General features: G+C 37.7%; 46 protein-coding genes and 3 tRNA genes (1 of these 49 cut by a window edge). 13 read left to right on the top strand and 36 right to left on the bottom strand.

Features of this window, described 5'->3' with window-relative positions; all coding sequences use genetic code 11:
• Positions 1–731 precede the first annotated feature (731 nt).
• The 5 genes from AC3WV0_RS06575 (at position 732) to AC3WV0_RS06555 (ending at position 5,728) form a co-directional block, all read left to right on the top strand.
• A complete protein-coding gene (locus AC3WV0_RS06575; protein WP_488845033.1) occupies positions 732–1,361 on the top strand; it encodes a hypothetical protein in 630 nt (209 codons plus the stop codon).
• Positions 1,362–1,492: 131 nt separating this feature from the next.
• Complete coding sequence (locus AC3WV0_RS06570; protein ID WP_488845031.1) at positions 1,493–2,152, top strand: DUF2461 domain-containing protein; 660 nt, start codon at positions 1,493–1,495, stop codon at positions 2,150–2,152.
• 84 nt (positions 2,153–2,236) lie between these two features.
• Positions 2,237–2,956, top strand: a complete 720-nt coding sequence (locus tag AC3WV0_RS06565) for a hypothetical protein (RefSeq protein WP_488845029.1) — start codon at positions 2,237–2,239, stop codon at positions 2,954–2,956.
• A gap of 618 nt (positions 2,957–3,574) precedes the next feature.
• Positions 3,575–4,330, top strand: coding sequence for a DUF3575 domain-containing protein (locus AC3WV0_RS06560; RefSeq protein WP_488845027.1), 756 nt, complete (start codon positions 3,575–3,577; stop codon positions 4,328–4,330).
• A 105-nt stretch (positions 4,331–4,435) separates the two neighbouring features.
• Positions 4,436–5,728 (top strand): MFS transporter, encoded by a 1,293-nt coding sequence (locus tag AC3WV0_RS06555; protein WP_488845026.1) that lies wholly within the window; start codon positions 4,436–4,438, stop codon positions 5,726–5,728.
• 45 nt (positions 5,729–5,773) lie between these two features.
• Here the strand turns inward: AC3WV0_RS06555 and AC3WV0_RS06550 are convergent, their stop codons facing one another.
• The 3 genes from AC3WV0_RS06550 to truA form a co-directional block, all read right to left on the bottom strand.
• Positions 5,774–5,986, bottom strand: coding sequence for a hypothetical protein (locus AC3WV0_RS06550; protein WP_072883545.1), 213 nt, complete (start codon positions 5,984–5,986; stop codon positions 5,774–5,776).
• 326 nt (positions 5,987–6,312) lie between these two features.
• A complete protein-coding gene (locus tag AC3WV0_RS06545) occupies positions 6,313–8,073 on the bottom strand; it encodes an ABC transporter ATP-binding protein (RefSeq protein WP_488845023.1) in 1,761 nt (586 codons plus the stop codon).
• Between the two features lie 352 nt (positions 8,074–8,425).
• The gene (truA, locus tag AC3WV0_RS06540) at positions 8,426–9,160 is read right to left on the bottom strand and encodes a tRNA pseudouridine(38-40) synthase TruA (RefSeq protein ID WP_488845362.1); all 735 of its coding nucleotides are present in this window, start codon (positions 9,158–9,160) and stop codon (positions 8,426–8,428) included.
• Positions 9,161–9,289: 129 nt separating this feature from the next.
• Here truA and lpxK point away from each other — a divergent pair, with 129 nt between their 5' ends.
• The 5 genes from lpxK (at position 9,290) to AC3WV0_RS06515 (ending at position 14,434) form a co-directional block, all read left to right on the top strand.
• Positions 9,290–10,315, top strand: coding sequence for a tetraacyldisaccharide 4'-kinase (gene lpxK, locus AC3WV0_RS06535; RefSeq protein ID WP_488845021.1), 1,026 nt, complete (start codon positions 9,290–9,292; stop codon positions 10,313–10,315).
• A complete protein-coding gene (locus tag AC3WV0_RS06530; protein WP_488845019.1) occupies positions 10,299–11,123 on the top strand; it encodes a purine-nucleoside phosphorylase in 825 nt (274 codons plus the stop codon). Before lpxK ends, AC3WV0_RS06530 begins: the two co-directional genes overlap by 17 nt.
• Before the next feature lie 79 nt (positions 11,124–11,202).
• Entirely contained in the window at positions 11,203–11,718 is a 516-nt protein-coding gene (locus AC3WV0_RS06525; RefSeq protein WP_488845016.1) for a TlpA family protein disulfide reductase, read from the top strand.
• Positions 11,719–11,817: 99 nt separating this feature from the next.
• Positions 11,818–12,915, top strand: a complete 1,098-nt coding sequence (gene dinB / locus AC3WV0_RS06520; protein ID WP_488845014.1) for a DNA polymerase IV — start codon at positions 11,818–11,820, stop codon at positions 12,913–12,915.
• A gap of 46 nt (positions 12,916–12,961) precedes the next feature.
• Positions 12,962–14,434 (top strand): alpha-amylase, encoded by a 1,473-nt coding sequence (locus AC3WV0_RS06515; RefSeq protein WP_488845012.1) that lies wholly within the window; start codon positions 12,962–12,964, stop codon positions 14,432–14,434.
• Positions 14,435–14,642: 208 nt separating this feature from the next.
• Here AC3WV0_RS06515 and AC3WV0_RS06510 read toward each other — a convergent pair whose 3' ends face one another.
• A complete protein-coding gene (locus tag AC3WV0_RS06510) occupies positions 14,643–15,971 on the bottom strand; it encodes a carboxylesterase family protein (RefSeq protein WP_488845010.1) in 1,329 nt (442 codons plus the stop codon).
• Between the two features lie 553 nt (positions 15,972–16,524).
• Between AC3WV0_RS06510 and AC3WV0_RS06505 the strand changes: the two genes are divergently transcribed.
• The 3 genes from AC3WV0_RS06505 to AC3WV0_RS06495 all read left to right on the top strand — a co-directional run bounded on the left by AC3WV0_RS06505 (position 16,525) and on the right by AC3WV0_RS06495 (position 19,443).
• Positions 16,525–17,103: a hypothetical protein gene (locus AC3WV0_RS06505; protein ID WP_488845008.1), complete on the top strand. Its 579-nt coding sequence runs from the start codon at positions 16,525–16,527 to the stop codon at positions 17,101–17,103.
• Between the two features lie 636 nt (positions 17,104–17,739).
• Entirely contained in the window at positions 17,740–18,690 is a 951-nt protein-coding gene (locus AC3WV0_RS06500; RefSeq protein ID WP_488845006.1) for a C-type lectin domain-containing protein, read from the top strand.
• Positions 18,691–18,711: 21 nt separating this feature from the next.
• On the top strand, positions 18,712–19,443 hold the full coding sequence (locus AC3WV0_RS06495) for a DNA-binding domain-containing protein (protein ID WP_488845004.1): 732 nt from the start codon (positions 18,712–18,714) through the stop codon (positions 19,441–19,443).
• Positions 19,444–20,747: 1,304 nt separating this feature from the next.
• Here AC3WV0_RS06495 and AC3WV0_RS06490 read toward each other — a convergent pair.
• From AC3WV0_RS06490 to AC3WV0_RS06335, 32 genes are all read right to left on the bottom strand, one after another.
• Positions 20,748–22,022 carry an alkaline phosphatase family protein gene (locus AC3WV0_RS06490; protein ID WP_488845002.1) on the bottom strand — a complete coding sequence of 425 codons (1,275 nt, stop codon included), beginning with the start codon at positions 22,020–22,022 and terminating at the stop codon, positions 20,748–20,750.
• Positions 22,023–22,142: 120 nt separating this feature from the next.
• Positions 22,143–22,892, bottom strand: coding sequence for a T9SS type A sorting domain-containing protein (locus AC3WV0_RS06485; protein ID WP_488845000.1), 750 nt, complete (start codon positions 22,890–22,892; stop codon positions 22,143–22,145).
• Between the two features lie 3 nt (positions 22,893–22,895).
• Positions 22,896–23,423 carry an ankyrin repeat domain-containing protein gene (locus tag AC3WV0_RS06480; RefSeq protein WP_488844998.1) on the bottom strand — a complete coding sequence of 176 codons (528 nt, stop codon included), beginning with the start codon at positions 23,421–23,423 and terminating at the stop codon, positions 22,896–22,898.
• Positions 23,420–23,965, bottom strand: coding sequence for a YceI family protein (locus tag AC3WV0_RS06475; RefSeq protein ID WP_488844996.1), 546 nt, complete (start codon positions 23,963–23,965; stop codon positions 23,420–23,422). Before AC3WV0_RS06475 ends, AC3WV0_RS06480 begins: the two co-directional genes overlap by 4 nt.
• An 11-nt stretch (positions 23,966–23,976) precedes the next feature.
• Positions 23,977–24,315 carry a c-type cytochrome gene (locus AC3WV0_RS06470; protein ID WP_488844994.1) on the bottom strand — a complete coding sequence of 113 codons (339 nt, stop codon included), beginning with the start codon at positions 24,313–24,315 and terminating at the stop codon, positions 23,977–23,979.
• 1 nt (position 24,316) lies between these two features.
• Positions 24,317–25,162 carry a DUF5777 family beta-barrel protein gene (locus AC3WV0_RS06465; protein ID WP_488844992.1) on the bottom strand — a complete coding sequence of 282 codons (846 nt, stop codon included), beginning with the start codon at positions 25,160–25,162 and terminating at the stop codon, positions 24,317–24,319.
• A 125-nt stretch (positions 25,163–25,287) separates the two neighbouring features.
• Positions 25,288–25,938: a Crp/Fnr family transcriptional regulator gene (locus AC3WV0_RS06460; protein ID WP_488844990.1), complete on the bottom strand. Its 651-nt coding sequence runs from the start codon at positions 25,936–25,938 to the stop codon at positions 25,288–25,290.
• A 172-nt stretch (positions 25,939–26,110) separates the two neighbouring features.
• Positions 26,111–28,255 (bottom strand): TonB-dependent receptor, encoded by a 2,145-nt coding sequence (locus AC3WV0_RS06455; RefSeq protein WP_488844988.1) that lies wholly within the window; start codon positions 28,253–28,255, stop codon positions 26,111–26,113.
• Positions 28,256–28,288: 33 nt separating this feature from the next.
• Positions 28,289–28,825, bottom strand: coding sequence for a hypothetical protein (locus AC3WV0_RS06450; protein WP_488844987.1), 537 nt, complete (start codon positions 28,823–28,825; stop codon positions 28,289–28,291).
• Between the two features lie 25 nt (positions 28,826–28,850).
• Positions 28,851–29,333 (bottom strand): hypothetical protein, encoded by a 483-nt coding sequence (locus tag AC3WV0_RS06445; RefSeq protein WP_488844985.1) that lies wholly within the window; start codon positions 29,331–29,333, stop codon positions 28,851–28,853.
• A 3-nt stretch (positions 29,334–29,336) separates the two neighbouring features.
• Entirely contained in the window at positions 29,337–32,168 is a 2,832-nt protein-coding gene (locus AC3WV0_RS06440; protein ID WP_488844983.1) for a T9SS type A sorting domain-containing protein, read from the bottom strand.
• Between the two features lie 175 nt (positions 32,169–32,343).
• On the bottom strand, positions 32,344–32,649 hold the full coding sequence (locus AC3WV0_RS06435; protein WP_029295596.1) for a DUF3467 domain-containing protein: 306 nt from the start codon (positions 32,647–32,649) through the stop codon (positions 32,344–32,346).
• Positions 32,650–32,738: 89 nt separating this feature from the next.
• Complete coding sequence (gene rpoC, locus AC3WV0_RS06430; protein ID WP_488844981.1) at positions 32,739–37,004, bottom strand: DNA-directed RNA polymerase subunit beta'; 4,266 nt, start codon at positions 37,002–37,004, stop codon at positions 32,739–32,741.
• A gap of 84 nt (positions 37,005–37,088) precedes the next feature.
• On the bottom strand, positions 37,089–40,910 hold the full coding sequence (rpoB, locus tag AC3WV0_RS06425) for a DNA-directed RNA polymerase subunit beta (protein ID WP_488844979.1): 3,822 nt from the start codon (positions 40,908–40,910) through the stop codon (positions 37,089–37,091).
• 698 nt (positions 40,911–41,608) lie between these two features.
• Positions 41,609–41,977 carry a 50S ribosomal protein L7/L12 gene (rplL, locus tag AC3WV0_RS06420; protein ID WP_029295588.1) on the bottom strand — a complete coding sequence of 123 codons (369 nt, stop codon included), beginning with the start codon at positions 41,975–41,977 and terminating at the stop codon, positions 41,609–41,611.
• Positions 41,978–42,023: 46 nt separating this feature from the next.
• Positions 42,024–42,611: a 50S ribosomal protein L10 gene (gene rplJ, locus AC3WV0_RS06415; protein WP_089998304.1), complete on the bottom strand. Its 588-nt coding sequence runs from the start codon at positions 42,609–42,611 to the stop codon at positions 42,024–42,026.
• Between the two features lie 17 nt (positions 42,612–42,628).
• The gene (gene rplA / locus AC3WV0_RS06410) at positions 42,629–43,321 is read right to left on the bottom strand and encodes a 50S ribosomal protein L1 (protein ID WP_029295585.1); all 693 of its coding nucleotides are present in this window, start codon (positions 43,319–43,321) and stop codon (positions 42,629–42,631) included.
• 11 nt (positions 43,322–43,332) lie between these two features.
• Positions 43,333–43,779 carry a 50S ribosomal protein L11 gene (gene rplK / locus AC3WV0_RS06405; protein ID WP_089998305.1) on the bottom strand — a complete coding sequence of 149 codons (447 nt, stop codon included), beginning with the start codon at positions 43,777–43,779 and terminating at the stop codon, positions 43,333–43,335.
• Between the two features lie 199 nt (positions 43,780–43,978).
• Positions 43,979–45,070, bottom strand: a complete 1,092-nt coding sequence (locus AC3WV0_RS06400; RefSeq protein ID WP_488844976.1) for a hypothetical protein — start codon at positions 45,068–45,070, stop codon at positions 43,979–43,981.
• A gap of 121 nt (positions 45,071–45,191) precedes the next feature.
• Complete coding sequence (gene nusG, locus AC3WV0_RS06395; RefSeq protein ID WP_002976412.1) at positions 45,192–45,734, bottom strand: transcription termination/antitermination protein NusG; 543 nt, start codon at positions 45,732–45,734, stop codon at positions 45,192–45,194.
• A gap of 21 nt (positions 45,735–45,755) precedes the next feature.
• The gene (gene secE, locus AC3WV0_RS06390) at positions 45,756–45,962 is read right to left on the bottom strand and encodes a preprotein translocase subunit SecE (RefSeq protein WP_488844974.1); all 207 of its coding nucleotides are present in this window, start codon (positions 45,960–45,962) and stop codon (positions 45,756–45,758) included.
• Positions 45,963–45,974: 12 nt separating this feature from the next.
• Positions 45,975–46,045: transfer RNA gene (locus tag AC3WV0_RS06385), tRNA-Trp, on the bottom strand.
• Positions 46,046–46,101: 56 nt separating this feature from the next.
• Positions 46,102–47,289 (bottom strand): elongation factor Tu, encoded by a 1,188-nt coding sequence (tuf, locus tag AC3WV0_RS06380; protein WP_002976407.1) that lies wholly within the window; start codon positions 47,287–47,289, stop codon positions 46,102–46,104.
• 233 nt (positions 47,290–47,522) lie between these two features.
• Positions 47,523–48,656, bottom strand: coding sequence for an HTTM domain-containing protein (locus tag AC3WV0_RS06375; protein ID WP_488844972.1), 1,134 nt, complete (start codon positions 48,654–48,656; stop codon positions 47,523–47,525).
• Between the two features lie 11 nt (positions 48,657–48,667).
• Positions 48,668–49,228: a hypothetical protein gene (locus tag AC3WV0_RS06370; protein WP_488844970.1), complete on the bottom strand. Its 561-nt coding sequence runs from the start codon at positions 49,226–49,228 to the stop codon at positions 48,668–48,670.
• 192 nt (positions 49,229–49,420) lie between these two features.
• Positions 49,421–52,519 (bottom strand): efflux RND transporter permease subunit, encoded by a 3,099-nt coding sequence (locus AC3WV0_RS06365; protein ID WP_488844968.1) that lies wholly within the window; start codon positions 52,517–52,519, stop codon positions 49,421–49,423.
• A 108-nt stretch (positions 52,520–52,627) separates the two neighbouring features.
• Positions 52,628–53,713 carry an efflux RND transporter periplasmic adaptor subunit gene (locus AC3WV0_RS06360; protein WP_488844966.1) on the bottom strand — a complete coding sequence of 362 codons (1,086 nt, stop codon included), beginning with the start codon at positions 53,711–53,713 and terminating at the stop codon, positions 52,628–52,630.
• Between the two features lie 2 nt (positions 53,714–53,715).
• Positions 53,716–54,957, bottom strand: a complete 1,242-nt coding sequence (locus AC3WV0_RS06355) for a TolC family protein (RefSeq protein WP_488844964.1) — start codon at positions 54,955–54,957, stop codon at positions 53,716–53,718.
• Between the two features lie 180 nt (positions 54,958–55,137).
• Positions 55,138–56,502 carry an ATP-binding protein gene (locus AC3WV0_RS06350; protein WP_488844962.1) on the bottom strand — a complete coding sequence of 455 codons (1,365 nt, stop codon included), beginning with the start codon at positions 56,500–56,502 and terminating at the stop codon, positions 55,138–55,140.
• Between the two features lies 1 nt (position 56,503).
• On the bottom strand, positions 56,504–57,184 hold the full coding sequence (locus AC3WV0_RS06345) for a response regulator transcription factor (protein WP_488844961.1): 681 nt from the start codon (positions 57,182–57,184) through the stop codon (positions 56,504–56,506).
• Between the two features lie 312 nt (positions 57,185–57,496).
• Positions 57,497–57,568 (bottom strand) — tRNA-Thr (locus AC3WV0_RS06340).
• Between the two features lie 39 nt (positions 57,569–57,607).
• Positions 57,608–57,671, bottom strand: a tRNA-Gly gene (locus AC3WV0_RS06335) (it continues 9 nt past the right edge of the window).

Here is a 57,671-nt window from a genome sequence, read left to right as displayed (position 1 = left end):
AAAACCATTTGAAAAAGCAGAGAGGCTGTCCTAAAGGTTTGGGCAGCCTCTTTTTTAGGCACCAAAAATCAACAGATTATTTTTATGCTCCAGAGGAGCAATATCTGCGTAGACCTACATCAGCATCTTGTCATACGAGAACTCCGGAGGAGTTCTATCTCATCATAGCACACCTACGGCGTGCTTACATATTCTATTGTTTTTTTGTGCTACACAGATATTGCTCCTCTGGAGCACATTAAAATGATGACTCCAAGCACTACCGTATAAAATGATGATTAAAAAACTAAAAAAAAGTCTTAATAAAGAGACTATACAAACTTTTTGGACAGTTTCTTTTGTGCATTTGCTAAAGTTTTGCCATTTCATTTATTGCCATCCCAAGGTTTGCAACCATGAAAAGTTCCCCGCAGGTTACGCCCAAGACCTTCGGAGGATTTCGGTGATTTAAAACAATTTGTCCGGAACTAACAGAGAATCTTTACAGACAAATCCTAATCCGTATTGCTTGATAAAAAATGATAGCATAGACAAGATAAAAAACTCGCAGTTGATTTGCTTTCCTATTCTTTCACTTTAAATTTTTGGTTAAGTTTGCGTTACAGAAAATATCGGCTTAGCTCTGTTTTTCTTTGACTTAAATTCTTAAAACAAAAAGATTTTAAAGAATATATTGCTAACAGCATAATGACTGGAAAAAGAAATTAAAAACCATGTATAAATCAAAACGTATGAAATTAAAACACTTACTACTATTATTAGCTACCCTTTCATTAACAAGCTGCGTAAAAGTATGGAATCAAATGAGCGAATTAAAGCCTATTGAAAGCTATGCTACTCAAAATGCGGTTATCCAGGAAAAAAATACCATGGATGCAAAAATTACTTTTATTAATGATGAAACGGTTGATGGAAAAATCAGAGGACAAAAAAATATAATCTATGGATTTTTAAATGAAACTTCAATAAATCGTTTCATTGCTATTTATGATAATACAGGAAAGAGAGAATATATTTATTTCCAGCTTTTAAAAGAAATGACCATTAAAGATTATAATGGAAACGAAAGAAGATTTGTAAACAGAGGCCCTGAATTTCAATCATTACAGGAATTATTTTACGACGGCAAAATCAAATGGTTCAGAGAATATTATAATAATGCTTACGATGGAAGTGTTCAGATCATAGACCATTTCAAAAATGAAAAAGATCAGGAAGTAAATGTTGGTTTATTCAACAGTATGAAAAATAAATTGAAGGAAATTACCTCTTCAAAACCGGAATTAGCTTCAAAAATTGACAATACCTCTAAGTTTGATAAAGAATCTGTTATTAGAATTTTAAAAGAATATGAAAATTGAGAGGAATTTCTATTAATACCGGTTTTGTATTAGGGAGACTGACTCTAACTATATTAAATTTAATAGACGAATCTATCATTTTTACGAGATTTAACAGGTAAATAAATATACTTTTGCTAAAAATCATCAGCATGGAAAAAGCCTTTCAATTCCTTAAACAGCTGGAAAAAAACAACACCCGTGAATGGTTTGCCGCCCATAAAGCGGAATATGATGCGGCTGTAAAAGAAAATAAGGGGCTTTTCACTCAGATCTACGCCGAACTCCAGAAATATGACCGTGTGAACGCCATGCATATTTTCAGGATTTACCGGGATGTCCGGTTTTCAAAAGACCAGACACCATACAAAACCAATTTCGGAGTTGGCTATTCCAGATTAAAACCGATGTTGAGAGGAGGCTATTACATTCATCTTGAACCCGGCAACAGTTTCGTAGGCGGCGGATTCTGGGGACCGGATGCCAAAGATTTGCTTCGCATCCGCAAAGAATTTGAAATCAGCACCGCAGAAATTAAAAAGATCACTTCGGATAAGACATTCGTAAACTATTTCAAGGAAATAAAAGGCGATGCCGTGAAAACAGCGCCAAGAGGTTTTGATAAGAATCATCCCGCCATCGACCTCATCAGAAAAAAGCAGTATGTTGTCATGAGACCATTTACTGACAAGGAAGTTTTATCCGATGATTTTCATAAAGAAGCAGTGCTCACCTTACTTGCCATGCGCCCTTTCTTCGATTACATGAGCGAAGTGCTCACTACAGATCTGGATGGGCAACCTTTAATTTAAATATAAAAGGTGATTTAGAATTTTCCAATATAAACCAGTTGATATTTTACTTATTTTTAAGACATCAACCATTAAGCAAAAGCAATGAAAAAAATTCTTTCAGTTATTTTAGTTTCAACCGCTTCTATTCTTTTTTCTCAAAATAAAGATGTTACCGGAATTTATGGTATGGGACTAATCGGTAAATTCAACCCTGGAACGAATTATATTGAATTAAAACCCGACTCCACCTTCATCTACAATCTGTATGGCAAAAAATACGAGGGCAACTGGAAACTTTCTGAAAATAAAATTTTATTAAATCCTGACATCAAAAAAGAGTTTGCTACAGTAAAGATGAAAGAATCTAAAAACAATTCTGATTCTGTCACCATTAAAATCAATCACATTCCTAAAAGGGATGATTCCGGCAAGTTAAGAGGTAATGGCTTCATCATGGCAACCGTTTATTTTGATAAAAAGGGGAATTATATAAACATCCTCAAATCGCCTTACATCAGAAACTGCGGCTGGGCTCCTCGTGTCAGAAGGCAACATATTCTTGATAATGAAAATTCGGTAACCGTTCCTAAAAAAGACTTTTCACAAATCGGCTTTATGACCTACAATCTCAAGGATTATATTATTTTCAATAAGGCCGACAAGGATTCTAATGTGTTTGAATTTGAAATCGAGGATATTGCAAAAGACGAAGATATCATCAGGGACGATTTCTTTATTCTTGATGGAAAATCACTGTACTACCCCAATAAAAAAGGAAAAATTGACGTTATGCAGACGCCTTTAGTAAAAAAGAAATTGTGATTATTCAAACGCAAAGATTTTATTTAAAAAGCTGTTTAAACTTTTTATATAACCATAAAAGGTCACAAAAGATGAGCTCAATTTTATCTAAAGTTGATGACGATAAATGAAAAAAGGGCACAATAGCCTTAAAAAATCTTCGATTTTTATTCTTTTGAGAACTTTGATTGTTCTAATCATTGCGTAAAGATTATCGTTTGTGACTTTTGACTACGTCGAACCTTTGGTTTGCGGTTAATTCTGCAATTAGTTTTAAACAAGCTTTAAATTAATATTTATTTCAAGAAAAGCAAAGACAGATAAAATCTGCACAAAGCTCCCGAATAGCTTCATCAATCAGCTTGCTGATTATTCTTAGCCCACTTAAAAACAGAAGCATTATAATTAAATCTTTGCGTGAAAAAACATTCGGTATTACATATTTGTAATGAAAAACATCAATCCGGTGATTCATAAAAGGAACAACATATATAGAGCAACCACTCAATAAAACGAGTGTTTTTTTTAATTATTATTCATAAATCAACCGGTACAATTATCATTATCAAATTGCAATTGACATCTTTTTTGCCCGTTTTTTGCTTTCACCAAATTACCAAATCACAAAATAATAAAATCATGAAAAAAATCCTACTCATCACATCTTGCTTTGTGCTCTCGGTATATAAAGCACAGGAAGCTCCCCTTTCAGCGCCGCCTTCGGAAAAAATGAATATTATAAAAACAAACGTTACGGCGTATGCGTTCAGAAACATTAACCTCACCTATGAAAGAGCGATCAACCGCTGGCTCTCCGTAAATATGGGTTTTGGAGCAATGCCTGAAGGAAAAATTCCTTTTATCAATTCTTTCTTAAGTGACAATGACGAAAGAAGATTTCAGAACCTGGAAGCTAAATCTTTTAACTTTACCATAGAGTCCCGCTTTTATCTCGGAGCTGGCTACGGAAAGGGATTTTATGTAGCGCCTTATTACCGCTATTCAAAAATTACGACCAATACTTTCGATTTTTATTACGACTTTACATACAGTGGAACAACGTATCAAATCCCTTTGAAAGGCTTTGGAAATGCTAACGGAAATAGTGGCGGTGTAATGGTAGGTGCGCAGTTCTTCCTCACCAACAGTCGTAATCTCGTGCTCGACTTTTGGATTGCCGGAGCTCATTATGGGGTTGGAAAAGGAGACTTTACCATGACAAGTGATATTCCGCTTACTCCTGAAATGCAGGCTCAGCTGAAAAAAGAAATTGAAGATCTGGATGTTCCATTCGTCAATTATACAGTAGAAACCAGTACCAATGGCGCAAGAGTCATTATCGATGGCCCGTGGATCGGTTTCAGAACCGGACTGTCACTGGGATACAGATTTTAAAAACATAATCCACATGATGAGAGCCGTCCCTGCGACGGTTTTTTTATATCTTAAAGTTTGATAAAGCATGTTTTGTATTTATTTAAAAAGAAATATCTTTCCGGGATGAAAACGTCTCAAATCACCACAGCCCAGCGAATCAAAGCAATTGTGGGCGGCTCGATAGGAAATCTTGTAGAATGGTATGACTGGTATGCCTACGCAGCGTTTGCCATTTATTTTTCAAACTCCTTCTTCCCAAATTCTGATATGACGGCTCAGCTCCTCAACACGGCCGGAATTTTTGCGGTAGGATTTCTTATGCGTCCCGTCGGAGGATGGCTCTTCGGAAGCCTTGCAGACCGGATCGGAAGAAAAAAGGCAATGACGCTTTCGGTTTTATTAATGTCTTTCGGATCATTACTGATTGCACTTACTCCAACCTATGAGACAATAGGTGTTTTCGCACCTTTGTTGTTATTGATTGCCCGATTGCTCCAGGGACTAAGCGTTGGCGGAGAATACGGTGTTTCAGCAACATACCTCAGCGAGATGGCAACCTCCGACCGACGGGGATTTTATTCCAGCTTTCAATATGTGACGCTGATCGGAGGACAACTGATCGCCCTAGGCATTCAGCTGATTTTACAGAAACTTTTACTCACAGAAAGCCAGCTTGAAAACTGGGGTTGGAGAATTCCTTTTATTATCGGTGCCATACTTTCCGTAATTGCATTGTATTTAAGATCAAACCTTCATGAGACCGAAGCTTTCGAAAATAAAAAAAGCGTCAGCGAAAATAAAAAAGGGACCATTAAAGAATTATTAAAGCACCCAAAAGCCTTGCTTACCGTTATCGGGCTCACCTTGGGCGGAACACTGGCGTTTTATACGTATACTACTTATATGCAGAAGTTTTTGGTTAATACCGTTCATCTTACCAAAGAAGAATCTACATTAATCTCTTTTATTTCATTATTTATCTTTGCCTGCCTTCAGCCTGTTTTCGGCGCTTTATCAGACCGTATCGGAAGGAGACCTTTATTATTAAGCTTTGGAATTCTGGGAACCATATTTACATATCCCCTGCTGAATGCATTAAGTACAACCACTTCCATGTGGGGTGCTTTTTTCCTGATCATGTCGGCACTGATTATTGTAAGTGGCTACACCTCAATCAATGCTGTGGTAAAGGCTGAACTTTTCCCTTCGGAAGTAAGAGCTTTGGGAGTCGGTCTTCCCTATGCTCTAACGGTGGCCATCTTCGGAGGAACTGCTGAATATATCGCATTATGGTGTAAGCAGCAAAATGTGGAACATTACTTTTACTGGTACATTACTGCCTGCATCTTCTTTTCGTTTATTGTTTATTCTCGTATGAAGGACACGAAGAAGACCTCTTCCCTTGATCAGGATTAAAATATAAAAAATTCCGCGGCTCAGATTCTCTGAGCCGCGGCTGTATTAATGATAGGCTTGCTTAAATTTCTGGAGAATATTATCCAGATTATGCCTCTGAACATATACGCTCTTTACATCTTCGTATCTCGGTGATTTGTAAAATACCTCGTGGAAATCCATACTGCCGTTCCCCACTTTCACCACTTTCTGAACTTCGATATTCAACTTTCTCAATTCATCTTTAAAAACCTGAAATTCGTCTTGGATATTTTTCATCTATATTTTTGGATTTTAATTAAAATTACATTTTTATATCAAACACCCTACCAAAATTCGGGGGTCTTGCTTAAATTCAGCATAAAGATAATGAATTTTTCGATACAAATATCATATTTACTTAACATTTTCTCAATACTTCGTTCATATAAAAATCATTTTAACAAAATTTATACCAATTCAATAAGTTTTAAGATTAGCCTTAAAAATTAAACAATATCTCAAAGGCCGATACACTGGCTTTATTCAGAATCGTATAAGAGAGCATAAAAAATAAGAGGTTAAAACCAATGATGATTTTAACCTCTTATATATTCTTATTTAATTTACTTTTTATTTTCCTCTTCCTCCAGTTCTACCTCATGTCTCAGCTGGGCTTTGTATAAAGTGGCATAATATCCGTTTTTATCCAGCAGCTCAAGGTGTTTGCCTTCTTCTACAATCTTACCATGTTCCATGACGATGATCTTATCTGCTTTTTCAATCGTAGAAAGCCTGTGAGCAATAATAATCGAAGTTCTGTTCTTTGTAATCTTTTCTGTAGCTCTTTGGATGAGTTTTTCACTTTCATGATCGATCGACGAGGTCGCTTCATCAAGAATCAAAATTTTAGGATCGGAAAGATAAGCTCTTAGGAACGACAAAAGCTGTCTCTGCCCGAGAGAAATGGAAGATCCTCTTTCGCTCACCACATAATCGTATCCTCCCGGAAGACTTTCGATGAACTCATCCACTTCAATTTCCTTTGCACCGGCTTTGATCTGTTCAAGGGTAATGGTATCGTCACCAAATGAAAGGTTTTCAAAAATACTTCCATGAAACAGGAATACATCCTGCAAAACGACACCTATATGACTTCTCAGGCAATACAGCTCATAATCTTTCAGGTCAACATCGTCAATGAGAATATTCCCGGAATTGATATCGTATAATCTTGTGATTAAACTGATAATGGTTGATTTTCCCGCGCCGGTAGCTCCTACAATGGCGACAGTTTCACCCGGATTTACTTTAAAGTCGATTCCTTTTAAAACTTCCTGCTTTTCGTCATACGCAAAATGCACATTTCTGAATTCAATCTTTCCGTCAAAATAATCTTTCTGTACAGTTCCGGTATTTGGCATTGAGTTTTCTTCATCCATCAATCCCAACACTCTTTCGGCACCTACAATACCTCTCTGAATATTATTAAATCTATCCGCGATCTGTCTCAAAGGACGGATCAGCATGGAAATATACTGAATAAATGCAATCACAACACCGGCACTGATCGTGATATATCCCCCATAGAAAAGGATAAATCCGATGAAAAGCGAAGAGATCAGTTCAACTACAGGAAAGAATAAGGAGAAGATGAAGACCGTTCTCAGCAATGCTTCTTTCAGTGTGATGTTAATTTGATCGAACTTTTTGAATTCCGATTCCTGTCTGTTGAACACCTGAATGATGGGCATCCCGGCCAGTCTTTCCTGAACGAAAGAGTTTTGGTTGGAAGTCCAGTTTCTTTCATCTCCAAATGCTTTTTTAAGTCTTTTCTGGAAAAACCTGGTAATAACCACCATTAAAGGAAGGATCGCAAGGGTAATGTAACTCAGATGCACATTGGTGCTGAACATCATCACCAATACAAAAACAATTCTCAGAACATCTCCGAAAACCATCAGGAAACCATCCGTATACACGGTGGCTATTGTTTCCACATCTCCAACGGCTCTGGTTACCAACTGTCCGATCGGCGTTTTATCGAAAAATGATGTTTTAAAATAAATAAGTTTATGATAAAGTCTCTGCCTGATATCTCTGATTACATTTTGTGAAATATAATTGGAAAAATAGACCAGGAAGAAATTTAAAACGGTTTCGGCAAATACCAGCCCTACCAATAGGTAGATATGCTTCATCATTAAAGCTTTATCCTGCAGCCTGGTGATGTCATTATCCACCACTTCCATGGTAAGATAAGGCCTGTAGGTAGAAACCATTGCCAGTATAATGGAGATGATCAGCGTAAGGATGAACCATGAACGGAACTTCATTCCGATAAAGAACAGCCTCTTGATGATCCCCCAGGTATCTTGTTTTTTCATTGTATGAATTGAAGAAAGAATGATATTAAAATTCTATGCAAAAATAAGACTTTAAAATTTGACAGTCTTTATAAGTTTATTAAATACTCATGAAAATTTCAGATGGCTCTTATTTATGATATAGATGGTTTTATTTATTATTGCTGTTTAAACTTTTATATAACCGCAAAAGTTGCAAAAGACGAGCTCAACTCTTATTTAAAGTTGATAATTACAAATGAAAGTTACAATAGCTTAAAAAAATCTTCGATTTTTATTCTTTTGAAGACTTTAAAAACAGTCCGCATTTAGAAAACATCTTCGCGGAATTGCGTTAAAAAACACAGCTTAATGTTAGAAGCCTAAGAAAAATTCAGTCAAAATCATACCCAACATCCACAAGATATAGTCCGTGTGCCGGAGCAGAAGTTCCGGCAGAATTCCTGTTTTTATTTTCAATAACGGTTCGGAGATCTTCAGGCTTTAATTTTCCGGCACCTATTTCCACCATGGTTCCGACGATAGCACGCACCATATTTCTCAGGAAACGGTTGGCTGAAACAGTAAATTTCAGTTCACTTCCCTTCTGCTCCCACTCTGCTTTATAAATTTTGCAGAGATTGGTTTTATTGTCGGTATGAAGTTTGGCAAAGCTGGTAAAGTCTTCATATTCAAAAAGAATCTTGCAGGCTTCATTCATTGGATTGATATCAAGAGGCCTTCTCCAGTGCTGCCAGGCAGAATCTTCCGTGAAAGGATTTTTTTCTAAAGAAATATAATATTCATACGTTCTGTAAGTGGCATCGAAACGGGCATGAAAATCATCTTTTACCTGAAATATTCTTTTAACAGAAATATCGGGAGGCAAAAAACTATTTAATCTTTTGGGAAGATCCTGGTCCAGTACTTTTTCAGTATCAAAATGAGCGAAAATTTTCTTAGCATGCACGCCGGTATCCGTTCTTCCTGCGCCGGTGGTCTTTATTTCTTCCCTTAAAATCGTGGAAAGTGCTTTTTCCATTTCTTCCTGTACAGAAACCGCATTCGGCTGAATCTGGTAGCCGAAATAATTTTTACCGTTGTATGAAAATTCAATAAAATACCTCACTGTAATAAAATAACGTTGCAAAATTACTTTAATTAAATGATAATCTTTAACACATTTTTTAAAATAAATCTCTAAAAGTAGCTACCATAGTAAGCTAAATCCATGTGAAATTCCCTATTTTTGCAAGGTATGAAAAGATGGTACCTTTATCCCTTTTCCCTAGGTTATCGCATGGTAACGGGTATCCGAAACACAATGTATGATCTGGGAATTTTTAAATCGACAAAATTCAGAACTCCGATCATATGCGTCGGTAACCTTTCCGTAGGCGGAAGCGGAAAATCGCCTATGGTGATGTATCTTGCTCAGTTTTTATCAAAACATTACAGAACCGGCGTACTTTCCAGGGGCTATGGAAGGCTTACGAAAGGCTATGCCGTTACGAATTATGAGAGCAACTACAAAATGGTGGGTGATGAAGCCATGCAGCTGTTTGAACGTTTTAAAAACCGTTTTGTGATTGCAGTTTCGGAAGAAAGGGTGCCCGGTGCAAAAAAAGTAATCTCCGATATGGATCTTGATGTGCTGGTATTGGATGATGCGATGCAACACAGAGCAATTAAGCCCGGATTTACCATCATGATGACTGATTTCAACGATCCGTATTTTAAAGATTATCTGCTTCCTGCAGGAGATTTGAGGGAATCCAGATCGGGCTCCGGAAGAGCAGATATTATTATGGTAAGCAAATGCCCGGATGAACTTACAGAGGAAACCAAACAATATTATATCTCACGGATACGACCTTCGGGACGGCAAAAAGTATTCTTTTCATCCATAGGCTATGATGAAAATGTATATGGTAAGGAAAAAATTCTTCCTGATAATAACCTGAATTATTATGATATTCTTCTCATCACCGGAATTGCCAATCCGAAGCCATTGTTGAATCATCTTGCGAAGTTTTCCCAAAGGGTAAAGCATCTGAAATTCCGTGATCATCATAATTTTACGGAAGCTGACATTAAAAATATTGTCGCTGAATATAAAAAACTGGGCGAATACAAGCTGATCTTAACCACTGAAAAGGATTACGTACGTCTCAAGACTTTCGATTATCTCAGAGATATCGTTTATTACTGGCCGATTAATGTGATTATTGACAGGAAGGAAGAATTTAACCAAATCATTCTGGATTATGTTGGAAAAAATTAAGAAAACTGCAGATTTCATACAGAGCATCATCAAAGAAACTCCCGACTTTGCGATTGTTTTAGGCTCAGGATTGGGAAAATTACAGGATGAGGTAGAAGCGATTCATATCCTGCAATATGCTGAAATTCCTGATTTCCCACAGACAACGGTAGCCGGCCATACCGGGAAATTGATCTATGGAATACTGGAAGGCAAAAAAGTTCTGATGATGAGCGGCCGTTTTCATTATTACGAAGGACATTCTATTGAAAATATAGTTTTTCCCATCAGGATTTTTCATATGTTGGGAATAAAAAATCTTATTCTTTCCAATGCCTCGGGTGGAGTGAATTCTGAATATAAAATTGCAGACATTGCCATCATTAAAGATCATATCAATATGATTCCTGAACATCCGCTTCGAGGAAGAAATATCGATTCTTTCGGGCCAAGGTTTGTTGACATGAGCGAAGCCTATAATAAAAAGATGATTTCGGTGGCTGAAAAGGTTGCTTCTGAAAACAACATCAACATTCATCAGGGAATATATGTAGCCCTACAGGGGCCAACTTTCGAAACTCCCGCTGAGTATGGAATGATCAAAACCATTGGGGGTGATATGGTAGGCATGAGTACCGTTCCTGAAGTGATTGTGGCCCGACATATGGGAATGGACGTTTTCGGAATCTCTGTGATTACAGATCTCGGCGGTCCGGATATCGCTTTTTCCGTTTCGCATGAAGAAGTTCTGAATGCTGCCAATAAGGCAATGCCGAATGTGATAACCGTTGTAAAAGGTTTGGTCAGAAACTATCCTCAGTCATTATAGAATTTTTCAATAGTGCAAATTCCCGGTGATAACTTTCTAATTGCTTTTCATTGTTTAGATTTGCAGAAATGATTTTAAAATGAAGAAGCTTTTGTTATTATTCATGATCGGAATTTTCGGGTTAAGCTGTTCACAGCAGACTCCCAAAGTTCTCAAAACCAATTTTTCTAAAGAAGCACTCATTCAGAAGGTAGAAGACGAAGAAGGTAAAACCGTCACTATACAACAAATCCTGGATCAGCATAAAGGTAAAGTTCTGGTACTTGATTTTTGGGCCGGCTGGTGCAGAGACTGCTTAAAAGCACTTCCCAAAGCCAAAGAACTGGAAGACAACAATAAAAATATTGATTTTGTTTTCCTTTCATTAGACCGTTCCAAAGAAGGTTTTGATAAAAGCCTGGAAAGATTTGAGATGAAGGATAAAGAAAATTACTGGTTTGCTTCCGGCTGGAAAAATGATTTCAATAATTACATTGACCTCAACTGGATCCCGAGATATATGGTCATTGATCAGAAATCTGCCATTGCCAAATATTACGCTATCTCTCCGGAAGACCCGGAAATACAGGCAACTATTGATAAACTTTTAAAATGAGGTTGAGATTGTGGTTGAGGTTTTTAATCTTCATCTCAACCTTAGCCTCAACCTTTAATTCTCAATGTACACTATAACAGGAATCCATATCTTTGCGGTATGGATTCTTCTTTTCCCCTTCGCAAAATTATTCATGTCGATATGGATGCATTCTATGCTTCTGTGGAACAGCATGATAATCCGGCACTGAAAGGCAAGGCGATTGCGGTTGGAGGAGAACATCGTGGCGTTGTTGCAGCAGCAAGCTATGAAGCAAGAAAATTCGGGGTACGTTCTGCGATGCCCAGTAAAACAGCCAAAGAGAAATGTCCTCACCTTATCTTTGTATCGCCAAGGTTTCAGCGGTATAAAGAAATTTCAAGAAAAATACGGGAAATCTTTTACGAATACACTGACCTGGTAGAACCATTGTCTCTCGATGAAGCCTATCTTGACGTCACCGAAAATAAAAAGAATATAGAATCTGCCAATCAAATCGCCAAGGAAATCCGTCAGAAGATCTTTGAACAAACTGGGTTAACGGCCTCTGCAGGGATATCCATCAATAAGTTTTTGGCTAAAGTAGCATCAGATATCAATAAGCCGAACGGACAGAAGACGATTCATCCCGATAAAGTCGAAAGCTTTCTGGAAGAATTACCTGTAGAAAAATTTTACGGAGTAGGGAAAGTTACGGCTAACAAAATGTTTAGTTTAGGGATTTATAAAGGAAAAGATTTAAAGAAAAGATCGATTGAGGATCTTACCCGGCTGTTCGGAAAATCCGGAGCATATTATTATAATGTTGTCCGGGGAATTCATCATTCAGAAGTAAAACCCCACCGTATCCAGAAAAGTGTTGCCGTAGAAAGAACCTTCTTTGAGGACCTTTTCGATGAACAGCAAATCAACGAAAAACTTCAGAGCCTCAGTGAAGAACTTCAGAACCGTCTTCAGAAAAATAATATTCTCGGCAGAACGCTCACCCTTAAAATTAAATATAAAGACTTTTCCCTTTTTACACGCAGCATCACCCGGGAAGAATACTTTTCTTCTGTGGAGCAATATTTCAATACGGGAAAACAGCTTTGGGAGCTCCGTCCATTTGACAAACCTGTACGCTTGCTGGGATTATCACTTTCGCAGCTCAATACGGAAGAGAAAAAACTGGTATCCGTTCAACTAAAAATTCCGTTCAAAGAATTTGAAGATCAATAATCTCGAAAATTTTCATTAAATTGTAGTAACCAAATTGTACAATTTTATGAATGAAACGATGATTCAATTTTTCCACTGGTATTCTGAAGGAGACGGAAAACTATGGAAAGAAGCAGAAAAAAACGCAAAATATCTGGCCGACCTGGGAATTACATCAGTATGGTTCCCCCCTGCATACAAGGGTGCTACCGGCGGCCACTCTATTGGTTACGACGCCTATGATCTTTATGATCTTGGAGAGTTTGACCAGAAAGGAACCATTCCCACAAAATACGGAACAAAAGAAGATTATGTAAAAGCCATCAAAGCTTTAAAAGAACATAATATAAAAGTAATTGTAGATATTGTTCTTGGCCACAAAGGAGGTGGAGACGAGCTTGAAACCTTCAAAGCTCTGAAAGTCGATGAAGAAAACAGAGACAAAATTATTTCCGATGAGATAGAAATACAATCTTACACCAAGTTTACTTTTCCGGGCAGAGGAAAAAAGTATTCGGATTTTATATGGAACTACACCTGTTTCAGTGGTGTAGATTACGCTGAAGGCATGGATTCCCATATCTTTAAAATTAAAAATGAATACGGAACTGACTGGGAAGAAATGATCGATGATGAAAAAGGAAACTACGATTATCTTATGTATAATGATGTGGAACATCGAAATCCCTTCGTAAGAGAGGAACTGAACAACTGGGCAAAATGGTATTTTGATGAAACGGACTTCGATGGTGTAAGGCTGGATGCCCTGAAACATATTTCATTTGATTTTTATAAAGAATGGCTCACTTTACTTCGTTCTAATTCTGGGAAGAATATTTTTGCGGTTGGTGAATACTGGGCCCCGGGATATCTTAACCTACTTCAAAAATATATTGATGTTACGGAAGGATGCATGAGTCTTTTTGACAGCTCTTTACAGAATAATTTTCACAATGCCTCGAATGAAGGCGGTTCGTATGATTTACGCAGAATTTTTGATGAAACCCTTACACAGGCTGATCCTCTTCATTCGGTAAGTTTGGTTGACAATCATGATACACAGCCTCTACAGGATCTGGAAGCGCCGGTAGAAAACTGGTTTAAGCCTATTGCCTATGCATTGATCCTGCTTCGGAAAGACGGATATCCCTGTGTGTTTTATCCTGATTTATATGGTGCTCATTATGTAGATAAAGATAAAGAAGGCAATGACCAGGAAATATTTCTGGATAAGGTAAGCGGTATCGAAGAACTGATTAAAGCAAGAAAAGACCATGCGTACGGTGAGCAGCGGGATTATTTTGAAGATGCCAATTGTCTGGGATGGGTTCGTGAAGGAGATGACGAACATTCCGGATGTGCAGTCGTTCTGAGCAATAAGGACGCTTATGAAAAACCTATGGAAATGGGCGAGCGCTATATCGGAAAAACTTTTTATGATGCCCTCGGAAGATTTGAAGATAAAGTAACGATTGATGAAAATGGATGGGGTAATTTTCCTGTGCCGGCCGGAAATGTGAGTGTCTGGCTTGAAGAATAATATTTTTAAATACAAATGACATTGATTTTAGGAACAGTGTCATTTGTGTTTAAATTACATCTAAGAGCTTGTATAATATTTTCACATTAATAATTAAAGTGTAATTGCTAAATTAACTTAATTTAAATCAATTCATTGATTTCTTATTTAAGCTTAATAAGCTAAATTTCTTAATGTTAAAAATTATCAAGTAAAATCGAAACAGGCGCTAAACTTTTCGCAGCTTCAGGATTTCCGGTCTTTCAGAGTTTTCAGAGATGGCTCCGGTCCTGGCAAATTCTGCCCAAAGCGCGCGAAGCTTTCTTCCGTTTTCCTGAATGTATTCCCATGGAACATCTTTCAGTAATTCTGCCGATTTCCAGGCTTCTTTATTTTCAAAGATCAGGGGAAGATCGACACAATGCGAAGCCCCGATATAATTGTTCTTTAGCGTTGACTGAATACTGAACTGATAAATATTCCCACCACCAGCGGCATAATTCTCCGCAAAGATCTTAGCCGGTTTTTCATAAATCGATTCGGTGGTTTTTCTTACGATGGTATTGAGAATTTTATGAGGCAGATACGTGTAGATTCCCTCCTGTGCTGTTTTGACATAGAAAGCCGTTTCATCCTGATTGGAGCCAATCAAAACATCATATTTATGTGCATTATCTTTCCAGTTTTCAAGGCTTTCTTCTTCCCTGCCTAGTGGAGGAAAACCATACTGTGTACAAAAAGGCATTGAAGTTTTCAGACCGTATTTTCTGAATGAAGGTAAAAATTTAACATAACCTTCGACCATCTTCAAAGGATCAGATTCATCTTTTAAAATACCGGTCTTCCTGAAAAACTCAAGGGACATATTTTGTCTTCTGAGCCGGAAACCTAATGGAGCACTGTGAATAATTGCTCGTTGAAACAAGCCTTCCACTCCTTCCGAGATCATAAGATGAGCAATCGCATCGCCACCGGATGATTGTCCGAAGAGGGTAACATTTTCAGGATCCCCTCCAAAATCACGTATATATTTCTTAATCCATTCCAGAGCGGCCATGATATCATACAATCCCAGATTGGCGGGTCTGTCTTCATCACCTCCCAGAAATCCGAAAAGCCCTAAACGGTATGAAACCGAAACAACAATGATGTTCTGCTCTTTTACCCAGACGGAAGGATCGGAAGTAGGCAGGTCACCACATCCAATCTCATACGAGCCTCCGTGAATCCAGACAATTACCGGGAGCTTTTCATCATCATTAAAATGTTCAGGACGTGTAATGGTAAGAAACTGTGTTGATTCATCCGGCTGAAATGCATCAACATCAGTCTTCTGAATCAGCCTGTCGAGCAACGGACTTACATTCTGCGGACATACCGGGGTTTTATCAGGAATTTCGTGTGCATCAGCATAATCTACTGGTTCTGGCTTTTTAAATCGTTCGGAACGGGCATACCGAATGCTTTTGGCTCTGATAACACCGTTTTCCTTTACTGCTGAAATTTTTCCGAAAGAAGTATAAAAGGTGTGAATTCCTTTCTCTTGCATTGTTGTCATTCAGGAATAGATTATATTTCACCTTAAAAGTAATGATTAATCTTTTTTAAAACAATATGCCGGCTAATTCAACGCTTTATATACAGACGGTGACTCCTGTTCAGTCTCAATAATCCTGCGAAATATTGATTATATGTGCAATACACCAAGAGCAGGCGCCGATCATGTTTCAGACGAACAGGAAGAGATTGTGGTTATAAAAATCGATGTGAAATACCGTTTTGTAATCGATATGCAGTCTTTGTAAACTGCCAGATATATTATTAATTAAGCTCTTCGGAGAGCTTTTTTTATTTAAATCAGGTCATAAAAAGTAGTCTCACCTGGACTACTTTTTCTGTGACAAATGTAAACAAATTATCATTACTTCCAAATAATAATCTGTTGTTTTTTAATCTGTTAATTAATTTAAAACCCTAAAATCCCCTTAAAAACTGGGCATTTCAGGGGGAGAGAAACCGCACCTGTTTTTAGCCTAAAAAAAGCAATTTATATTGATTCTTAAAGCTTTGTCTTTAATAGTAGTCCAGGTGAGACTACTTTTTTAAACACAATGAAAAAACAAATGATGCCCTTTCCTCAGTTCCCTCTCTTCCTGCGTTTTAGCGTGAGAATGCTGTATTTTCTGGTGTTTTTAATTATCGTTTTCATCTCTTCCCAGACTCCTTTTTCTCATTTAGATTCTGTCATTTTTATTTCCGAAGGATCTTATCTGTATTCAGAATCACAGGTTGATATTTATATTGAAGATGGTTTATCACAAAAACAGTTAAACTCTTTAAAACCGAAATATAAAATAAAATATAAAGCTTTCTTCAGCACAAATGTATCATCTGTCAATAAGAATCATAACAAAACAGATCAGATTTGCTTTATCAATCCTAAGAGTGCACATCATATCGTATATGCAGACAATCCTCTGTCAGTAGCGGTATTAGGGAATTTTTCTCAGTCAAAGAAGCATCATAAAATGGTAAGCTCCGCCGTTAGAGCTTTCCGAAAAATCTTGATATCTCAACAGAATCTTCAATACCTAAATGTTGAACATCAAAATATACTTAAAATTATAACAATTCATTTCAGTAGGCCACCGCCCGGGCTACAATCATATGACCCATTTTTTAACACATAAGTCACCTAAGAAGTAAGGTTAAAACTTTGAAAACAAAAGAACACAGAAGTTTTGAAAATTAAAGATTTTCATTCATTATCCGCTCCGTTTGTCATCCCCTAGGATCTCAGCAAAGAACTTCAGATAACAATCGTGAAATTAGTGTTCAACCATCAGCATCATTCGTGTTTCGTCAATTCGAGTGTTTTTTTGTAACAAGGTGAAGAAAAAATGTATCGAGAATGAAATTCATCCTCAAACTCACAAACTTCTCGATATGATTTTTTCAAAATCTACTCGAAGTGACGATAAATTCCACAAGCTCTTATAAGTGCAGAGAATGTGACTTCGAGACTCAGTCACCGGCATTTACAACTCTTTGTCATTGACTACGCCTAATCTGTGATTTCCGCAGGCATCTCGGCATAGCTGGTAATAGTAGCATGGAAAGATTCGGGCTTAGATCCCTACGGGATGACAATCGGAGGGGTAAGATGGGGTTTTAAAAATTTATAGTGAGTCTTTACAATAGCTGGCTTTGTGCTCTCTTATAAGTGCAACGCCTTTGTGAAAACTTAAAAAACGTATCACAATAAAAAATCTTTGTGGGCTTCGTGTTCACAATTAAAAATATAACAACAATATAAATACAAAACAATGAAACATTTATTTACAACCGCAGCAATACTTTTCAGCATGACTGCATTAGCACAAGTGGGGATCAATACAACAAGTCCCAATGCCACTCTTGAAATTAAAGCAAAAGCACCGGGTACAAAGCCTGAAGGACTTCTTATTCCTAAATTGAGTGGGACCGATATACAGAGCGCTCCTTATGGTACCAACCAAATAGGAACTCTGGTATATGCTACTGCTGCTCCCGCCGCTCCCAATACCGTCACCGCAGAAATCACCGAACCCGGGTTCTATTATTTTAACGGAATCAAATGGAAAAAGATAAACAGCTCAGGAAGCTCCATAAGCTATACCACGATTGCAGACCCCAACATCTTAGGCTATATACCCAGCACTACAGCAACAGCTTCCGTAGATGCACCGGCCACTTTAACAGTAGGTTCGGCTACCGCCACCCGACAAGGAACAGGAAGTTTTGGCGGGCACACGTATGCATCCTATTCTACCAGTGCAGCGGTAACCTGGTATCAGGCTTATAATGCGGCTAAAAATATGGGAGGATATCTGGCTGTTTTTACTACTGATGCAGAATGGCAATATGTAGAAACCAATTTATTGACGGCTTATACTATATTCAACACCAATGGAGCCTGGATTGGAATGACAAAGTTTTCATGGTCTGCAGGTTCTGCTATGACACCAGACCCTGAAGTAAAGTGGATTACAGGGGAATTGCCCAATCATGATTATTCAGCAGGAGGAACTGTTGCTGTAAGAAAGGCTAATTGGTTTAATGGAGGAGAGCCTAATAATTTCGGTAGTGGTGAAGGGTTCATTTGTGCATCAGCTAAAAATTTCGGTTCCACAAAAGTTTATAACGGATATACAAGTACTCATCCATGGGTTGACGTAGCAGCAAACAATACAGTGCAGGGTGCCACTTGGGGTTTTATAGTAGAATTTCAGCAATAGTAATTAAAAAATAAAAGTAGAATGTCAATATTACACAAAATCAAAGCGTATCTCTATGATAACACGTTAACCAAAGACAACCCCAATGACTTCATTGCCCGTACGGCAAGCGAGCGTTCCCTTTCTGTAAAGCAGATCTGTGAAGCCGCCGCCAGCCGTGGTGGCGCAGATGTTTCCGCTTCGGCAATGGAACATGCGACCGAGCTCTTCCTGAAAGAAATGGCGTATCAGCTTTGTGACGGCTTTTCAGTCAACACCGGGTATTTTACCGCAAGCACCACCATCCGTGGGGTATTCGACAGGCCATCGGAGACATTTAATAAAGACAAGCACAGCATTATCTTCCAGTTTAATCAGGGAGAAAAGCTGAGGACAGAAATCCCAAATATTGAAGTCGAGATCCTGGGCGTAGCAGAAGCTTCTGCCGTGATCTTACAGGTAACCGATGTGAAGAGTGGTTCGGTAAATGATCTTTTGACTCCGGGCAGAAACCTGAAGATCGTGGGCAGCAAGATCAAAGTCGCTGGTGATGATGCTTCGGTAGGGATCTATTTTGTAGACACTGCAACACAAGGCAGAACCAAAGTAGAGCAAAGTGATATTGTCACCAACAATCCTTCGGAGATTATTGTGGTAATTCCGGCATTAGCAGCAGGCACTTATAATCTGGAAGTGGTAACGCAATACAGCAGCGGAGCTTCATTAAAAGATCCAAGAACGGCTACTCTCGATAAAGTACTGACGGTGGCATAAGCTTACAGCACTTATTTTTAAAGAGACGATCATGTCACCCGATGAGAGATGCTCTCATCGGGCGTGATAAGAAGGTTATCTCGGGCGAGATAAGGTGTTCTCATCGGGTGATGAGAACACCTCTCGAAAACCGAAAACCTTTAACAGGGTAATTTTTTTTAGTATAATGGTACTCCGGCTTAGGGAATTTCCCGGCCGGAGTTTTGGCTTCGGCTCTGCTCAGCCACCGTTGAATGGAAGGGCTTGAATTGAAGGACTGGTGGCTTCGAGAACCTCTGCCACCATTGAACAGATGTCACCACGTTCGCTTTGTCATCCTGAAAGGATCTAAGGATGAATCTTTCCATCCAATACTACCAACGATGCCGAGATTCCTACGGAAATCACAGATTCGACGTAGTCAATGACAAAAGTGTGTGGTAGTGTGTGAGGGATTGAGAGTATGAGAGTATAAGCCTTCCTTTCGGTTAGGGTATATGGAATTTTACGGAGCGATATAAAAGTTGTTGACTGGCGGCGCCTGAGCGGAGTCGAAGGCCCGCATTACACTCGAAGGACTGGTGGCTTCGAGAACCTCTGCCGCCATTGAACGGATGTCATCATTTCCATCGTCATGGTAACTACAAAGTTCAACGTTAGAAAACAGTAGGGAAAATTCCACTCCTCCGGAGGGGTGGCTTCGGCTCCGCTCAGCCACCGTTGATGGGAGGATTTGAATTGAAGGACTGGTGGCTTCGAGAACCTCTGCCACCATTGAACAGATGCCACCACGTTCGCTTTGTCATCCTGAAAGGATCTAAGCACGAATCTTTCCATGCTACTATTACCAGCTATGCCGAGATTTCTACGGAAATCACAGATTCGACGTAGTCAATGACAAAGTGTGTGGCAGTGTGTGAGGGTTGGAGTGTTTTAGAGTATGAACGTTCCTTTCGGTTAGGACTGGTGGCTTCGAGACCCTCAGCCACCATTGAACGGATGTCATCATTTCCATCGTCATGGTAACTACAAAGTTCAGCGTTAGAAAACAGTAGGGAAAATTTCACTCCTCCGGAGGGGTGGCGAAAATTCGAAAGAATTTTTGACGGGGTGGTTTAAGAAAGATTCCGGGATTGGTGGCTTCGGCTCCGCTCAGCCAACTTTGAGTAGGAGGGTTTGAGAGTGGGTGTACTGAAAGTTTAAAGGGAATAGTTTCGGCGAGCCTTTGGCTCGCCGAAACTATTCAAATTATTGTTGTTATCATCTTTTCTGACAGGATTTTATCCTGTCCTGATTTAGGTCGTCCCTTCGGGACTCTGGGATTCCTATTTTAATGTTTCTTTTAGTACTTTCAATTTTCCGTCAATGGGCTGATCTATCTTTAAACCAAGTATGTGGGCTACCACCGGATATACATTTACATTTTCAAATTCATTAATAGTCATATTATTCTTAAAGGCAGGCCCCCAGGCGAAGAATGTTGATTTCATTTCCGGGACAATGGCGGGATTATAGCCATGTTTTCCAATGGATGTTTTCTTTCCTTTTTCAAGAAATATTTTGGGTGCTTTGGGAATAAGAAGGATCTGCCCTATCCTGCCGTACCGGTCGTCCCTTGTGGCAAAATGGAGGTATCTGGGTAATTTTTTATCAAGATATACTTCATAATCATCTGTTTTCCCTGCTTTCAATTCTTTATAGACAGCTTTAACCTCAGCAGGATTTTTAACATAAACTCTTAGTAAAGTTTGAGAATTATAATAATCAAATTTATCTTTATTTAAAAGTAAGGAAGGAATTTCGAGAGGATTTCCACCATCTACTTTTATCATTCCGTGATCTGAAACGAAGATAAAGCTTACATTTTTCAATCCTAATTCATTTACCCGTTGTGCCAACTCACCTATTGCCTGGTCTACCATATGAACAGCATCTTCTGTTTCTTTGGAATCAGGCCCGAAATGGTGTCCGCTTGCATCAACTTCCGGGAAATATAAAGAAATAAAATGTGGCCTTTTATCCATAGGAAGTTTAAGCCAGTTTATAACTTTATCTACTTTTTCTGCCGGTGTAAACTTCTCGTGGTAAGGATAGTAATAGGTTGGTCTTGCACCACCGGCATTGCTCGCCGAGCCTACCCACATTAAGGATGCTGAGAGAATTCCCTGCTTTTCAGCAAGTCCCCAGAGCGGAACACCCCCATACCAACTGCCATCTTCTGCATTGGTCCTGTCACTCATGGCATACGCTTCTTTCTTCCTGTAATCGTAAAAATAATTATCGATCAGGCCATGATGTGCCGGATAAAGTCCGGTAATTAACGTCCAGTGATTGGGAAAAGTAATACTGGGATAGCTTGGGATCATGGCTTTTGCCTGAATACCCTGCCGGGAATATTTAAGAAGGTTTTCCGCATTATATTTCTTTGCGTAATCATAACGAAAACCATCCGCCGAAATCATGATTATGTAAGGTTTTGTCTGTGCCTCGATACTGTTGTACCTGTTTGGAATAACCACCTGTGCAGTATCTGCATTTCCCTTCTGGCCGAAAAGCATCATTGAGAATATCAATACAACAATTTGTAATCCTTTCTTCATGTGTTTAAAAATTTATGCAAAGGTAACTTATGGGATAATGCTAAAAAAATCTGGCAGGTTAAAAAAACATTAAAGCAACAGTATATGATCATAAAAAAGCCACTTTTCAGTGGCCTTTCGTTATTCTTTAATTAGTTGTTCAAAAGCGGTTGATCCGTCTTTCAGGCTAACTTCCAGGTAATAATTTCCGGATTTCAGATCGGAAACATTAATTTCCTTACCATCCATTTTTACCGTCCTGATCTTTCTTCCTGTGGTTTCAAAAATATCTACCGATTTAATTTTGTCGGCATTCTTGAAGCTTACGGTTTCTTTAGCAGGATTAGGATATAAAATAACCTTTTTGCTTTCGGCTGCGACTTCTCCGGTAGCCAGCACCGCTCCCATTGTTAATGTCGCGTACCCTCTCGACTGATGATACTGAAGAGTGAGGTCCGGGCCCAGGGCATAAAATATATTTATATTTCCTGAAGCATTGGCAATGGCAAAATCGCCCGTACCGCCGCTTAATGTTCTTGTAGCCACTACGGTTCTGATTCCTCCCGCCGTTGTGTTAGAAGTCATGGTCCAGTTTTGAGCAGGATCTGCTGAAATACTTCCAATTCCCCCAAAAGTGTAATCTAAACCAGTATTGGTGGTGGAAGCTGAGTTATACACAAATCCGTCTGCACCGGCTGCCATTCCTACATTTCCGAATCCTATTCCAAGATACTTAGTGTCTGGTCCCGTTAATGTAATGGTAACCTGAGTTGGTGACGTCGCCAACTTTACCGTCATTCCTGTTGACCCAAGGCTTACTATTCCCGAAGAGAACTGAGCTTGTGCAGCTGTTGCCAGAGCCATTGATAAAGTAAGTAGAACTTTTTTCATTCGCTAATTTTTTAAGAGATTAATTATTTCTTTATTATTGGTTTGAAGGGCATACTCAAAAGGAGTCATTCCCTGCGCATCTTTTATGGTTTTGTCGGCTTTATATTTAAGCAGCAATTCTGTCAGCTCTTTATTCCCTGACTTCACGGCCCAAAATAAAGGAGTAACTCCTGTAGCATCTGCAATATTAGGATTCGCATTTTTCTTCAGAAGATACTCCACAAGCTCTTTGTTGTATCTGAAGGCAAGCCCTGATAATGCTGTTCCTTCCCTACTTTTGTAGTTGATATCTTTTACATTGTCGGCCAAAAACTTTGCTACTTCCACGTTTCCTCTGTAGCAAGCGAGAATCAGAGGAGAGAAGCCGCTTTCATTGGTTTGGTTGATGATGTTGGGATCTTTCTTCATCAGGTCTTTTACTTCCGCCACCGTTCCTGTACGGGCAATATCAAAAATCGATTTTGCCTGCTCCTGAGCCAGTGTAAGGGTAAACCCAAGAAACACACTTAGTATTACGATTAATTTTCTCATTGTTTTACCAGCACATAATTGTATTCAACATTCACCGTTTCGGCAACTTTTTTCATCACCATTTTAGGGATGGTCACTTTATGGTCTGCAGCCTTTACTGCGAATCCTCCGGTCATATATATTTTTCCGTCTTTAGCATAGATTGTCGCAGCAGATGTATATGCTTTTGCCACCCCATGAAAATTCAGAGTCCCCTGAACAGTATATTTCTGTGGCGATGACGTAAGCTTTGACTTATCAAAATTTACGATCTTACCGCTAAAGGTAGTCTTCGGATATTTGGCAGTTTCTGCATAGCTTTCATTAAAATGCTCTTCCATCAGTTTGGTTTTAAAATGAAAGTTTTTAACGACTGAAACAGACGCAATATCACCTGTGTCTGCATTGAGAACCACAACATTGTTGTCATCCTGCGCAAAGACATCCTCGAAAAGCGGTACTGAAGCTTCAAACGTGACTTTTCCTGTCTTTGACATGTATTTCTGGGCAAAGATAAAATTGCCGGAAATCATTAAAACAATTAATACAAGAAGTTTTTTCATATAAATACTATTTAGTTTTCGGTAAGTCCGTCGGCTTTCCATTTGGTGATTATATTAATTTGTGTAGGTGATAAGCTTCCGCCCTGCGGCATTTTCAAAGGATCTCCGGTAGGTCTGCTGATTCGGTCTATGATATTGTCGATGTTATTTTTCACCTGATTATAATTGGTCAGCGCCTGTGCTCCCGGAGAGTGACAGCTTACACAATTGGCATCAATAATGGCTTTGACATCCTTATTGTAGGTTACTTTTTCTGCAATAGGTGTATTGTCGGAAATCTCTTCATAGGTTCTGCTGTCACAGGCCACTAGTACGACTGCTGATGAAATGATATAGATAAACTTTTTCATATTAAAAAACTCTATAAAGATTAAACCCAAAGAAAATCTGTCCTTTTCCCCATCTTCCGGTTGCATTTGTAAGATATCCGATATCTGAATTGATCTGGGAATTGGTAAATAAAAGCTGGAAAACGTGTCCCCCGGTTTCTATGTCCATGCCCAATGATAAAGGATTTTTATAGAAACTGTGATTGTCAAAATTCACGAAATATTCTGCATTAATGGATATTCTTTTTGAAATTTTATATCTTCCCCCGATACCTGCCAGAAACTGATCTTTATTTTCTATGGTAGGTTCATACAGGTTTTTATGAACATAAGACGGCGTAAGCTGCAGGGAAAAATCATCATTGAATCTTCTTGAAATCAACGCCTGGGTGAGATAAGCGAGCCTGTCTCCAAATTTCAGATGGGGATAATTGTCTGTGCTTAAATCAGTGTTTACCGCCATCACGTTATATCCTACGATATCTACCGGGAAGTTTTCGTTTTGCTTTACCAATCTGTATTTTGCGCCTCCTTCAAAAGTTTTCTGATTGGTTTCCCTGGATAGATTGAATGAAAGCCAGTCTGTAGCGCCATAAATAACTCCTAATTTGGTAGAGGCATCGTCCAGTCCGAAAAAATCTTTAAATCCTTTGCTTACATCTCCGAATCGGTGGGCAACAACAATATACCATTCGTTTTTTGCAGCGAGCTTTGTAGATTGCCCGGTGACAATCTGCAGTGCCTTAAAGGCCGGTTGTGAAGTATCTGTGTTTTTTGTCTGAATGGTGTCAATATCTTTCAGCAGGTCTTCCTGTGCAAAGGTAAATCCTGAGATCAATATCAATACAAATAGTACAGTTTTTGTCATACAGTTTATTATTAAAAATTATGTATGACAAACTTATAGACTTATCACATCAAAATCGTGTGATAAAAGTCACCGACCGGATTGTTTTTATCAATGAGATTATTAAATTAATTAAATATGAATTGTTAGCCTTGTGTAACATTTTCATTTACAGGCATTTTTATCCCTTCTTTTGTCTGCGTAATTTCCCCTTCATTTTCCACTTTTTTCAAAACTCTGCTTATAACTTCTCTTGAAGTGCCAAGATTGTTTGCAATTTCGCGGTGGGTAAGCTTTATTGGATTATTCCCGGTAAGTGAGATTTGCTGTCGGATATAGTTCAAAACCCTTTTGTCGAGTCTATGGAAAACGGCATCATTTACCATGCTCATCACATCGGAGAATCTTTTATCGTATTCTTGATAAAAAACCCTGTTGATTTCAGGAAAAGCGATCAGCCATTCGTGCACCACGGAAACAGGTATCAGCATTACCTCTGAATCTTCTTCCGCGATTGCATAAACACGGCTCACATAGTCAGTAAAGATAGATGAAAAGGTCATGAGACAGCTGTCGTTTGCCCGGATATAGTAATAAATAAGCTCTCTCCCATCATTTAGCGTAAAAACCCGGATTGACCCTTTGATCAAAAAAGGAACAAACTTATTTTTCTGTCCTTCTCTTACTATTTCAGTTTTAGCTTTAATTTCAGTTATTATAGCATGTTTATTGAGTTCCTTTAAAAAAACATCACCTAAAAAGCCAAATTTGTTAATAATAAACTGATTATTTACCATATCCTGTAATCCTATCTAATAGCAAAGGTAGAAAAATATCATTATAAGATTGAAGAGATTTATTCAATAATGATAATTAATGAAAAAAACTGCTTCGTTTTCGTGAAGCAGTTTCATAACAAGGAGCTTATAGATTTATAATCACAACTTTAATTTGCAATTATTTACTATTTTATAATTTGTACTTAATATTCAAACCATAAAAGAAATAAGCTTTGCCCGGACCGGGATTGAGATCTGTCGCAACTCCTTTCGGATAACCATTTTCTGCATCCGAATCGTTGATATTATTTCCCAGGAACAGAAAAGTATAATTAACATGGTTGGTTAAGTTATTCCCCATGATGTAAGCATCAAGATCAAATCTGCCAAAAGATTTCTTATAACCCAATTTGGAGTTTAACAATCCAAAACCTTTCACGAGATTGGTATTTGCAAAATCTGTATATACATTGCCCAAATAATTATAAGTATTTACTAAATAAAAGCCCGGCTTTGTGTATATATCCAATCCAAGTGCATATTTGTTTCTTGGAACACCCACCACCGTCATATGATCATAAATTTGATCTGCTCCTAACAGCCTGGTCTTAAAATCTTTGTACTTTGCATCGTAATAGGATAGATTTGCAAAAGGAACAATTCTGTTAAGAAAGGAGTTGTCGTTTTTGTACTGATATCCAATGCTTAATTCTAATCCGCTGTTCTTTTGACTTCCCGTATTTGCCCAATACGTCTGGTTATTTGAGTTTGGAATTGTAAGCTGTGTTAATTTATCAGAATAATCTATCCTGAATAAAGAAATCTGATAATCCAGCTTGGTATCCAGCAACAATCCATGTACACTGAAATCTAACATTTTAGCACGTTCCGGCCGCAGATCATTATTAGCAGTATTGGTGTAATTAATAAAGGAAGAACTTGCTGTTGGAGCATTGTACCCTTCGCTATAGCTTACATTAAAAATCTGATGCTTCCATTCTTTCTGTAATGCAAAATGAGGGGTAAACGCAGTTTCATACTGTTTATCAAATGACTGATCCTTTTTTCCTGCAATTAATCCAGGAACTGCAAATAAATCCTTTCTGTTATAATTGGTTTTGTTTGCACTTATTCCCGCAAGAAAAGTTAATCCCCAGGGTTTATACGTTAAATAGTCTATTGCAAAATAAGTCGCCTGATTATTATTGTATTTAAAATAAGTCGCTCCGGAAATTCCGGTAGTTTCTAAAGGATTTGTAACAGATCCTTTAAAGCGATAACTTGACGTAGTAGATATTGAATTCTGAATCTCAGTACCGAAATCGAATCTGTTTTCGAAATGCTTACTTTCATTTTTTAAGGTAAATGTTGAGCGCAAGCCTACATTTGGAGAGCTTGTTATTCCGAAAGCTCCTGCCGAAACACTTTCTGTATTTGCATTATAATAAAATAAAGTAGTGTAATTTCTAAGGTTTGGAAGAATGTTCACAGCATTGCTCAATCCTACTCTCGTTGACTTTATTTTTGTGCCTGAATTTTTACGGATATAGGCGGGATTTCCATTATCGATTCCTGCGTAATAATCATCGTAAGAAATCTGTCCTGACGTATGCTCGTAGGAATAAGCCTGACTTCCTAAAAAACTTAACTGGTCATTTTTTCCAAGCTTTACCGTTCCGTTTATGTTAAAAAAGTTTTTTAGTCCGCTTCCGTTAGGCCTGTAGCCATCGGTTTCAAGATGTCCGTAAGCAGCATTTACAGAATAATTTTCATCAGCAGCATTCAACTGGGTACGAGACTGAAATGTTTTAAAAGAGCCTATTAAGACGTTTTCGGAAACTGTGATTCCTTTTGTAAAATCAGGACGTGTATAAAAACGAGCCGCTCCGCCAGCTCCTCCTCCATACATGGTTGCAGCAGGACCTTTGATTACCTCAACATTATTTACATAGGCAAAATCCACATCATCCAGAATGGTAATTCCTTCTGCATTGGTCAGGGGTATATTATTCCAATACGCTTTTATTCCCCAGTTATTAAATTTCTGGTCATTTCCGTATCCGCGGACTACCAGTCTCTGCCCTCCAAAATTGGTTCGCTTATCAACCTGTATTCCCGACATTGTAGATAAGGTCTGATCAATTGCTGCAGGATTATTCCTGTTTAATTCTTCTTCCGAAAGTGTTTCTACAGATTGAGCATGCCTTTTAAATTCTGCACGTTCCTGTTTTATTTTTTTTCTTCCCAGAATAGACACTTCCTCTATTTCTGCTGATTTTTGGGCATTCGTAAATGTACAACTCAATAAAGCTGCAATGCATATATATCTTTTCATTGATTTAAAAATTAATTATTTGTCGTTAAAGGTTTATGAAAGTATTAAGCATCTTTCCGGGGGCGGAAATATAACTGACAAATAATATGTATTTTCAAATGGTTTTAAATATCCTGGTTTTAGTTTAGAATAAAAATTAAAAAAATGGAGTTGCCAGAAGCCAGGAAAAGTAAAAAAGCCAGATATTTTTATATTTTTTATATTCTGTACAGGCAAATCGAAATGTCTCCACGCAAACGTTTTCCTGGTCACAAAAAAGCCTGAAACCTTCAATATGGAATTAATAATGATATCTTTTTTATCAATATAACACCGATAATATTTATTCCCATTTATAAAGTTTATACTGACAACATCATAAGAAAAACCATTTAATACAAATTCTCTATCTTCTTTCCAATTAGCTTTTAAAAGATCTTTCTCTGAAAAATAAGTTGTTTCTGACTGATCCAGTACATGATTTAGAATATGGTTGCGTGTTTTTTTATATACTTCACTTTTAATACAGGAAACAGCAGGATGAATCACATTAAAAAACACGATTAGTAAAGGAATAAATAAAAATATCAAGAATAGCTTTTTGCGCAAATATAATTTATTGTCTTTGGGGAATTAACTGTTGTTCCGGTTCTGTCGAAACAAACTCCGGAATATGTATCTTGTATAATCTTTCGGAATTTGCTGTCTTATATTCTATCCAATTATCTTGTTTATTAGGAATAAGATCTTCTTCAGCAGAATTTTCACGATGCAGTCCGGACGGTGCATTTTCAAAATTATCCATCGGATCTGTGATTTGCAAATTGCCTTTAATAATAATGAGATTTGCAGAATTGGTTTGAGTAAATGTGATGATATTTCCTTCCGCTTTCAAAGAGGTAATTTTGATTTTATCTTTCGTATTTATTGCCTGTAATACAATCGTATAAACTATTCCCTTCACTCCGGGTCTTCCGCCGAACCAAACTGTTTTTTCTGCTGATATTAACAAAACTTTATCCTTATGCAATGAGGAAACCGGCGCATTACAAGAAAGCGCCAGAATCCAAAATATGATTATTGATAAGTGATTATTCATTTTTTAATCATCGTCCCCATTGTCATTTGTTTTACCCAGCACCAGATAGTTGCCACTGTAAACAAGTTCTCCTTTAGATTCAGCCTTCAGAACGTAATTTCCTGGTGTCAATCTCTGACCAAATTCCTCGTCGGATTTTACATTTTTCTTACTGTAGATCAATCTTCCTGACGCATCAAAAATACTGATATCAACAGTGTTATATTTTGCCGAATCAAATCTCAAATGCGCAATTCCTTTTGAAGGATTCGGATATATTCTCACCTTGTCTTTTTTAGATTTTATCTCATCTGTAGCTAATGGGAGTATGGTGTTTTGTGTTGTCCATGCTCCTCGTCCGTACGTAGAAACCAAAACCGTTTTGGTTGAAGGTCTGTAATCCAAATTGGTAATTCTTATATTTCCGATATTTCCGGTAATTGAGGCCCAGGTAGGTGATGAAGAAAGGAAATTTGTTGTTCCCCAAACCCCCATCTCTGTTCCGAGAATTACCTCATTCGCGTCATCAGGATTTCTTAAAACTGTTCTTACCGGCATATCTGGGAGGTTGCCTTCTTTATTTTGCCATGAAGTTCCTCCATCTGTAGAGTAAAAGACACTTACAACATTGTAGTTTGATAATGTTACGATGATTTCGCTTTCATTAGCGCCAAACTCTATATCTGAAATTGTTCCTGTAGCCGGCGATGTGATCTGGGTAGAGGTATACGATGTTGTATTAGCATTTGTGATTTTAAAGATTCTTCCCAGGTTTGTTCCTACAAACAATGTAGTAGAAGCTGTTGTATATGGTGAAACTTTCATCCAAGAAATCTGCTCATTGGTTTGCGCTGTTCCGGCACTTACTATATTGTTTGTAAATGTAGTAGCTGCAGCAGATAATCCGCTTGTTCTAAAGAGTGTTAATCCGGAACGATAAGAATAAAATACATTATTTACTCTGTCTAAAGCAATTTCATTTACAAAGTGTCCATAAGCATTTCTGTTTGCACTTGAAACAAGATAATAGATATTGTTTGTCAACAGATAATGATTGTTATACACATAACTTGCGATTTCATAATTATCTAAGTCATCATATTCTGTATACATTCCATCTCCTGAAGTTGCTGCTTGGCTCGTTAAAAAATTATTTGACTGTGGTGCTCCATACAGCCACCAAGAACCATTGTCCTGTGCACCAGCGAGCAACTCCTCATCGGCAGGGGTTTTAGTAGGGTTCAGCATTGCACTGTAAAATTGTGTCACATTGTATCTGGTGTTTCTTGCAGCGAAACCTCCCACCGTTGCAACAGTATTTTTATTAGGTACAAAATAAATTCCACCATCATTGCCAAACATCATCTGGTTGGTAGAATAGTTATTAAAAGGATTAAAAACAATCTCGTGTTGGTCTGCGTGTACCTGAGAAACCTGCAGGTTTGCCATATTATTATTATTAGACCATTTTGAAATCTGTGTCCAGCTTGCACCTCCGTCAGAAGATTTATAGAGATCAATACCTCCGATATAAACTGTTTCGTCATCCAAAGGATCTGTAGCAATCACAAGATCATAAAAAGATTGTCCTCTTGTAAAGTCATTTGCAGGAATGCTTGTATCTGCAGCAGTAGGAAGAGTGATATTTGATAACAGATCATTAGTTGACGCCCACGTTAGACCTCCATCCGTAGATTTGGCAATACGAATAGGCTCCGAACTACTGTCTTCACCCTGCATAAATGCATAAACTTTATTAGCATTCGTTCTGGAAAGAGTGAAATTAACTCTTGATCCGGAATTCCCAACATTATAAACCTCGCTGAAAGTATCACCGTCTGCAGATTTTAAAATTCTGCCTCCAGAATCTATATTAGAATATCTTGAAGAGCGGGTAGAAACCCAAACAGAATTATCTGCCCCGATTTCTATCTGCTGAATAGAATATCCTGTAGAGCTTGTTACATTGGTCGTTGTATTGAGAGCCAATAAGCTCGTATTTTTTATAAATGTAGCTCCTTGATCAGTAGATTTATACAATCCCGCCTGACTCAGGCCCTGCCAGGCTCCATCATTGTAGTTACCGCTCACTCCTGCATAAACTTCTGAAACACCTGCATTGTTTCGGACTTTAATATCATTGATGTAAAAGTTACCGCTTCTTACAGTACCGGAATAAACAGGCGAGATGGTAAAAATTTGAGTCCATGTGCTTCCGCCGTCTGTAGATCTCCAGATTCCGGAACCTATAGCATCAGATGTAGAAGATTCTCCTGTTCCTACGTACAAAATTTGTGTATTGTTTGGATCATAGGCAATACACGAAATAGAAGTATTTGCCCAAAATGTACTTAATGGGGTCCATTCATTTGTGCTTATTGTGGGATCCTGATTTACCCAAAGTCCTCCTGAAACACCTCCTGCAAAAACCCTTTTACCCAGAGGATCATTAGGATCATACATTATGGCTCTCGTTCTTCCTCCTACATTATAAGGACCTCTTTCTATCCACGGTTCATTTACTATTTTTTGTGTAGAAGATTCTTGTCCGCTGATCAGGGACATTGATCTTGTGGGGGCATATTTTCCTTGATTAATTTCCTCATTCAGTTTGGCAAGTTTATCAAAATTACTTCCTCCTGTAACGGGATCCATTGTTCTTTTGTAATCTTCTTCATTATAAGGATTTGGCGGAACTCCGGCAGATCTCAAAAGCTTATGTTGCTTCTTTAAATTTTTATCATATTTAGAATATAATTTCTTAAGATGTCTTTGATTCGCCTTACTGTTTTTTTCTTGTGCATAAATACTTATCGTCGTGCATAATAAAGTGGCAAGAAGAATATATTTTTTCATTTTTTAAAAATTTTGAACAAATATACCAAATAGCCTTAAAATTTAATAATAAATTATAAAATATTTCAAAATTTTAAAATAATACAATTTAAAACAGTTAAAATTTATTATTATGTTAATTAAAACATAAAAAAAGCCCCAATAATAGGGCTTTCATTTTATATGGTTGAGAATCTTAAGCGTTCACGTTGTTACCTCCTAATACGAAAGGCTCAACTTCTTTGATTTCTCCGAATTGCTGCTCATAGTTAGCAATGTTTTGTTGAAGAGCAGAAAGTACTCTTTTAGCGTGAAGAGGAGCAAGGATAACTCTTGATCTTACTTTCGCCTGCTGTACACCCGGCATTAACTGGATGAAATCTACTACAAACTCAGATGGAGAGTGGTTTACCAAAGCTAAATTAGCATAGATACCAGCCGCTACCATTTCATTTAATTCGATGTTGATGTTTCCGTCTTGTGGATTTTGATTGTTGTCCATTTGTTATAAATTATATTTTTAAAAATTCGAAATTTGAGATTGTGAAAGTATAAAAATAATTTCAAACCTCAAATTTCAAATTACATATTTTAGTTAAGATCTTCGAATTCTTTCTTAGAACCAACGATTACATTCTGATATTCTTTAAGACCTGTACCTGCAGGGATTCTGTGCCCTACAATTACATTTTCTTTAAGACCGTTCAGATCATCGATCTTACCAGCAACCGCAGCTTCGTTAAGAACTTTAGTTGTTTCCTGGAACGATGCTGCAGACATGAATGACTTCGTCTGAAGAGCCGCTCTTGTAATACCCTGCAACACTGGTGTTGCGGTAGCAGGTAAAGCTTCTCTTACTTCCACTAAAGCCTGATCTTCACGCTTCAATTTAGAGTTTTCGTCTCTTAATTCTCTTGCCGTAATCATCTGACCCGGTTTGAATACTTTAGAATCTCCTGCTTCAACTACAACCTTAAGACCGAATACTCTGTTGTTTTCTTCTAAGAAGTCATACTTGTGCTCAAGAGCGCCTTCAAGGAACTGAGTATCACCTCCGTCAACGATAGATACTTTTGTCATCATCTGTCTTACGATGATTTCGAAGTGCTTGTCGTCGATTTTTACCCCTTGTAAACGGTAAACTTCCTGAATTTCGTTTACTAAGTATTCCTGAACTGCAGTTGGACCTTTGATTCTCAAGATATCGTCCGGAGTGATGGATCCGTCAGAAAGCGGCGAACCAGCTCTCACGAAGTCATTCTCCTGTACCAAAATCTGGTTGGATAATTTAACTAAATAAATTTTTCTCTCTCCAGTTTTAGCCTCAACGATCAATTCACGGTTACCTCTCTTGATTTTTCCGTAAGAAACCACCCCATCGATTTCTGTAACCACTGCAGGGTTTGAAGGGTTTCTTGCTTCGAATAATTCAGTAACTCTCGGAAGACCTCCGGTGATATCCCCTGCTTTTGCAGATTTTCTTGGGATTTTGATTAAAACTTTACCAGCCTTAATTTTTTCACCATCATTTACCATCAAGTGGGCTCCTACCGGTAAGTTGTATGCCTTCTGCTCAACCCCTTTAGAATCTACCACTTTTAATGTTGGTACGGCTTTCTTATTTCTGGATTCAGAAATTACTTTCTCTTCGAATCCTGTCTGTTCGTCAATTTCCAATTGGAATGAAACCCCCTGGATGATATCTTCGTATTCTACCTTACCAGCAGTTTCTGCAATGATAACTGCGTTATACGGATCCCATCTACAGATTACATCTCCTTTCTTCACTTTATCACCTGGTTTTACAGATAATATGGAACCGTAAGGTACGTTGGCAACCATTAACGGAGTTCTTGACTCATTATCGGCAACCAATCTGAATTCTGTTGAACGTGAAACCACAACCTCAGCTGTATTACCGTTTTCGTCTTCAGAAGTAATGGTTCTTACCTCATCCATTTCAACGATACCGTCTCTTCTTGCAACGATTGATGGGTTTTCTGATACGTTTCCTGCAGTACCCCCTTGGTGGAAGGTTCTCAACGTAAGCTGAGTTCCCGGCTCCCCGATGGATTGTGCTGCAATTACACCTACCGCTTCACCCATGTGAATCATTTTACCTGTTGCTAAGTTTCTACCGTAACATTTCGCACAGATCCCTTTCTTAGCTTCACAAGTTAATGGTGAACGAACCTCAACAGCTTCTAATCCGGCTTCCTCGATTCTCTTAGCTAATGCTTCAGAGATTACCTGGTCTGCTTCAGCGATCAACTCGTCTGATTCAGGATCGTAAATATTATGTAAAGATACTCTACCTAAGATTCTTTCAGAGATTCTTTCAACGATCTCGTCATTTTTCTTAAGTGCAGTAACTTCTGTACCTCTTAAAGTTCCACAGTCATCTTCTGTAACGATAACGTCCTGTGCAACGTCTACCAATCTTCTCGTTAAGTAACCGGCATCGGCAGTCTTAAGAGCGGTATCCGCAAGACCCTTACGAGCACCGTGGGTAGAGATAAAGTATTCAAGGATCGAAAGACCTTCCTTAAAGTTTGCAAGGATCGGGTTTTCGATGATCTCCGCTCCGGTAGAACCGGCTTTCTGCGGTTTTGCCATCAAACCTCTCATCCCTGATAACTGGCGGATCTGTTCTTTAGAACCCCTCGCTCCAGAGTCAAGCATCATGTATACAGAGTTGAAACCACCTTGGTCAGTTTTCATTCTGCTCATGATCATCTCCGTTAATCCAGCGTTGGTATTTGTCCAAACGTCGATTACCTGGTTATAACGTTCTGTATCTGTAATTAGACCCATGTTATAGTTGGCTCTAATTTCATCAACAGCTTCAATTGATTGTGCAATCATCTGCTTTTTCTCAACAGGAACTACAATATCTCCTAATGAGAAAGAAAGACCTCCTTTGAATGCGTTTGAATATCCTAAGTCTTTCATTGCATCAAGGAACTTCACAGTTGTAGGGAAATCTGTATCAGCAAGGATCTTACCGATAACGTTTCTTAATGATTTCTTCGTTAAAAGTTCATTAATATATCCTACTTGTTTAGGTACAATCTGGTTGAATAAGATTCTACCCACAGAAGTTTCAATCAGTCTTGTTACGATCTCTCCGTTTTCTTTGATCGGTAATCTACATCTTACTTTAGCATTTAAAGACACTCTTCCTTCCGCATAAGCGATTTCCGCTTCTTCAGGAGAATAGAATGCAAGACCTTCACCTTTCACTTTCATATCTTCCGTAGAGCTTAATTCTTTAGTCATGAAATAAAGACCAAGAACCATGTCCTGAGAAGGTACCGTGATTGGAGAACCGTTTGCAGGGTTCAGGATGTTCTGAGAACCTAACATCAATAACTGAGCTTCAAGGATCGCTTCAGGACCTAACGGTAAGTGTACCGCCATCTGGTCACCGTCGAAATCGGCGTTGAATGCTGTTGTTACCAACGGGTGAAGCTGAATCGCTTTACCTTCAATCATTTTAGGCTGGAATGCCTGAATACCCAGTCTGTGAAGCGTAGGTGCCCTGTTCAGAAGAACCGGGTGGCCTTTCATCACATTTTCAAGGATATCATATACAACAGGTTCTTTTCTGTCGATGATTCTCTTTGCAGATTTTACTGTTTTTACAATTCCTCTTTCAATCAGTTTTCTGATGATGAACGGTTTGTAGAGTTCCGCAGCCATATCTTTAGGAATACCACATTCATGAAGCTGTAAGTTAGGACCTACAACAATTACCGAACGCGCAGAGTAGTCAACCCTTTTTCCTAATAAGTTCTGACGGAAACGACCTTGCTTACCTTTCAATGAATCAGAAAGAGATTTCAATGGTCTGTTTGATTCAGATTTTACCGCTGAAGATTTTCTTGTATTATCGAATAATGAATCTACTGATTCCTGAAGCATACGCTTCTCGTTTCTTAAGATTACTTCAGGAGCTTTGATCTCCAATAGTCTTTTCAGACGGTTGTTTCTGATGATCACCCTTCTGTAAAGGTCATTCAAATCGGAAGTTGCGAAACGTCCACCATCCAACGGAACCAATGGTCTTAATTCCGGCGGGATAACTGGAAGCACACGCATGATCATCCACTCAGGCTTATTGATCATTCTTGTATTGGCACCTCTCAATGCTTCTACTACGTTCAATCTTTTTAAAGCCTCAGTTCTTCTTTGTTTTGAACCTTCATTGTGAGCTTTGTGTCTTAAATCGAAAGATAATGCATCAAGATCGATTCTTTTTAATAATTCCTCAACAGCTTCAGCACCCATTTTAGCGATGAATTTGTTTGGATCAGAATCATCAAGATACTGGTTCTCGATAGGAAGTGTTTCCATGATATCAAGGTACTCTTCTTCTGTCAAGAACTCCATATTTTCGAAATCAGAACCGTCTAATTTTTTAGCAATACCTTGTTGGATCACTACATATCTTTCGTAGTAGATGATCATATCCAATTTCTTGGAAGGAATTCCTAAAAGGTAACCGATTTTGTTCGGTAAAGAACGGAAATACCAGATGTGAGCGATTGGAACTACCAGATTGATATGCCCGATTCTCTCTCTACGTACTTTCTTCTCCGTAACTTCTACTCCACAACGGTCACAAACGATCCCTTTGTAACGAATTCTCTTGTATTTACCACAAGCACATTCGTAATCCTTTACAGGACCGAAGATTTTTTCACAGAACAACCCGTCTCTTTCAGGCTTGTGCGTTCTGTAGTTAATGGTTTCCGGCTTAAGAACCTCCCCTCTCGATTCCTGAAGAATCGATTCCGGTGAAGCTAAACCGATGGTTATTTTATTAAATCTACTTGATTTATTTTTATTTGACATTTGTTAGATTTTAAATTTTAGATTTTAGATTTTAGATTAATTTCAGAATGTTTCCATTCAGCATTGATAATTTAAAATTTAAAATTATTCCTCTAGTCTTACGTCTAATCCAAGACCTTGTAGCTCGTGAAGTAATACATTGAATGATTCCGGAATACCTGGTTCAGGCATAGATTCACCTTTTGCAATCGCTTCATAAGTTTTCGCTCTACCAATTACGTCATCCGACTTCACGGTAAGGATCTCTCTCAGGATATTTGATGCTCCGAATGCTTCAAGAGCCCAAACCTCCATCTCCCCGAATCTCTGACCTCCGAACTGAGCTTTACCTCCTAACGGCTGCTGAGTAATCAATGAGTATGGACCGATAGAACGTGCGTGCATCTTATCATCAACCATGTGTCCTAATTTCAACATGTAGATCACACCCACTGTCGCTGCCTGAGTAAATCTTTCTCCGGTACCACCATCATAAAGATACGTGTGACCGAATTTAGGAAGACCTGCTTTCTCAGTGTATTCAGTAATCTGATCAAGGCTTGCTCCGTCGAAGATCGGTGTAGCGAACTTCAATCCTAATTTCTGACCAGCCCATCCAAGAACGGTTTCATAAATCTGACCGATGTTCATACGAGAAGGTACCCCAAGTGGATTCAATACGATATCTACCGGTGTTCCATCTTCAAGGAACGGCATATCTTCTTCACGAACGATTCTCGAAACGATACCTTTGTTACCGTGACGACCCGCCATTTTATCCCCTACGTTCAGTTTACGTTTTTTAGCGATGTAAACTTTAGCCAACTTCATGATACCTGCCGGTAATTCGTCCCCGATTGAAATTGCAAATTTCTCACGGTTTTTAACCCCTTGGATATCGTTGTACTTGATTTTGTAATTGTGAATTAATTGTTTGATTAATTCATTTTTATCGTTATCAACAGTCCAGTCTGAACCGCTAACGTTTACATAATCTTCAACTGAAGTCAATAATTTGTGAGTAAACTTCACCCCTTTACCGATGATTTCTTCATCAAGGTCATTTTTAACGCCTTGGGAAGTTTTACCGCTTACAAGAGTATTTAATTTTTCAATTAAAGTGTTTCTCAAGTCATCGAACTTAGCTTTGTAAGTGTTTTCAATCTCTTCAAGCTTAAGTTTTTCTTCAGTTCTTTTCTTTTTATCTTTAATGTTTCTTGAGAACAATTTTTTGTCGATCACAACACCTCTTAATGAAGAATCTGCTTTCAATGAAGCATCTTTTACATCACCAGCTTTGTCACCGAAGATTGCTCTAAGAAGTTTTTCTTCAGGAGTCGGATCAGATTCACCTTTTGGAGTAATTTTACCAATCATGATATCTCCAGGCTTCACTTCAGCACCGATTCTGATCATACCATTTTCGTCAAGATCTTTAGTAGCTTCTTCAGAAACGTTTGGAATATCTGCTGTAAGCTCTTCCATACCTAATTTGGTATCACGAACTTCAAGAGAATATTCATCTACGTGAATTGAAGTAAACCAGTCTTCACGAACCACTTTTTCGTTGATTACGATCGCATCCTCGAAGTTGTATCCTTTCCAAGGCATGAACGCAACCACTAAGTTTCTACCAAGAGCCAATTCTCCTTTTTCAGTAGCGTAACCGTCGCAAAGTACCTGTCCTTTTTCCACTACATCACCTACTCTTACGTTTGGTCTTAGGGTAATAGTTGTACTTTGGTTGGTTTTTCTAAACTTAGTTAGATTATATGTTTTCGTAGCAGACTCGAATTGTACTAAATCTTCATCTTCGCTTCTTTCGTATTTGATAACAATTTTGTCAGCATCCACATACTCTACAGTACCGGTACCTTCAGCATTGATCAAAATTCTTGAATCTCTTGCAACCTGCTGCTCAAGCCCTGTACCTACAATTGGAGCCTGTGGCTTCAATAATGGAACGGCCTGACGCATCATGTTGGATCCCATCAACGCACGGTTCGCATCATCATGCTCCAGGAACGGAATTAATGAAGCTGAAATACCAGAGATTTGGTTTGGTGCAACGTCGATAAGGTCAACCTGAGATGGCTCAACTACCGGGTAGTCACCATCCAATCTTGCAATAATTCTGTCTGTTTCGAATTCACCGTTGTCTGTTAATTCAACGTTTGCCTGAGCAATTACTTTAGATTCTTCGTCTTCTGCATTTAAGTAAATAGGATCAGCATTAAGATCGATCTTGCTGTCTTCTACTTTTCTGTATGGAGTTTCAATGAAACCTAATCTGTTGATTTTTGCATATATCCCTAAAGATGAAATCAAACCGATGTTTGGTCCTTCCGGAGTTTCAATCGGACAAATTCTTCCGTAGTGGGTATGGTGAACGTCTCGAACCTCGAAACCTGCTCTTTCTCTTGATAAACCACCAGGCCCTAGTGCAGAAAGTCTACGCTTGTGCGTGATTTCTGAAAGTGGGTTGGTTTGGTCCATGAACTGAGAAAGCTGGTTGGTACCAAAGAACGAGTTGATTACAGATGTTAAGGTTTTTGCATTAACAAGATCAAGCGGAGTAAAGATTTCGTTATCTCTAACGTTCATTCTTTCCTTAATTGTTCTTGCAATTCTTGAAAGACCTACCCCGAACTGTCCTGCCAATTGCTCACCTACAGTTTTAATTCTTCTGTTTGATAAGTGGTCAATATCATCAACTTCAGCTTTAGAGTTTACCAATTCGATCAAGTGTCTTACAATCGCAATGATATCTTCTTTGGTAAGAACTTCAGTTGTAGTAGGAATGTTAAGACCTAACTTTTTGTTTAGTCTGTAACGTCCAACTTCACCTAATGAATATCTTTGCTCAGAGAAGAATAATTTTTCAATGATTCCTCTTGCTGTTTCCTCATCTGGCGGATCTGCATTTCTTAACTGACGGTAAATATATTCTACCGCTTCTTTTTCAGAGTTGGTAGGGTCTTTCTGTAATGTATTCTGGATGATAGAGAATTCATTGCTGTTTTCTTTGTGAATCAGGATAGATTTCACACCAGCATCTAAAATAAGATCTAAATGCTCTTTTTCAAGAATAGTTTCTCTATCCAAGATGATTTCGTTTCTTTCGATAGAAACTACCTCACCTGTATCTTCATCTACGAAGTCTTCGAACCATGTGTTCAAAACTCTCGCAGCTAATGTTCTTCCTTCTACTTTTTTAAGGGCAGCTTTAGAAACTTTCACTTCTTCAGCAAGGTCGAAGATCTGAAGGATATCCTTATCAGATTCGTAACCGATTGCTCTTAATAAAGTTGTTAATGGTAATTTTTTCTTACGATCGATATATGCGTACATTACGCTGTTAATATCGGTTGTAAATTCCATCCAAGATCCTTTGAAAGGGATAATTCTTGAATAATATAATTTGGTTCCGTTTGCGTGGTATGTCTGTCCGAAGAATACACCAGGTGAACGGTGCAACTGCGTAACGATAACTCTCTCAGCACCATTGATGATGAAAGATCCACTAGGTGTCATGTAAGGAACCGGACCTAAGTATACATCCTGAACAACGGTTTGGAAATCTTCGTGCTCAGGGTCTGTACAATACAATTTAAGCCTTGCTTTAAGAGGAACTGAATAGGTCAATCCTCTTTCCACACACTCATCGATTGAATAACGCGGAGAATCTACCAGATAATCAAGGAATTCCAATACAAATTGGTTTCTTGAATCCGTAATCGGGAAATTTTCCTGAAAAGTCTTGTAAAGACCTTCATTCGTTCTGTCTTCAGGAAGCGTATCAAGCTGGAAAAACTCTTTAAAAGACTCGATCTGGATATCCAGGAAGTCAGGAGTGATAATTTTTCCTTTCGCTGATGAGAAATTAATTCTCGGTGTTCCCTTAGTTGTTGCTGTTGTTTTACTCATAAAACTTTTAAGAAAGGGTTAAAAAATATTTTGATTCATTAAAAAATATCAGAAAGGACAAGAAACAAGATAAAAGGAAAAGATAAAAGTGTTTTTGGCGCTCACGAAAGACCTTGATTCTTTTAACTTTGCACTTGGCTCCTTCTAACTGCAACACTGGTATATCTTTTCACAGCGTAATGCAAAATATTTTTATTACTTTTGAGGCAGAATAGCCGTATTATCCATATACAACAAAGCCCTTTCATTTTGATGAAAGAGTTGATTTATAGTATTTTATAGATTTACAAACAATTTTTCGCGCCAAAAGAGAATGCAAATTTACAAAAACTTATCCACATTTACAATTTTTATTAAATATTTTAGCTGACAGGTTGAAATATTAATGTAAACTATCACATTCCGCATAAATCCTTTAAATTTATACCCTTTTAGAAAAGAGTCCTGACCAAGAGATAATCAATGAAATTATTTTTGTACTGTCGTAATTATTGAAGATAACAGCCTACAGTCATAGCCCCGATAGAAGCATTTGTTTGAGCTCATTTTTATTATTTTCGGTGCGGCGGCTCCGCCGCCGCACCGAAAATAATAAAAATGGCGAGTGCGGATAGCGGGATCAAGCTCCTAAAACTTCGTTTACAGAAATAAAAAAGCCCAGACAAATGTCCAGGCTTTATATTTATAGATAATTGAAATTATTTCAATTCTACTTCAGCACCAGCTTCTTCTAATTGCTTCTTAAGAGCTTCAGCTTCGTCTTTAGAGATACCAGTTTTGATTGGAGCAGGAGCACCATCTACGATATCTTTAGCTTCTTTAAGACCAGCACCAGTTAAATCTTTTACTAATTTAACGATAGCTAATTTAGAAGCACCTGCAGACTTAAGAATTACGTCGAATTCAGTTTTTTCTTCAGCAGCTTCAGCAGCACCTCCACCTGCAACTACTACAGCAGCAGCAGCTGGTTCAATTCCGTACTCATCCTTAAGGATAGCAGCTAATTCGTTTACGTCTTTTACTGTTAAGTTTACTAGCGTTTCAGCTAAATTTTTTAAATCTGACATTGTTGTAATGTTTTTGTTGATTATTTATTTAATTTTTTGAGTGTAATTATTCAGCAGCTGGAGCTTCTCCTTCTGCAGCTGGAGTTTCCGGAGTTTCAGTAGCTGGAGCCTCTTCCACTGCAGGTGCAGCTTCTTCAGCTTTAGCCTCTACTGTCTCAGGCTTGTTTTGAAGAGCAGAAACAACTCTCTGAATTGGAGACTGAAGTAATCCGATGATTTCACCGATCATTTCTTCTCTAGACTTGATGTTAGCCAACGTGTCTAGGTTGTTGTCACCAACATAGAAAGTTTCCTGAAGATAAGCAGACTTCAATGCTGGCTTCTCTTCTTTCTTTCTGAATCCTTGGATTAATTTCGCAGGAGCGTTTGCTGTTTCAGCGATTAATATTGCTGAGTTTCCTTTGAAAGTAGGGAACATTTCAGAGTAATCTACTCCTTCCATTTGTTCCATTGCTTTTTGTAAAAGTGTATTTTTTACAACTTTCACTTTAATATTTTGCTTGAAAGCCTGTCTTCTGAAGTCAGAAGATTTAGCAGCGTTCAAACCTTCTAGATCTGCTACATAAACTACTTTTGCATCCTGAAGCAAATCTTTGATCTCTTGTATTGCTACAACTTTTTGGTCTTTTGTCATTGTCTTAAGGATTAAAATTAGTTAACAGATTTAGTATCGATTGCAATACCAGGACTCATTGTAGAAGACAAATAAATAGACTTCACATAAGTTCCTTTAGCAGCAGTTGGCTTCATTTTGATCAAAGTAGAGATCAATTCCTGAGCATTTTCCTTGATTTTAGCAGCATCGAAAGATACTTTACCAATACCAGCGTGGATAATACCGTATTTATCTACTTTAAAGTCAATTTTACCAGCTTTTACTTCAGTTACTGCTTTACCAATTTCCATGGTTACAGTACCTGATTTAGGGTTTGGCATTAGACCTCTTGGTCCTAATACTCTACCTAATGGTCCTAATTTACCCATTACAGCCGGCATCGTAACGATTACGTCAACGTCTGTCCAACCTTCTTTGATTTTTTGTAAATATTCATCAAGACCTACATAGTCAGCACCAGCTTCTTTAGCTTCTGCTTCTTTATCTGGAGTTACTAAAGCTAATACTTTAACATCTTTACCAGTACCGTGAGGAAGAGATACAACACCTCTTACCATTTGGTTTGCTTTTCTTGGGTCTACTCCTAATCTTACAGCGATATCTACAGAAGCATCAAACTTTGCAGTATTTACTTCTTTTACAAGAGCTGCACCTTCTTCAAGGTTATAGATTCTTCCTTTTTCTACTTTGCTTAAAGCTTCCTTTTGCTTTTTTGTTAATTTTGCCATTTCTTTAAGTTTTAAGCGTTAAAAGTTGGTTTAGTTCCTGTTACTCTTAATCCCATAGATCTTGCAGTACCTGCAACCATAGAAACAGCTGATTCCATTGTAAAGCAGTTAAGGTCACCCATTTTGTCTTCAGCGATTTTCTTAACCTGATCCCAAGATACAGAACCTACTTTGTTTCTGTTTGGTTCTCCGGAACCACCTTTGATCTTAGCCGCATCCATTAACTGGATTGCTGCAGGAGGAGTTTTAATTACGAATTCAAAAGATTTGTCTTCGTATACTGTAATTACTACAGGTAAAACTTGTCCCGGCTTATCTTGAGTTCTTCCGTTAAATTGCTTACAAAACTCCATGATGTTCACACCTGCAGAACCCAAAGCTGGACCTACTGGTGGAGAAGGGTTAGCTGCGCCACCTTTCACCTGAAGCTTTACCATTTTAAAGACTTTTTTAGCCATTGTTTGTTTTTTAAATTTGAATAATTAATGAGTTTGGAAGCATTATTATTCAGCAGGTTATCCATTCTCACATTAGATAAGCCTACTTTTCGGACTGCAAAATTATAAAATATTTTTGAAATAGCAAATTAATTATTTGATTTTTAAACAGATTAAAACAATTTAATACTAATGATTAATAACTTACACAAGAGAATCGTTATTGAAGGTGATTAAAAAATTTGGAAAAATAATAGTCCTGTACTTTCTGTAGGGAAAGCCCTCTCGCATCATACTGTATATGAATAAAAAAGAAGATAAAAAATATAATATTAAAAACAAAAAGATTCTTAATTAAAGGATTTTGATTAAATGTAACTCGCTCATTATTGTCATTGTCCGGCAATAGCATTACTACAATAATAAATAGAAGCATACTGTATATATGATCCCAACGATACCAGTCTATTCCTAAAATATACAATGGTGTTACCCAAATAAAACTTACAATAACAAACTTTAGCAAGCCGAAGAATTTGTTCCTGTAAAATAAATAAACATAATATAAAAACATCGAAACACCGGCAAGAAGCTCTAAAATGAATAAAGAGTAAGAAATTAATTCTTTCTTTATCAGCTCTGTGCCCTCTGAAAATTTAAACTGGAAAATATTGTTTCTTCCAAAAATCACACCCCTTTCCTTAATAAATTCTAAACTTTTACCACAGTTAACATCTTTTCCGAAGAAAAATAAAAGCATCATTATTACACTTGACAAAGCAAAAAACAACATCCAGAAAGAATACTTTTTCTCCCCTGTTTTAAGAGTATGTATGGCAATAAAAAACGGCAGAAAGAAATAAAACATTTCATGGATCAGTAATCCTACACAAAATAAAACTAAAAAGACCTTTTCTTTCAGAACAGTCATTTTACCTAATGAAAAATAGGCTGCGAGCGTGAAAAGAATAATTTCCCTTTTCCCTGAATAAGATAAATTGATTGGAAAATACATAAAACATAATGGAGAACATAACAATACTAAAATATTCCTATCTATTTTCTTTGCCAGCAATAGCCTATAATAAAGATAGAAAACAAGCGCATAAAAAATAAGCTGAACAATAAAAACTTGAATTGGTAACGATATACCAAACAGATCCTGCACCACAAAAAATACAGTTCCAGTGATTCCCCTTCTTTTAAAGCCACCGTCATCGTAATTCACTAACCAATCAGACATGGTCCATTCATGAACAGGTAGTGTTGCTTTTCCGTATAATTTTACAATGACGTATATGAAGAGTACCACTAAAAAAGAGCAGTACAATAAAAAACTATTATTTTTTTTCGCAGACAATATCACATTTCCTTACTTTAAATGAAAAAAGGTCACTTTTTCAAGCAACCTTTATCTATTTAGAACAAAATTTTTATACTTTTTCTACCTGCATGTAACTCAATTCCATCGGAGTTTTTCTACCGAAGATCAAAACAGATACTTCAATTTTCTTTTTATCTTCAAGAATCTTCTCTACTGTTCCGTTGAATCCGTTGAATGGTCCGTCAATTACTTTAACGTTTTCACCCACTACATAAGGGATTTCAACATCGCTTGCAAATTCTGATAACTCATCCATTCTTCCCAACATTCTGTTCACTTCAGACTTTCTCATTGGAACAGGATCTCCTCCTTTTGTCAAGCTTAAGAAAGAAATAACTCCAGGAATGTTCTTAATAACGTGAGGAATCTCTCCCATCAAATCAGCTTCGATCATCAGGTATCCAGGATAGTAAGGTCTTTCTTTAGGAACTTTTTTTCCGTTTCTAATCTGAATAACCTTTTCCATAGGAATAACTACCTGAGTAACGTACTGTTCAAACCCTAAACGTTTGATTTCCGTCTCAATGTAGTTTTTCACTTTATTTTCCTGACCGCTGATTGCTTTCAGCACATACCATTTCAATTCGCTCATTTTGGGAAAATACTTTTATTATTAATTGAACAAGTTGATAAGCATTCCGATGATGTTGCTGATTGCCTTAGAAAACAATTCATCAACTCCAAAAGTAAATAATGCCAAGATCACTGTAGCAATCGTCACTACAACTGTAGAAGATTGCAGATCAGACCATTTTGGCCATTCAACTTTATGTCTGAATTCGTTATAAGAACCTTTTAAAAAATCGATAAATGAACTCATAATTGTTATTTGCACGGGCACAAGGATTCGAACCCTGATCAACGGTTTTGGAGACCGGTATCCTACCATTGGACGATGCCCGTAGTTAAAAAAGCTCCGTAAAGAAGTTCCTTACGGAAGCTTTTATATTTTAAGATGATTAATCTAAGATTTCAGTAACCTGACCAGCACCTACTGTTCTACCACCTTCTCTGATCGCGAATCTAAGACCCTCGTTAAGAGCGATTGGTTGTAACAATTCTACAGTGATTGTTAAGTTATCACCAGGCATTACCATTTCTACACCTTCTGGTAAGAAGATCTCACCTGTAACGTCAGTAGTTCTTACGTAGAACTGAGGACGGTATTTGTTGTGGAATGGAGTGTGACGTCCACCTTCTTCTTTAGAAAGGATATAAACCTCAGCTTTGAATTTTTTGTGTGGTTTAACAGAATCTTTCTTAGCGATTACCATACCTCTCTTGATGTCAGTTTTTTCAATACCTCTCAACAATAGACCTACGTTATCACCAGCTTCACCTCTGTCTAGGATTTTTCTGAACATCTCAACCCCTGTAATTGTAGAAGTTAATTTTTCATCACCCATACCAACGATATCAACTGGATCACCAGTATTGATAACACCAGATTCGATTCTACCAGTTGCTACAGTACCTCTACCTGTAATAGAGAATACGTCTTCGATTGGCATCAAGAATGGCTTATCCTGATCTCTTACTGGCTGCTCGATCCAAGTATCAACTGCATCCATTAATTCTTCTACAGTTTTAACCCACTTCTCATCTCCGTTAAGAGCACCAAGAGCAGATCCCTGGATTACTGGAGAGTTATCTCCATCATATTCGTAAGTAGATAATAAATCTCTAAGTTCTAATTCAACAAGCTCTAAAAGCTCAGCATCATCCACCATATCCACTTTGTTCATGAAAACAACGATTCTTGGTACGTTTACCTGACGGCAAAGTAGGATGTGCTCTCTAGTTTGAGGCATTGGTCCATCAGTTGCAGCACATACTAAGATTGCTCCATCCATCTGAGCAGCACCAGTAACCATGTTTTTTACATAGTCAGCGTGACCAGGACAGTCAACGTGAGCATAGTGTCTGTTTTCAGTTTCGTATTCGATGTGAGCAGTATTAATAGTGATACCTCTTTCTTTTTCTTCTGGAGCAGAGTCAATAGCAGAGAAGTCTTTTTTCTCAGCAAGACCTTTGTTTGCCAATACACTACTGATTGCAGCAGTAAGAGTAGTTTTACCATGGTCAACGTGACCAATAGTACCAATGTTCAAGTGTGGTTTGTTACGATTAAACGTTTCCTTTGCCATGATTTAAAATTATTTATTTATTGTTTTTCAAATTTTCGGTGTGCAAATATAATGAATTTTTAAATACCAAAACCTTTTTCTTGAAAAAAGTTTCAATATTCAAATCCAATGAAGTACAAACCTTATATTTCAATGTATTAAGATTGCAAATTTACACATTTTTCCTAATTGAAAAAACTTTCTGAAACCTTTTATCGAAAAGTCTGAAAGCCAGTATGTAAAACTAAATTTATTTATCCGCCGCAGTCGCTTTCCTGTTTTATTTGCTGTTTTCCATCCAATTTCCTCCATGATCTGATAAGTAAATAAACTGCCAATAGCAAATATCCTCCCATAATAATCAACGGAACAGAATATTTTCCAAAAGCAAAAGAGATATAGCTTAAAAATGTATTTATCACAAAATCTATAGTACTGATATTGAAGAAACTCAATAACAACAAATACAGAACAACCAGTATTATTGCTATAACTTTGTATTTCTGATCAAAAATCATTGACAATATCGTTTTTATCTTATGTCTGAAAGCTGCGGGAAGTAAATGAGCAGGAATAAAAAGAGTATACAAACCTATGGAGAAACTAAATGATATATTCAGCATCAATAAGACATTAATATGAAAAACAATAACTATTATAAGCATACTCCTGAAAAATTTCGGATAAAGGAAAGAAACAATAAAAACGGTTTCAAAAATAACTGTAAAATAGTCGAGAATTTCCCAGAACAGCTTGGAGCTGATGCTATCATAAAAATCGGAAAGAAGATCGTTCCATCCTATAATATAGCGGTATTTATTGAAAAATATCTGGGTATATTGGGTATCCATACTAAGCCAGCCTCCCAAAATTTTAGCAAACCCTGCAGTAAATATTCCAAAGCTAAAGATCAGGCTCATCAAAAATATCGGCCACGATTTAGCCAATCCATCGGTTTCCCGTTCTGGTTCCGGAAAGAAACTGTACACTCTGTTCCAAGGTGAAAATGCCATTATGAGAAGAGGCAGAGTATAAATAAAATCATGGTTTATTTTTCCAAAAGAATAAGCATAATTGTTTGTCACAATATATAAAACCATATAAATTATTGCAAATATTCTCGGCCTATAGCCTATCAGGATCAACAGTAAGCACATATGCATTATAAACCGGCATGCCACAAAAAAAAATTCGGAAGGAACAAAATCTGTAAACAAAAGCATACTTACTGGCGGATGCATGGCGCTGCCAGGAATAGAATAAATCCAGCTGTTGTCTGAGATCCCGATCCATAAAAGGAACAATGAGAAAAATATCCTGTAAAATGCCAGAAACTCATAACTGGGATGGTAACTGGTGAAAGGTAGTTCTTTTAATTTATTCATCATTTTTTGTGAGTTTAAAATCGAAAATCCAATACGGTATCCCGAACAGCAGTTCCACCCATTTTCTTTGTGGTGATATCAAAGTTTACGGTTTCGTTGATTACTTGTATTGCGGCCACCTCCTTATCATGAAATCTTTCTTCCATTCTTTTCAAAATAAATTCTTTACTTTCCTCCAGATCAACTTTTTTAATATTTCTGTTCAGGATAGATTTTTTGAGAAGATAAAGTCTTTTTTTATAGGGAGGCAGGGCATTGATCTGGTTACTTAGCACCGGATATTCTTTAGGAAAAAGTAAATTCTGGATAAGGGTAATCTGTATCGTTCTCGGTATTTTATTTCCCAGATAGTCATTTTTAACTAAAATACTATCTGATCCGTCTGTAAAAAAAACACGGGAGGTTGTTTTGGTAAATTTGATATACTTTCCATCCGTTACGGGACAGGAAGCAAATCCCGGAAAATTAAATGAAGGATAAGTTTCTTCAATATTAATCTTAAATATAAATTGTAACGGTAATAATACGATTAAGAAACCGAATATGAAGAGAACTCTTTTTTTGTAACGTTTCATATTTGTGCTTTTTTTTAACATTTTCTTGCAAAATAGATGATGACTTCAGACCTATGATTAAGGAAACACTATTCTACAGAGAACGGGAATTATTTTTTCTGCAGATATCATTTTTCAATTATTTTATTTAAACTACAAATAAAAGTTAAAAAACTTCACCTGCACAGCAAGGTGAAGCATTAATTATTAAGATCAGATCTCACGGAGCGCTTTTGTCCTGTTGAAAATCCAGAAAATAATCGGAAATATCAATAATGTCAGGACCGTGGCGGTAATTAATCCCCCGATAATTACGATTGCCAGCGGCTTTTGTGATTCCGAGCCGATGCCTGTAGATAAAGCAGCCGGCATTAATCCGATGGAAGCCATTAGTGCGGTCATAATTACAGGTCGTGTTCTTGATTTTACCCCATTTAATATGGCATTATCGAGACTTAATCCTTTCCTGACGTTCTGGTGAAATTCCGTAATCAGGATTACCCCGTTCTGAATACAGATTCCCAAAAGGGCAATCATTCCTACGCCTGCGGAAATTCCAAAATTAATTCCTGTTACATGGAGCGCAATAATTCCTCCGATCAATGCAAAAGGCACATTGGCCAGCACCAACAGAGAATCTTTCATATTGCCGAAAAGAACGAATAAAAGGAAGAAGATGCCCAGAATACTGATCGGTACCACTTGTGCCAGCCTTTTTGAAGCCCGTTGCTGATTTTCAAACTGACCGGTCCACCCTACTGTATAACCATCCGGAAGTTCTATTTTAGAAACCGCTTTCTGAGCATCGGCAATCGTACTTCCCAAATCCCTGTCACGAATGGAGAATTTTATACCAATATACCTTTTAATATCATCTCTGTAAATAAACGCTGCCCCGTTATCCTTTTCGATCGTGCTGATCTCTTTTAGAGGAATCTTTGTACCGTCCTGGGTAGGAACCATCAATGCAGCAATATCATTTTCATCTTTTCTGTACTCCTGTGAATAGCGGAGACGAATCGGGAATTTTCTTTCTCCGTCAAACATTTCCGAAGCGGTTTTACCCCCGAAAGCCATTTCAAGAACAGACTGCGCATCATCGGGCATTACGCCGTAGGCCGCCATTTTATCCCTGTCGAGTACCACGCTTACTTCCGGCTGTCCGATATTCTTTATGATTCCGGCATCTTTAACGCCTTTAATATCTTTAATTTGCTTTAGCACTTTTTCGGCCAGATTATCCAGGGTCTGAAGATTATCTCCATAAATTTTTATCCCATTCTCTGCTTTGAAACCCGCTACCGCTTCAGCTACGTTATCAGATATCGGTTGAGAATAATTGAAGGTAATTCCCTGATAATTTCTCAGTTTTTTATCAATTTCTTCAATGAGTTCTTCGTAGGTAATTTTGCGTTTCCAATCTTCCTTGGGCTTCAGATTGACGGCAAACTGCACAAATCCAAAGCCGTTCGGGTCGGTTCCGTCGTTACTTCTTCCCGTCTGAGCCAGAACATCCGTCACTTCGGGAAAACTCATGATATCTTTTTTAAGAAGATCTGCTGTTTTTAAAGATTCTTTCAATGATGAACTCATCGGCATTTCTGCTGTGATCCATAATGAGCCTTCATTTAACTGAGGTAAAAATTCCGTTCCTAAGAATTTTCCTGAGAATAAGGTTACTGTCAGAAAAGAAACCGCTACAATTAAACTCATTTTTTTATGTTTAAAAGTATAATTAAAACCTTTCAATACGGTTCTGTCCCAGAAATTGACAAACGGGTTATTCTTTTCCTTTACATTTTTGTTTAACAGAATATGTGAAAGTACAGGAACCAGCGTCAGAGTAAAGATCAAGGCTCCCATAAGGGCAAAACCCAATGTAAATGCCAGTGGTGAAAACATTTTTCCTTCTACTTTCTGGAAGGAGAAAATTGGAATTAAGGAAGTGATGATAATTAATTTTGAAAAGAAAATTGCTTTTCCAAGACCTGTTCCGGTTTGTTTGATCCAGCCGGCTTTGGCCATTTTATTGAATTTTTCTTCTCCGTATTTATGAGCTTTATGATCGAGCATTACAAAGAGTCCTTCCACCATGACGACCGCTCCGTCAATGATAATCCCGAAATCTACCGCTCCCAGTGATAATAAATTGGCACTCATTCCTGCCATTTTCAGACATAAGAATGCAAATAATAAAGATAATGGAATGATGATAGAGACAATTAAAGTCGTACGCCAGTCGGCCATAAATATCAAAACGATTACCGTCACGAGAACAATTCCTTCGATAAGGTTATGCATTACGGTATGTGTGGTGAAATCCATTAAGTTGTCACGGTCGTAGAACGTCACCATCTTAACATCTTTCGGTAAGATTTTTTCGTTAAGCTCTTTAATTTTAGCTTTTACGCCTACTAAAACTTCACGGGGATTTTCGCCCTTTCTCATGACAACAATTCCCTCTACCGTATCTTCCTGGTTGTTCAACCCGGCCTGTCCTACCCTTGGCATTGAGCTTTCATGAACATCCGCTACATTTTTAACCAAAACAGGGTTTCCACTGTCATTCTGTATCGTAATATTCCCGATGTCGGCAACTGATTTTACCAAACCGATTCCACGGACAACATATGCCTGACCATTCTTTTCGATAACGTCTCCACCGACATTCAGATTGCTTTTGGTAACGGCATCATAGACCTGCAGCGGTGTCAAATTATATTTATCCAAAGCTCTCGGATCAATGCTTAATTCAAACACTTTATCCTGACCTCCGAATACATTGATATCAGCAACTCCCGGAACGCCCCGCAAAGCACGGTCAATCACCCAATTTTGTAATGTCAATAATTCACGGGAATCTTTTGTTTTACTCTGTAAAGTATATCTGAAAATCTCTCCGGTCGGTCCGTAAGGTGGCTGCACCTCGGGATCCACTTCATCGGGAAGGCTTACGGTTCTTAATTGGTTATTCACTTGATTTCTGGCGAAAGTATCGTCTACCCCATCATCAAAAAGAATTTTAACAATAGAAAGACCGAACATGGTAGTACTTCTTACGCTGGTTTTCTTTTGCACCGGGCTCATTGCCAATTCAATAGGTGTAGTAACAAAACGTTCAACCTCTTCTGCACTCCGCCCATTCCATTGGGTAATGATGACAATCTGGGTATTGGTAACATCCGGAAAAGCTTCAATCGGCATATTCTTGAAACTGATGAATCCCGCAACTGCCAGTACGGCAACCCAGATAAAAGTAAATGCTTTATTTTTTAATGAAAAAGCAATTATATTTTTAATGAATTTATTCATGATAGATTTTTTGATGACCTAAAAAAGTCGTTGAATTTCTTAGATGCTATTCTTAATTAACCTTAACTTCTTAACTCTTCATTTTTAATCCTTAATGGTTCAAAAGAATCAATTGTTCAGGGAACGGTAAATCAGCAATTGATTATTGGTAACCACCTGCTCTCCTTCTGACAGACCTTCGGAAATATAGGTAATATCGCCAACCTGTTTGAGTACTTTTATTTCACGAATCTTTACATCGGTTCTCGATTTATAAACAATCACAAAACTTCTGTTGTCATCAAAAATAACCGCTTTGGAAGGTACTGTAAGCGCTGTGGTATTTTCTGAGCTGGTAACTTTGATCGTTGCTTTGCTTTCAGGTATTAATAATCCGCTTTGATTGTCGAGTACTACCCTGGCCTGCATAGCATTGGTTTCAGGATCGATGATCTTGAAGATTTTATCAATTTTTCCATCAAAAACTTTATCAGGATAAGATAAGGTAGAAACCTGGGCTTTCATTCCGAGACTGATTTTATCGATATCAGATTCATTGACATTCATGATTGCCCAGACATTGGTCGTGTTGGCCACATCAAAAATATTATCGCTTCTGTCAGTTCTCAGCTGCATATCTTTATTGATATTCTTCTGAACAATATATCCGCTGATCGGAGCTATAACACTGTAGATATTTCCTTTCTTTACATTATAAACCGTACTTACCGCATTTGCTCTCTGCAGCTGGTCCAGGGCTTTCTGCAGCTCACTTTTTGCTTCAAGAACGTCTCTTTCGGTATTCAGTTTTCCTTCATACATTTCTTTTGCAACACGAAGATTATTTTGTGCCACGACCAGATCTGTTTTGGCATCGCTCACATCTTTCTGAACTTCCGCCAGCTCTGTACTTCTGATTGTCGCCAGCACCTGCCCTTTTCTTACGTAATCTCCCAATTCAACATTTACACTTAAAACATTTCCTCCTACCAGCGGATATACATCGATATAACTGTTTTTGTCTGCAGAAATCTTTCCGTAAAAATTGTAATCATCTTCTATATACTTTTTTTCAACCTTTGCCAGAGAGATGGAATGCAGCATGGTATTACTCAGCTCAAAACCTTTTTTTGCCTGTGGTTGCTCTGAGTTTTCCTTTTTTGAGCAAGACAGGAACGACAACGCGATGATTACAGGAATAATATATGTTTTCATGTTTAATAGAAGATTTTTGTTTGTACAAGTTGATTTAATTGTTCTGCAGATTGTATGATCCCATTTTTCATATCATAGATCTGAAGCGCTGTTTCTCTGTAGCTGTCCATGAAATCTACGAATTCAATAAGGCTCACATTTCCTTTTCTGAAATTGCTCAGCATCCCATTGTAGACCAGTTCCATATTATTAAGATCGTCGGATTTAATTTGGGAAAGCTGATCATATTGAGTTTTCCATGCTTTGTATGCCGACTGCACTTTAGTTTCAAGATTGAGCTTCTGGAAAACTGCATTTCTCTGATTTTGCTGAATGGCAAAATTTGCCTTTTCAACATTTCCTTTATTTGACTTCCATAGCGGTAGTGGAATTCCGACCATCAGGTTGACTTCATTTTTAAAAGTTCCTCCATTCTGGTCCCATCCGGCTCCAAGATTCAGATCGGGAACATTTAAAGATTTTTGCCACTGCGCATAGAGCTTACTATTATCAATTAATTTCAGATTATACTGATAATCGGCATTGTTTTCGAGAGCCTTTTTCTGCAGCTCTGTTTCATCCCCGAAAGGTTGGGCTGCCAGTATATTTTTCGCCTCCGAGTCCGAAAGTTTAGGTTCAATATCTTCAGTAACTCCTGTTAAAACCTTAAGATTCTGTTCAAATTCAAGGATATTTTTATTAATTCCTATTTTATCGTTATTTAGCTGGATAACAACACTCTGAAGCCTTACCTCATCTTTCAGGGATACATTTCCTTTGGCAGACTGCACCTTATAAGCCGCCAAAAGATCACTCATATATCCCAACTGCCTGTTGGTATTTTCAAGCTTGAGCTGTTCGTAATAAAGATTGTAATAGGTCGTACGAAGCTGGGCACGGAGATCTACGAGTAACTGAGAGAACTGAAGCTGGGCAAGTTCTTTATTTGATTTTGCGAAGGCAATTTCATTTTTCTTTTTCCCGCCCATATAGATAAGCTGGGTAATCTGTGCTCCTTTTGCATGCCCTACATCAAAAACTTTATGATCTTGTGGGTTGTACGCATTGATTTGTCCGCTAAGCTGAGGCAGTTCCCAGATTTTAGACTGTAAAATATCAGCATCAGCCATATTGATATTGTACTGTTCGGCGAGCAGTTGTAAATTGTTTTTCTGGAAAGCCTCTTCGCAGTCAGAAAGCGACATTTGCTGTTGTGCCGCCATTATTGAGGAAACGACAATCAGCAGCCCTGCGATTTTGTTCATAACTAATATTTATGCTACAAAATTGTCATTCTGTCATTAAAATGCTCTTAAAGAATACTTAAAAAAAAATTAAATTTAGTCTTTCCCATTAACCGAGAAATTTTTTCTAGCGTATTTTTCTAAGTCAGAACTAATATGTATTGAGGAAGATTTTACAAAAGAAATTCATTCAGTAATCTTTCATTTATTAAAAATTACACTGAATTTATTCAACAAATCACCAGGAGAAGCATAGGTAATATTTGCACCGTGATATTCCAGGATTCTTTTCACAATACGAAGCCCAAGGCCGGAGCCTGAAATATTCTGAGAATTATTGCCCCGCATGAAAGCTTCAAAAAGTTTCGGCTGCTCTTCTTTTGGAATTGTATTTCCATGAGAGATGACATCAACAATAAGTTCGCGCTCCGTTTCTGTGATCAGCACATCCACTTCTATATCATCAGAATAAACGGCGGCATTTTTAAACAAATTAATAAAAACAATATCGAGTAAAGACTGTACGCCATTGATAGTCAACAGAGCATTTTCAGAAGTTTTCTCAGAAATAAGGAAATCCATTTTCAGTTTGGGATAGCTTTTTTCCACCGCTTCAAAAGATTCGAAAATAACCTCATCGATTCGCACTTCTTCGTAGATGCTCTGAATATTTTCTTTATCGAATTTAGTTAAAAGTAAAAGGGAATTGGTAAGATCCGACAGCTGATATACATCTCTCTGAATTTGTTGTAAAGAGTTTAACGTCTCGGGAGAATGCTGCCCCAGCTTGATCAGGTTCTCGAGCTGAAACGCCATTCTGGTAATCGGGGTACGGATTTCGTGGGAGGCACTCGCCGTAAAATCTTTTTGTGACTGAAATACATCATCCAACCGCTTGATCATCGTGTTGAAAGATCTTGCCAGAACATTGATCTCGTCATTAGACTCTCGTACCGGAACCTCTGTAGTAAGCTTATGTGCGGTAACCTCCGAAATTTCTTTGTTAAGATCCTCCAGCGGCTTCAAGAATTGTCCCATAAAATAATAACTGAAAAAGCCGATCAGCAGTGTACTCATCACATACGCTGTAATTAAAAGATATTTCAGGTAGGCAAGTTTGGAATTTCCATTGGTATCGTAAGCACTGGTGAGAATGTAATAATTTTCTCCGTTAATATTTTTAAGAGCGGCATAGATTTCAGGAACCGTCTTTTCGGAGTAAATCACTTTCTTTTCGTCCAGTTCCTTCAGCAATGCATTATCCCAGGTGACATTCCTGTCTTTGATGGTACTATAGATTAATTCTTTATTCCCGTTAAAAATTAAAATGGTTTCATTTAAAAGAATATTATCGGAATTCTCATTAAAAAATACCGGCGCTTCTTCTTCAAAATCTTTAGACTTTGCAATAAAATGAGTGGTAAATTCAAGTCTCTGCCTGAATCTTTCTTTAAATTCATCTTTTCTGAAATCATTAAAGGACATGTAAATCACCGCCATCACAATACCAAAAAGCAATGAAAAGGCAATACTGAGATTGAGGGCAATTTTTCTCTTTAAAGACATATTACAGCGGGCTTAAGTAATATCCGAAACCGGAGCGTGTATGAATAAGTTTAACTTTAAAATCCTTATCTATTTTCTTTCTTAAAAAGTTGATATAAACTTCTACCGTATTGGTATTGGTATTAAAATTATGCTCCCAGACGTGCTCGGTGATCTGTTGCTTGGAAACCGTTCTGCCCTGTGCTTCTGCCAGATAAACCAGCAGCTGAAATTCCTTTAAAGTAAGAGCTATTTCATTTCCCGCACGGAAAACTTTCTGCTCAGTTTTATTGATAATAAGATCATCAGTCCTGATAATATCCTGATCACTGCTTTCGGAAGGAGATTTTCTTCTCAGTAGAGAGTTCATTCTCAACAGCAATTCTTCAAACTGAAAAGGTTTTACCAGATAATCATCCGCCAGTCTTGTAAACGCATCTTTTTTATCAGACAGGTCTCCATAGGCTGAGATGATTATGATCGGAGTATTTTTATCGAAAGAGCGGATGGTCTGGCAGACATCAAGACCGTTGATCTTCGGAACATTGATATCAAGAAGATACAGATCGTACGAACTGTTTTTTATCTGGCGCAGAAAGGTTTCACCGTCATAGATTTTATCACAGGTAAAGTTGTTTGATTCTAAAAACTTACAAAGTTCCGCGGAAAGAATAAGATCATCTTCCAATAAAAGGATATTCATCAAAAATTATTTTATACGAATGTAAAGAAAATTTTTATGACCGTAAAGGAATTCAAATTCGAGGGAAGTATTTTAATTGAATTTTAAGGTTAAAATATTTTAACGCTAAAGACGCAATGAGATGTTTATATTTTGCTGAATGCTTTTGTTCGCAAAGGTACTTCGTTCAGCAAATGACAACATCAATTATTGTTGAATGATACTTTTGAGCCCGAAATTAGGTATTAGTAAGGGAGAATATTTATTTCGCAGGTAGCGAAAAAGAATTTTTTAAACATAAAAAAATCCCGAAAGAATCGGGATTAGAATTTGAGCCAACTACGGGACTTGAACCCGTGACCTCTTCCTTACCAAGGAAGCACTCTACCGCTGAGCTAAGTCGGCTTAAACCAAAAAATCACACTAAAAGCGTGATTTTTTTTGAGCGGAAGACGGGGGTCGAACCCGCGACATTCAGCTTGGAAGGCTGACGCTCTACCAACTGAGC

It is taken from the genome of Chryseobacterium sp. 27AL (assembly GCF_057815395.1).
Note: the sequence above shows the minus strand (reverse complement) of the source record. Positions and strands in the feature narration are given on the sequence as shown.

Coding starts and splice junctions, on each gene's coding strand:
- AC3WV0_RS06575 (WP_488845033.1), top strand. CDS start 732: ATGAAATTAAAACACTTACTACTATTATTAGCTACCCTTTCATTAACA.
- AC3WV0_RS06570 (WP_488845031.1), top strand. CDS start 1,493: ATGGAAAAAGCCTTTCAATTCCTTAAACAGCTGGAAAAAAACAACACC.
- AC3WV0_RS06565 (WP_488845029.1), top strand. CDS start 2,237: ATGAAAAAAATTCTTTCAGTTATTTTAGTTTCAACCGCTTCTATTCTT.
- AC3WV0_RS06560 (WP_488845027.1), top strand. CDS start 3,575: ATGAAAAAAATCCTACTCATCACATCTTGCTTTGTGCTCTCGGTATAT.
- AC3WV0_RS06555 (WP_488845026.1), top strand. CDS start 4,436: ATGAAAACGTCTCAAATCACCACAGCCCAGCGAATCAAAGCAATTGTG.
- AC3WV0_RS06550 (WP_072883545.1), bottom strand. CDS start 5,986: ATGAAAAATATCCAAGACGAATTTCAGGTTTTTAAAGATGAATTGAGA.
- AC3WV0_RS06545 (WP_488845023.1), bottom strand. CDS start 8,073: ATGAAAAAACAAGATACCTGGGGGATCATCAAGAGGCTGTTCTTTATC.
- lpxK (WP_488845021.1), top strand. CDS start 9,290: ATGAAAAGATGGTACCTTTATCCCTTTTCCCTAGGTTATCGCATGGTA.
- AC3WV0_RS06530 (WP_488845019.1), top strand. CDS start 10,299: ATGTTGGAAAAAATTAAGAAAACTGCAGATTTCATACAGAGCATCATC.
- AC3WV0_RS06525 (WP_488845016.1), top strand. CDS start 11,203: ATGAAGAAGCTTTTGTTATTATTCATGATCGGAATTTTCGGGTTAAGC.
- dinB (WP_488845014.1), top strand. CDS start 11,818: ATGGATTCTTCTTTTCCCCTTCGCAAAATTATTCATGTCGATATGGAT.
- AC3WV0_RS06515 (WP_488845012.1), top strand. CDS start 12,962: ATGAATGAAACGATGATTCAATTTTTCCACTGGTATTCTGAAGGAGAC.
- AC3WV0_RS06510 (WP_488845010.1), bottom strand. CDS start 15,971: ATGACAACAATGCAAGAGAAAGGAATTCACACCTTTTATACTTCTTTC.
- AC3WV0_RS06505 (WP_488845008.1), top strand. CDS start 16,525: ATGAAAAAACAAATGATGCCCTTTCCTCAGTTCCCTCTCTTCCTGCGT.
- AC3WV0_RS06500 (WP_488845006.1), top strand. CDS start 17,740: ATGAAACATTTATTTACAACCGCAGCAATACTTTTCAGCATGACTGCA.
- AC3WV0_RS06495 (WP_488845004.1), top strand. CDS start 18,712: ATGTCAATATTACACAAAATCAAAGCGTATCTCTATGATAACACGTTA.
- AC3WV0_RS06490 (WP_488845002.1), bottom strand. CDS start 22,022: ATGAAGAAAGGATTACAAATTGTTGTATTGATATTCTCAATGATGCTT.
- AC3WV0_RS06485 (WP_488845000.1), bottom strand. CDS start 22,892: ATGAAAAAAGTTCTACTTACTTTATCAATGGCTCTGGCAACAGCTGCA.
- AC3WV0_RS06480 (WP_488844998.1), bottom strand. CDS start 23,423: ATGAGAAAATTAATCGTAATACTAAGTGTGTTTCTTGGGTTTACCCTT.
- AC3WV0_RS06475 (WP_488844996.1), bottom strand. CDS start 23,965: ATGAAAAAACTTCTTGTATTAATTGTTTTAATGATTTCCGGCAATTTT.
- AC3WV0_RS06470 (WP_488844994.1), bottom strand. CDS start 24,315: ATGAAAAAGTTTATCTATATCATTTCATCAGCAGTCGTACTAGTGGCC.
- AC3WV0_RS06465 (WP_488844992.1), bottom strand. CDS start 25,162: ATGACAAAAACTGTACTATTTGTATTGATATTGATCTCAGGATTTACC.
- AC3WV0_RS06460 (WP_488844990.1), bottom strand. CDS start 25,938: ATGGTAAATAATCAGTTTATTATTAACAAATTTGGCTTTTTAGGTGAT.
- AC3WV0_RS06455 (WP_488844988.1), bottom strand. CDS start 28,255: ATGAAAAGATATATATGCATTGCAGCTTTATTGAGTTGTACATTTACG.
- AC3WV0_RS06445 (WP_488844985.1), bottom strand. CDS start 29,333: ATGAATAATCACTTATCAATAATCATATTTTGGATTCTGGCGCTTTCT.
- AC3WV0_RS06440 (WP_488844983.1), bottom strand. CDS start 32,168: ATGAAAAAATATATTCTTCTTGCCACTTTATTATGCACGACGATAAGT.
- AC3WV0_RS06435 (WP_029295596.1), bottom strand. CDS start 32,649: ATGGACAACAATCAAAATCCACAAGACGGAAACATCAACATCGAATTA.
- rpoC (WP_488844981.1), bottom strand. CDS start 37,004: ATGTCAAATAAAAATAAATCAAGTAGATTTAATAAAATAACCATCGGT.
- rpoB (WP_488844979.1), bottom strand. CDS start 40,910: ATGAGTAAAACAACAGCAACAACTAAGGGAACACCGAGAATTAATTTC.
- rplL (WP_029295588.1), bottom strand. CDS start 41,977: ATGTCAGATTTAAAAAATTTAGCTGAAACGCTAGTAAACTTAACAGTA.
- rplJ (WP_089998304.1), bottom strand. CDS start 42,611: ATGACAAAAGACCAAAAAGTTGTAGCAATACAAGAGATCAAAGATTTG.
- rplA (WP_029295585.1), bottom strand. CDS start 43,321: ATGGCAAAATTAACAAAAAAGCAAAAGGAAGCTTTAAGCAAAGTAGAA.
- rplK (WP_089998305.1), bottom strand. CDS start 43,779: ATGGCTAAAAAAGTCTTTAAAATGGTAAAGCTTCAGGTGAAAGGTGGC.
- nusG (WP_002976412.1), bottom strand. CDS start 45,734: ATGAGCGAATTGAAATGGTATGTGCTGAAAGCAATCAGCGGTCAGGAA.
- secE (WP_488844974.1), bottom strand. CDS start 45,962: ATGAGTTCATTTATCGATTTTTTAAAAGGTTCTTATAACGAATTCAGA.
- tuf (WP_002976407.1), bottom strand. CDS start 47,289: ATGGCAAAGGAAACGTTTAATCGTAACAAACCACACTTGAACATTGGT.
- AC3WV0_RS06375 (WP_488844972.1), bottom strand. CDS start 48,656: ATGATGAATAAATTAAAAGAACTACCTTTCACCAGTTACCATCCCAGT.
- AC3WV0_RS06370 (WP_488844970.1), bottom strand. CDS start 49,228: ATGAAACGTTACAAAAAAAGAGTTCTCTTCATATTCGGTTTCTTAATC.
- AC3WV0_RS06365 (WP_488844968.1), bottom strand. CDS start 52,519: ATGAATAAATTCATTAAAAATATAATTGCTTTTTCATTAAAAAATAAA.
- AC3WV0_RS06360 (WP_488844966.1), bottom strand. CDS start 53,713: ATGAAAACATATATTATTCCTGTAATCATCGCGTTGTCGTTCCTGTCT.
- AC3WV0_RS06355 (WP_488844964.1), bottom strand. CDS start 54,957: ATGAACAAAATCGCAGGGCTGCTGATTGTCGTTTCCTCAATAATGGCG.
- AC3WV0_RS06350 (WP_488844962.1), bottom strand. CDS start 56,502: ATGTCTTTAAAGAGAAAAATTGCCCTCAATCTCAGTATTGCCTTTTCA.
- AC3WV0_RS06345 (WP_488844961.1), bottom strand. CDS start 57,184: ATGAATATCCTTTTATTGGAAGATGATCTTATTCTTTCCGCGGAACTT.